The sequence below is a fragment of the Streptomyces sp. NPDC008317 genome, from assembly GCF_042955955.1.
In the GTDB taxonomy this organism is placed as follows: Bacteria; Actinomycetota; Actinomycetes; order Streptomycetales; family Streptomycetaceae; genus Actinacidiphila.
In genome coordinates this window covers 112,733-169,343 of sequence record NZ_JBIBFQ010000008.1, presented here as the reverse complement: position 1 = coordinate 169,343, position 56,611 = coordinate 112,733, and the positions used below count along the sequence as shown (strand labels likewise).

The 56,611-nt window shown below is 73.0% G+C and carries 49 protein-coding genes (2 of these 49 cut by a window edge); 22 read left to right on the top strand and 27 right to left on the bottom strand.

What is annotated here, in order from left to right; genetic code table 11:
• From ACFY9V_RS25540 to ACFY9V_RS25510, 7 genes are all read left to right on the top strand, one after another.
• A protein-coding gene (locus ACFY9V_RS25540; protein ID WP_391163060.1) for a beta-ketoacyl synthase N-terminal-like domain-containing protein crosses the window boundary here: on the top strand, nt 1-3,865 show its 3' end. Its footprint begins 5,237 nt before the window's first position; the window shows 3,865 of its 9,102 coding nt (coding positions 5,238-9,102); the start codon falls outside the window, past its left edge; its stop codon occupies nt 3,863-3,865.
• Nucleotides 3,866-3,968: 103 nt separating this feature from the next.
• Nucleotides 3,969-4,820: a 3-hydroxyacyl-CoA dehydrogenase NAD-binding domain-containing protein gene (locus tag ACFY9V_RS25535; RefSeq protein ID WP_355341416.1), complete on the top strand. Its 852-nt coding sequence runs from the start codon at nt 3,969-3,971 to the stop codon at nt 4,818-4,820.
• A 5-nt stretch (nt 4,821-4,825) separates the two neighbouring features.
• Entirely contained in the window at nt 4,826-5,086 is a 261-nt protein-coding gene (locus ACFY9V_RS25530; RefSeq protein WP_188282225.1) for an acyl carrier protein, read from the top strand.
• An 11-nt stretch (nt 5,087-5,097) separates the two neighbouring features.
• A complete protein-coding gene (locus ACFY9V_RS25525) occupies nt 5,098-6,264 on the top strand; it encodes an acyl-CoA dehydrogenase family protein (RefSeq protein ID WP_355341413.1) in 1,167 nt (388 codons plus the stop codon).
• Complete coding sequence (locus ACFY9V_RS25520; RefSeq protein WP_355341410.1) at nt 6,261-7,370, top strand: HAD-IIIC family phosphatase; 1,110 nt, start codon at nt 6,261-6,263, stop codon at nt 7,368-7,370. The genes ACFY9V_RS25525 and ACFY9V_RS25520 overlap by 4 nt, the downstream gene beginning before the upstream one ends.
• Nucleotides 7,367-8,209 (top strand): thioesterase domain-containing protein, encoded by an 843-nt coding sequence (locus tag ACFY9V_RS25515; RefSeq protein ID WP_355341408.1) that lies wholly within the window; start codon nt 7,367-7,369, stop codon nt 8,207-8,209. Before ACFY9V_RS25520 ends, ACFY9V_RS25515 begins: the two co-directional genes overlap by 4 nt.
• Nucleotides 8,196-9,773: an AMP-binding protein gene (locus ACFY9V_RS25510; RefSeq protein ID WP_355341405.1), complete on the top strand. Its 1,578-nt coding sequence runs from the start codon at nt 8,196-8,198 to the stop codon at nt 9,771-9,773. The genes ACFY9V_RS25515 and ACFY9V_RS25510 overlap by 14 nt, the downstream gene beginning before the upstream one ends.
• A 134-nt stretch (nt 9,774-9,907) precedes the next feature.
• Here ACFY9V_RS25510 and ACFY9V_RS25505 read toward each other — a convergent pair whose 3' ends face one another.
• From ACFY9V_RS25505 to ACFY9V_RS25475, 7 genes are all read right to left on the bottom strand, one after another.
• A complete protein-coding gene (locus ACFY9V_RS25505; RefSeq protein WP_391163058.1) occupies nt 9,908-13,735 on the bottom strand; it encodes an SDR family NAD(P)-dependent oxidoreductase in 3,828 nt (1,275 codons plus the stop codon).
• A gap of 9 nt (nt 13,736-13,744) precedes the next feature.
• Nucleotides 13,745-14,500, bottom strand: a complete 756-nt coding sequence (locus tag ACFY9V_RS25500) for an ABC transporter permease (protein ID WP_355341399.1) — start codon at nt 14,498-14,500, stop codon at nt 13,745-13,747.
• Nucleotides 14,490-15,428: an ABC transporter ATP-binding protein gene (locus ACFY9V_RS25495; protein WP_355341396.1), complete on the bottom strand. Its 939-nt coding sequence runs from the start codon at nt 15,426-15,428 to the stop codon at nt 14,490-14,492. Before ACFY9V_RS25495 ends, ACFY9V_RS25500 begins: the two co-directional genes overlap by 11 nt.
• A 103-nt stretch (nt 15,429-15,531) precedes the next feature.
• A complete protein-coding gene (locus ACFY9V_RS25490; protein ID WP_391163056.1) occupies nt 15,532-18,252 on the bottom strand; it encodes a BTAD domain-containing putative transcriptional regulator in 2,721 nt (906 codons plus the stop codon).
• Nucleotides 18,253-18,314: 62 nt separating this feature from the next.
• Nucleotides 18,315-19,586: a pyridoxal-dependent decarboxylase, exosortase A system-associated gene (locus ACFY9V_RS25485; RefSeq protein WP_355341390.1), complete on the bottom strand. Its 1,272-nt coding sequence runs from the start codon at nt 19,584-19,586 to the stop codon at nt 18,315-18,317.
• On the bottom strand, nt 19,583-21,316 hold the full coding sequence (locus ACFY9V_RS25480; protein ID WP_391163055.1) for an acyl-CoA ligase (AMP-forming), exosortase A system-associated: 1,734 nt from the start codon (nt 21,314-21,316) through the stop codon (nt 19,583-19,585). Before ACFY9V_RS25480 ends, ACFY9V_RS25485 begins: the two co-directional genes overlap by 4 nt.
• Nucleotides 21,309-21,587, bottom strand: coding sequence for a phosphopantetheine-binding protein (locus ACFY9V_RS25475; protein WP_355341384.1), 279 nt, complete (start codon nt 21,585-21,587; stop codon nt 21,309-21,311). Before ACFY9V_RS25475 ends, ACFY9V_RS25480 begins: the two co-directional genes overlap by 8 nt.
• Before the next feature lie 350 nt (nt 21,588-21,937).
• On the opposite strand from ACFY9V_RS25475, the gene ACFY9V_RS25470 reads away from it, so the two are divergent.
• The gene (locus ACFY9V_RS25470) at nt 21,938-23,017 is read left to right on the top strand and encodes a hypothetical protein (protein ID WP_355341381.1); all 1,080 of its coding nucleotides are present in this window, start codon (nt 21,938-21,940) and stop codon (nt 23,015-23,017) included.
• A gap of 258 nt (nt 23,018-23,275) precedes the next feature.
• On the opposite strand, the gene ACFY9V_RS25465 is transcribed toward ACFY9V_RS25470, so the two are convergent.
• The gene (locus ACFY9V_RS25465; protein WP_391163054.1) at nt 23,276-25,132 is read right to left on the bottom strand and encodes a condensation domain-containing protein; all 1,857 of its coding nucleotides are present in this window, start codon (nt 25,130-25,132) and stop codon (nt 23,276-23,278) included.
• A 280-nt stretch (nt 25,133-25,412) separates the two neighbouring features.
• Between ACFY9V_RS25465 and ACFY9V_RS25460 the strand changes: the two genes are divergently transcribed.
• From ACFY9V_RS25460 to ACFY9V_RS25405, 12 genes are all read left to right on the top strand, one after another.
• A complete protein-coding gene (locus ACFY9V_RS25460) occupies nt 25,413-25,598 on the top strand; it encodes a hypothetical protein (RefSeq protein ID WP_355342376.1) in 186 nt (61 codons plus the stop codon).
• A 165-nt stretch (nt 25,599-25,763) separates the two neighbouring features.
• The gene (locus ACFY9V_RS25455) at nt 25,764-26,030 is read left to right on the top strand and encodes a phosphopantetheine-binding protein (protein ID WP_188284224.1); all 267 of its coding nucleotides are present in this window, start codon (nt 25,764-25,766) and stop codon (nt 26,028-26,030) included.
• A 31-nt stretch (nt 26,031-26,061) separates the two neighbouring features.
• Nucleotides 26,062-26,685 (top strand): acyl-CoA dehydrogenase family protein, encoded by a 624-nt coding sequence (locus ACFY9V_RS25450; protein ID WP_355342379.1) that lies wholly within the window; start codon nt 26,062-26,064, stop codon nt 26,683-26,685.
• Nucleotides 26,682-27,818 carry an acyl-CoA dehydrogenase family protein gene (locus tag ACFY9V_RS25445; RefSeq protein WP_355342382.1) on the top strand — a complete coding sequence of 379 codons (1,137 nt, stop codon included), beginning with the start codon at nt 26,682-26,684 and terminating at the stop codon, nt 27,816-27,818. The genes ACFY9V_RS25450 and ACFY9V_RS25445 overlap by 4 nt, the downstream gene beginning before the upstream one ends.
• Nucleotides 27,815-28,372, top strand: a complete 558-nt coding sequence (locus tag ACFY9V_RS25440) for a hypothetical protein (protein ID WP_391163053.1) — start codon at nt 27,815-27,817, stop codon at nt 28,370-28,372. The genes ACFY9V_RS25445 and ACFY9V_RS25440 overlap by 4 nt, the downstream gene beginning before the upstream one ends.
• A complete protein-coding gene (locus ACFY9V_RS25435; protein ID WP_355342388.1) occupies nt 28,369-28,869 on the top strand; it encodes a hypothetical protein in 501 nt (166 codons plus the stop codon). The genes ACFY9V_RS25440 and ACFY9V_RS25435 overlap by 4 nt, the downstream gene beginning before the upstream one ends.
• Nucleotides 28,862-29,299 (top strand): hypothetical protein, encoded by a 438-nt coding sequence (locus ACFY9V_RS25430; RefSeq protein ID WP_391163051.1) that lies wholly within the window; start codon nt 28,862-28,864, stop codon nt 29,297-29,299. The genes ACFY9V_RS25435 and ACFY9V_RS25430 overlap by 8 nt, the downstream gene beginning before the upstream one ends.
• 3 nt (nt 29,300-29,302) lie before the next feature.
• Entirely contained in the window at nt 29,303-29,887 is a 585-nt protein-coding gene (locus tag ACFY9V_RS25425; RefSeq protein WP_355342394.1) for a GNAT family N-acetyltransferase, read from the top strand.
• Nucleotides 29,884-33,156, top strand: a complete 3,273-nt coding sequence (locus ACFY9V_RS25420; RefSeq protein ID WP_391163050.1) for a S41 family peptidase — start codon at nt 29,884-29,886, stop codon at nt 33,154-33,156. Before ACFY9V_RS25425 ends, ACFY9V_RS25420 begins: the two co-directional genes overlap by 4 nt.
• A complete protein-coding gene (locus ACFY9V_RS25415) occupies nt 33,153-33,950 on the top strand; it encodes a 4'-phosphopantetheinyl transferase superfamily protein (RefSeq protein WP_391163048.1) in 798 nt (265 codons plus the stop codon). Before ACFY9V_RS25420 ends, ACFY9V_RS25415 begins: the two co-directional genes overlap by 4 nt.
• Before the next feature lie 420 nt (nt 33,951-34,370).
• The gene (locus ACFY9V_RS25410; RefSeq protein ID WP_391163047.1) at nt 34,371-35,603 is read left to right on the top strand and encodes a cytochrome P450; all 1,233 of its coding nucleotides are present in this window, start codon (nt 34,371-34,373) and stop codon (nt 35,601-35,603) included.
• A 32-nt stretch (nt 35,604-35,635) separates the two neighbouring features.
• Nucleotides 35,636-35,833 carry a ferredoxin gene (locus tag ACFY9V_RS25405; protein ID WP_188284234.1) on the top strand — a complete coding sequence of 66 codons (198 nt, stop codon included), beginning with the start codon at nt 35,636-35,638 and terminating at the stop codon, nt 35,831-35,833.
• Nucleotides 35,834-36,055: 222 nt separating this feature from the next.
• On the opposite strand, the gene ACFY9V_RS25400 is transcribed toward ACFY9V_RS25405, so the two are convergent.
• The 6 genes from ACFY9V_RS25400 to ACFY9V_RS25375 all read right to left on the bottom strand — a co-directional run bounded on the left by ACFY9V_RS25400 (nt 36,056) and on the right by ACFY9V_RS25375 (nt 41,654).
• Nucleotides 36,056-36,508, bottom strand: coding sequence for a MaoC/PaaZ C-terminal domain-containing protein (locus ACFY9V_RS25400; protein ID WP_391163046.1), 453 nt, complete (start codon nt 36,506-36,508; stop codon nt 36,056-36,058).
• Nucleotides 36,487-37,011 carry a nuclear transport factor 2 family protein gene (locus tag ACFY9V_RS25395; protein ID WP_391163045.1) on the bottom strand — a complete coding sequence of 175 codons (525 nt, stop codon included), beginning with the start codon at nt 37,009-37,011 and terminating at the stop codon, nt 36,487-36,489. The genes ACFY9V_RS25400 and ACFY9V_RS25395 overlap by 22 nt, the downstream gene beginning before the upstream one ends.
• Nucleotides 37,008-38,210, bottom strand: a complete 1,203-nt coding sequence (locus tag ACFY9V_RS25390; RefSeq protein ID WP_391163043.1) for an ABC transporter substrate-binding protein — start codon at nt 38,208-38,210, stop codon at nt 37,008-37,010. Before ACFY9V_RS25390 ends, ACFY9V_RS25395 begins: the two co-directional genes overlap by 4 nt.
• 160 nt (nt 38,211-38,370) lie before the next feature.
• Nucleotides 38,371-38,850, bottom strand: coding sequence for a Zn-ribbon domain-containing OB-fold protein (locus ACFY9V_RS25385; protein ID WP_355342415.1), 480 nt, complete (start codon nt 38,848-38,850; stop codon nt 38,371-38,373).
• Nucleotides 38,847-40,016 (bottom strand): acetyl-CoA acetyltransferase, encoded by a 1,170-nt coding sequence (locus ACFY9V_RS25380; protein ID WP_391163042.1) that lies wholly within the window; start codon nt 40,014-40,016, stop codon nt 38,847-38,849. Before ACFY9V_RS25380 ends, ACFY9V_RS25385 begins: the two co-directional genes overlap by 4 nt.
• Nucleotides 40,017-40,019: 3 nt before the next feature.
• Nucleotides 40,020-41,654 carry an AMP-binding protein gene (locus ACFY9V_RS25375; RefSeq protein WP_391163040.1) on the bottom strand — a complete coding sequence of 545 codons (1,635 nt, stop codon included), beginning with the start codon at nt 41,652-41,654 and terminating at the stop codon, nt 40,020-40,022.
• A gap of 229 nt (nt 41,655-41,883) precedes the next feature.
• Here ACFY9V_RS25375 and ACFY9V_RS25370 point away from each other — a divergent pair, with 229 nt between their 5' ends.
• Nucleotides 41,884-42,807 (top strand): SDR family NAD(P)-dependent oxidoreductase, encoded by a 924-nt coding sequence (locus ACFY9V_RS25370; RefSeq protein ID WP_391163039.1) that lies wholly within the window; start codon nt 41,884-41,886, stop codon nt 42,805-42,807.
• 69 nt (nt 42,808-42,876) lie between these two features.
• Here the strand turns inward: ACFY9V_RS25370 and ACFY9V_RS25365 are convergent, their stop codons facing one another.
• The 7 genes from ACFY9V_RS25365 to ACFY9V_RS25335 all read right to left on the bottom strand — a co-directional run bounded on the left by ACFY9V_RS25365 (nt 42,877) and on the right by ACFY9V_RS25335 (nt 49,397).
• Nucleotides 42,877-44,292 (bottom strand): cytochrome P450, encoded by a 1,416-nt coding sequence (locus ACFY9V_RS25365; protein WP_391163038.1) that lies wholly within the window; start codon nt 44,290-44,292, stop codon nt 42,877-42,879.
• 29 nt (nt 44,293-44,321) lie between these two features.
• Nucleotides 44,322-44,672, bottom strand: coding sequence for a ferredoxin (fdxA, locus tag ACFY9V_RS25360; protein WP_355342430.1), 351 nt, complete (start codon nt 44,670-44,672; stop codon nt 44,322-44,324).
• Between the two features lie 197 nt (nt 44,673-44,869).
• Nucleotides 44,870-46,225: an FAD-dependent oxidoreductase gene (locus tag ACFY9V_RS25355; protein ID WP_391163037.1), complete on the bottom strand. Its 1,356-nt coding sequence runs from the start codon at nt 46,223-46,225 to the stop codon at nt 44,870-44,872.
• An 84-nt stretch (nt 46,226-46,309) separates the two neighbouring features.
• Nucleotides 46,310-47,191, bottom strand: a complete 882-nt coding sequence (locus ACFY9V_RS25350; protein WP_391163036.1) for a TIM barrel protein — start codon at nt 47,189-47,191, stop codon at nt 46,310-46,312.
• Complete coding sequence (locus ACFY9V_RS25345) at nt 47,188-48,297, bottom strand: NAD-dependent epimerase/dehydratase family protein (protein ID WP_391163035.1); 1,110 nt, start codon at nt 48,295-48,297, stop codon at nt 47,188-47,190. The genes ACFY9V_RS25350 and ACFY9V_RS25345 overlap by 4 nt, the downstream gene beginning before the upstream one ends.
• Nucleotides 48,298-48,340: 43 nt before the next feature.
• Nucleotides 48,341-48,814, bottom strand: coding sequence for a nuclear transport factor 2 family protein (locus ACFY9V_RS25340; protein WP_391163034.1), 474 nt, complete (start codon nt 48,812-48,814; stop codon nt 48,341-48,343).
• Nucleotides 48,815-48,818: 4 nt separating this feature from the next.
• Nucleotides 48,819-49,397, bottom strand: a complete 579-nt coding sequence (locus ACFY9V_RS25335) for a hypothetical protein (protein WP_355342444.1) — start codon at nt 49,395-49,397, stop codon at nt 48,819-48,821.
• A gap of 257 nt (nt 49,398-49,654) precedes the next feature.
• Here ACFY9V_RS25335 and ACFY9V_RS25330 point away from each other — a divergent pair, with 257 nt between their 5' ends.
• On the top strand, nt 49,655-50,137 hold the full coding sequence (locus ACFY9V_RS25330; protein ID WP_355342447.1) for a MarR family transcriptional regulator: 483 nt from the start codon (nt 49,655-49,657) through the stop codon (nt 50,135-50,137).
• Nucleotides 50,138-50,184: 47 nt separating this feature from the next.
• Here ACFY9V_RS25330 and ACFY9V_RS25325 read toward each other — a convergent pair whose 3' ends face one another.
• The 6 genes from ACFY9V_RS25325 to ACFY9V_RS25300 all read right to left on the bottom strand — a co-directional run.
• Complete coding sequence (locus ACFY9V_RS25325) at nt 50,185-51,045, bottom strand: enoyl-CoA hydratase-related protein (protein WP_391163033.1); 861 nt, start codon at nt 51,043-51,045, stop codon at nt 50,185-50,187.
• On the bottom strand, nt 51,042-51,773 hold the full coding sequence (locus ACFY9V_RS25320) for an enoyl-CoA hydratase-related protein (RefSeq protein ID WP_391163032.1): 732 nt from the start codon (nt 51,771-51,773) through the stop codon (nt 51,042-51,044). Before ACFY9V_RS25320 ends, ACFY9V_RS25325 begins: the two co-directional genes overlap by 4 nt.
• Nucleotides 51,770-52,675: an enoyl-CoA hydratase-related protein gene (locus ACFY9V_RS25315; protein ID WP_391163031.1), complete on the bottom strand. Its 906-nt coding sequence runs from the start codon at nt 52,673-52,675 to the stop codon at nt 51,770-51,772. The genes ACFY9V_RS25320 and ACFY9V_RS25315 overlap by 4 nt, the downstream gene beginning before the upstream one ends.
• Nucleotides 52,672-54,000 (bottom strand): CoA transferase, encoded by a 1,329-nt coding sequence (locus ACFY9V_RS25310; RefSeq protein ID WP_391163029.1) that lies wholly within the window; start codon nt 53,998-54,000, stop codon nt 52,672-52,674. The genes ACFY9V_RS25315 and ACFY9V_RS25310 overlap by 4 nt, the downstream gene beginning before the upstream one ends.
• The gene (locus ACFY9V_RS25305; protein WP_391163028.1) at nt 53,997-56,183 is read right to left on the bottom strand and encodes an acetate--CoA ligase family protein; all 2,187 of its coding nucleotides are present in this window, start codon (nt 56,181-56,183) and stop codon (nt 53,997-53,999) included. Before ACFY9V_RS25305 ends, ACFY9V_RS25310 begins: the two co-directional genes overlap by 4 nt.
• 188 nt (nt 56,184-56,371) lie before the next feature.
• Nucleotides 56,372-56,611, bottom strand: partial view of an ABC transporter ATP-binding protein gene (locus tag ACFY9V_RS25300; RefSeq protein WP_355342465.1) — the final stretch only. The gene runs 483 nt beyond the window's last position; only the last 240 of its 723 coding nucleotides appear in the window; the start codon falls outside the window, past its right edge; the stop codon is at nt 56,372-56,374.

Sequence of the window (56,611 nt, the reverse complement as noted above, 5' to 3'; positions counted from 1 at the left end):
GGAGGACTTCGGCTACATCGAGGCGCACGGCACGGCCACCCCGATCGGCGACCCGATCGAAGTCACCGCGCTGAGCCGGGCGTTCGGCACGGCGGGCGGTCCCGGCAGCATCCCGATCGGCGCGGTGAAGACCAACATCGGTCACCTCAACCACGCTTCGGGCACCGCGGGCCTGATCAAGACGGTCCTCACCGTCCGCGAGCGGATGGTCCCCGCGACCTTGCACTTCACCGCCCCCAACCCGCAGATCGACTTCGCCGACAGCCCCTTCTACGTCAACACCCGGCTGACCGAGTGGCCGGCCGAGGACGGCAGGCCGCGGATCGCCGGACTCAACTCGCTGGGCATGGGAGGCACCAACGTGCACGTCGTCGTCGAAGAGCCGCCGGCCCGCAGGGCCGGCCCCGACACCCCGCAGGGCGGCAGGCGGCACCACTTCCTGCCGGTCTCGGCCCGAACCTCCGACGCCGCCGACCAGGCCGTCAGCAACCTCGCCGAGCACCTGGCCGCGACCTCGGGGGCGAGCGTCGCCGATGTCGCCTACACCCTCCAGGTCGGCCGCAAGACCTTCGAGCACCGCCGCGCCACCGTGGTCTCCAGCGGTGAGCAGGCCGTGGCCTCGCTGGCCGGTACGGACGAGGACGCGCCGCTGTCGGCGCGGGTGGAGACCGCGCACGGCCGTCCCGTCGCCTTCCTCTTCGCCGGGGTCGGCGAGCAGTATCCGGGTCTGGTCGGCGACCTCTACCGGCACGAGCCGGTCTTCCGCGCCGAACTCGACCACTGCCTGGGCCTGTTGGCCGCGCACCTGCCGGACACCGACCTGATGGGGCTGCTGACCGGGGACCGTCCCGGCGGCGGCATGGACCTGGCGGCGCTGCTGGGCCGGGCGACCGGCGCGGCCGACGACCGGGAGGCGGAGCTGGAGCGCACCGAGATCGTCCAGCCGCTGCTGTTCGCGGTGGACTACGCGCTGGCCTCGACGCTGATGGTGTGGGGCGTGCAGCCGTCGCTGATGCTCGGCTACAGCCTCGGCGAGTACGTCGCGGCCTGCCTGGCCGGGGTGCTGTCGCTGGAGGACGCGCTGGCGCTGGTGGTGCACCGGGCCCGGCTGATCTCCGGGGTCGAGACGGGTTCCATGGCCGCGGTGCCGCTCGGGCCCGACGACCTGCGCGACCGCTACGGACTTCAGGCGCGCGGCCTGGACATCGCCGCGGTCAACGGCCCGCAGACCGTGGTGGTCGCCGGTCCCGCCGACGCGCTGGCCGGCCTCGCCGCCGACCTGGAGCGCGACGGCGTCCCCAGCCGGGGGCTGCGCACCACGCACGCCTTCCACTCCCGGATGCTCGCCCCGCTCGCGGACGAGCTGACCTCGTGGGTCGCGGAGAACATCCGGCTCAACCCGCCGCGGCTGCCGTACCTGTCGAACGTCACCGGCGGTACCGCAGACGCCCGGCTGGTGCGGGACCCCGCCTACTGGGCGGAGCACATGTGCCGTCCCGTGCAGTTCGCGGCGGCCGTCGAGACGCTGCTGGCCGACCCCGAGCTGGCGATGGTGGAGATCGGTCCCGGACAGTCGCTGGGCACGATGGTGCGCGGCGCGGGCTGCGCTCCGCAGCGCTGGGCGACGATCACCGCGACGCTGCCCGCGCAGAGCGACCCGCGTCCGGCCGACCGAGTCCTGACCGAGGCCCTGTCGCGGCTGTGGCTGACCGGTGTCGACCTGGACTGGGCGGCCTACCACGGCCGCGCCGAGCGGACCGCCGAGCTGCACCGGGGCTTCGCGCCCGGCAGGGTGCCGCTGCCCACGTACCCCTTCCAGCGGCAGCGCTACTGGATCGAGCAGACCCCGCTGATCGGCGCCAAGCCGGCCGCGCCCGCGGCTGCGACGGCGCCGGGCACACCGGGTGTGCCCGCCAGCTTCGAGGACATCGACCGGGTCCCGAAGCTGCCGGAGGAGCAGTGGGTCTGGCAGCCGGTGTGGCGGCAGACCGCGTCCCCGGCGACGGCGGGCGCGCAGCCCGCGAGCTGGCTGGTCTACGCCGACGGGTCGGAAGCCGACGGTGTGCTCGACGAGTTGGTGCGCGCGGCGGCGGCCGACGGCGCGACCGTGACCGCGGTCCGTCCCGGCGGCGGCTGGAGCGCCGACCCGGCGACCGGCTACACCGTACGGCCGGGCCACTCGGGCGACGCCCAGGCGGTCCTGCGCGATCTGCGCAAGCGCGGGCTCGCGCTGGAACGGGTGGTCCATCTGTGGACGCTCGCGGAGCGGCCCGACGACGAGTCGATCGCGTTCGGTCTGCACACCCTGGTGGCACTGGCCCGTGCGGCCGGTGAACTGGGCTCGGGCGACTGGCAGTTGGACATGGTCACCGCGGGCGCCCACCAGGTGCTCGACGGTTCGGAGGTACGGCCCGACGCCGCCACGCTCATCGGCCCGACGCTCGTGGTGCCGCTGGAGTACCCCAACGTCACCACCCGGCTGCTCGACGTCGAGCCGGACACCCCGGCCGCCGCCGTCGCCGCCGAACTGCGCCGACCGCGGACCGACGCGGCCGTCGCCCTGCGCGGCAGCAGGCGCTGGGTGTGCGGTTACGACATGCTCCCGGCGGCGGACGACGAGAGCGCCGCGGCGGTGCTGCGCGAGCGCGGGGTCTATCTGATCACCGGCGGTCTGGGCGGCATCGGTCTGGGCATGGCGGAACACCTCGCACGGCAGGTCGGCGCCCGGCTGGTGCTCTTCGGCCGCCGCGGGCTGCCGCCGCGTGAGCGGTGGGAGGGCATCGCCGCGGGCACCGAGGCGGCCGACGAGGCGCTGCGGGCCAGGGTGAGCCGTGTCCTGGGCATCGTGGAGCTGGGCGCGGAGGTCGAGATCGTCACGGGTGACGTGGCGAGCGCGCCCGACGTCCGGCGCGCCATCGACCTGGCGCAGGAGCGTTTCGGCGCCCTGCACGGCATCCTGCACACCGCCGGCGTGCCCGGAACGGGTCTGATCCAGTTCAAGCAGTCCGACGACTCCGAGCTCGTTCTCGCGCCCAAAGTTGCCGGCGTACAGGCCCTGGACAAAGCACTGCGAATCGGCCACGCTGATGAGACCGCGCTGGACTTCCTGGTGCTGTTCTCCTCGATCACCGCGGCCACCGGCGGCGGCCCGGGCCAGGTCGACTACTGCGCGGGCAACGCCTACCTCGACGGCTACGCGGCACGGCAGGCGGCCACCGGCCGCCGGGTCCTGTCGGTCGACTGGGGCGAGTGGACCTGGAACGCCTGGGACTCCGGTCTGTCGGGCTACGACGAGGGCTTGCAGGCCTTCTTCCGCTCGCACCGGGAAGCCTTCGGCATCACCTTCGCGGAGGGCTGGCGCTCGCTGCTGCGGGCCCTGGCCTCCGGTGAGTCGCGGGTCGTGGTCTCCACGCAGGACCTGCCGACGATGGTGAGCTACAGCACCGGCTTCACCGTCGAGGCCGTCATGGCCCCGGCGGGCGGCGGCTCCGGCTCCGCCGACCGGCACCCGCGGCCCGAACTCCTCACCCCCTACCGGGAGCCCTCGGGCCCCGTCGAGGAGCGGCTGGCGGAGGTCTGGGGCGACATGCTCAAGCTCGAACGGGTCGGCGCCCGTGACAACTTCTTCGAACTCGGCGGCAACTCACTGCTCGGCATCGCCCTGCTCGCGGCCCTGCGCCGGGCCTTCCAGGACGCCGAGCTCCCCCCGCACATCCTCTACGAGGCCCCGACCGTCGAGGCCCTCGCCAAGGTCGTGGACGGACCCGCCGCGGACGCGGCGCCCGTCCCGGAGCCCGACGGCCAGGAGCAGGCGCGACTGCGCAGGTCCGGCCTGAAGACCGCCGCCCGGCGGCGCAGGAGCTGATCCCGCGTCAGCGGCACTCCGCACCACGCGACACCCCACGCCCCAGGCGTGGTTCAGCACACCCACAACAGCCAGCACCACCCACCAAGGAATCGGAGAGATCATGACCGTCGTAGGAGTTGTCGGTGCCGGGGTCATGGGCATCGGAGTCGCGCACAATCTGGCCCAGTCCGGTTACGAGACCGTCCTCGTCGACATCGACGAGCGGATTCTCACCGACGCCAAGGCGGCCATCAGCCGCAACTGCCGGCTCAGCCGCCTGATGGGCGGACCGGCCCTTGACCCCGACGAGATCCTGGGCCGGATCACCACCGCTGTCGGCGTCGAGGCGCTCGCCAAGGCCGACTTCGTGATCGAGAACGTCACCGAGAACTGGGAGATCAAGCGCGAGGTGCACGCCGAGCTGGACCGCGTGCTCTCCCCCGAGGCGGTCGTGATCGTCAACACCTCCGCGATCCCGATCACCCGCGTCGCCGCGGTCGGCACGCACCCGGAGCGGGTCGTCGGGGTGCACTTCATGAACCCGGTGCCGGCCAAGCCGGTCGTGGAGCTGATCCCCGGCTTCCACACCGCGCAGGAGACCGTCGAGGTCACCCGCCAGCTCCTCAGCGGCATGGGCAAGAAGGCGGTGGACGTCAAGGACGCCTCCGGCTTCGTCTCCAACCGGGTGCTCATGCTGACCGTCAACGAGGCCGCCTTCCTCGTCCACGAGGGCGTCGCCACCGCGGAGTCGGTGGACGAGGTGTTCCGCGGGTGCTTCGGGCACCCGATGGGTCCGCTGGAGACCGCCGACCTGATCGGCGTCGACACGATCCTCTACAGCGTCGAGGTGCTCTACGAGCACTACGCCGACAGCAAGTACCGGCCCTGCCCGCTGCTCAAGCAGATGACCGACGCCGGACTGCACGGCCGGAAGACCGGCCGTGGCTTCTACACCTACGACAACAAGGGATGACGACCATGTCCGAGAACACCACCGCCCAGACCAGCATCCTCTCCTTCATCGAGGCCCGCTTCCCGCAGGCCAGCATCGCCACCGACCAGGACATCTTCTCGCTCGGCTACATCAACTCGCTCTTCGCGATGGAGCTGGTGATGTTCATCGAGAAGACCTTCGGCCTCACCATCCCCAACGACGAACTGCGCATCGACAACTTCCGCACCGTCGAGGCCATGGCGGACCTCGTCGCCCGCCGGAGCGTCCCCGTCTCCGTCGACTGAGGAGCCAGACCATGACGAGCTTGACCACGGCGCCGCCCCTCGCGGCGGCGCCGGCGGGGGCCCGGATCACCCGGGACTCGGCACGCGCGTTCGTCGACACCCACATCATGCCGGTGGCCGACGTGTACGACCGGCGGGGCGCGGTCCCCGAGGAGTTGCAGGAGCGGATCGGCGAGGCGGGCCTGTGGGCCCCCTTCTACCCGGCCGCGCTGGGCGGCCAGGACCTTGACCTGGTGACGCTCGGTCAGGTGCACGAGGAGGTGGGCCGGGGATGTTCCTCGGTCAGGTCCCTGCTCACCGTGCACACCATGCTGTCGTGGGCGCTGCTCCGCTGGGGCAGCCCCGCCCAGATCGAGCAGTGGGCGCCGTCGCTGGCCACCGGCGCGGTGCGCGGCGCCTTCTGCCTGTCGGAGCCCGCAGGTGGCGGCAGCGACACCGCGGGCATCCGTACCACCGCCGTCCAGGAGAACGGCGGGTGGCGGCTCAACGGCCGCAAGAAGTGGATCACCGGTGGCCAACGGGCGGACCTGTTCCTGGTGTTCGCCCGCACCGAGTCCAGCGTGATCGCCCTGCTCGTACCGCGCCGGTCACCCGGCGTGCGGGTGATACCGGTGGAGGACGTGCTCGGCACCCGGGCCTCGCTCATCGCCGAGCTGGAGTTCGACGATGTGCGGCTCGACTCCGACGCGCTGCTGGGGCCCAGTTCGTTCGCCTCCGGCATGGTGCTCAGCGGAACCCTCGACCTGGGCCGGTTCTCGGTCGCCTCCGGTTCCGTCGGGATCGTCCAGGCGTGCCTGGAGGCGTCGGCGTACTACACCGCGCAGCGCACGGTCGGTGGCAGCAAGCTCCGTGAACTCCAGCTCATCCGGGCGAAGTTGTCGGACATGGTCACCGATGTGCGGGCGGCCAGGCTGCTGTGCCACCAGGCCGGTGTGCTCAAGGACGCCGGGGACCCGGCGACCATCATGGCCACCTGGGTGGCGAAGTACTTCGCGTCCACCGCGGCGGCCCGGCACTCCACGGAGGCCGTACAGATCCACGGCGCCAATGGAATGAGCGCCGACTTCCCGGTCGCACGGCTGTACCGGGACGCGAAGGTCATGGAAATCATCGAGGGCAGCAACGAGATCCAGCGGATCACGATCGCTGACGAGGCATACCGGGAGTGGGCACTGTGAGCACGCTGACGCAACCGCCGGCCACCGCGCCGGCCACCGGCCCGGCGTCGCCGCCGGACGGTCCGTACCGCAAGCCCGCGCAGGGCAAGATCAAGTGCGTGGTGTGGGACCTGGACAACACGCTGTGGGACGGGGTGCTGCTGGAGGACGGCGAGGTCACCCTGCGCCCCGGTGTGGTGGAGCACATCCGCCGGCTGGACGCGCTGGGCGTCCTGCACTCCGTGGCGAGCAAGAACGACCACGACACGGCGATGGCGAAGCTGCGCGAACTGGGCCTTGAGGACCTGTTCCTGTACCCGCGGATCGGCTGGAACGCCAAGTCGGAGTCGGTCCGGCAGATCTCCGCCAAGCTCAATCTGGGGCTCGACGCGTTCGCCTTCGTCGACGACCAGGACTTCGAGCTGGCCGAGATGGAGTTCTCCGTCCCCGAGGTCACCCGGGTCAACGCGCTCGACATCGACACCGAGCTGAACCGGATCGAGTTCCGGCCGCGGTTCGTCTCCGACGAGTCGGCGCAGCGCCGGGCGATGTACCACAGCCAGCTCGCGCGGGACGAGATCGAGAGCGATTTCGTCGGCACCAACGAGGAGTTCCTGGCCAGCCTGGGCATGACGTTCACCATCGCCCCGGCGGCCCGCGAGGACCTCCAGCGCGCGGAGGAACTGACCATCCGCACCAACCAGCTCAACTCGACGGGCCGCACGTACTCGTACGACGAGCTGGACGCGCTGCGCGAGTCGCCCGACCACCTGCTGCTGGTGGCCACCCTCACCGACAGGTTCGGCTCGTACGGCAAGATCGGCCTGGCGCTGGTGGAGACCGGCGACCCGAACTGGCAGCTCCACATGATGCTGATGTCGTGCCGGGTGATGTCCCGCGGGGTCGGCTCGGTGCTGCTCAGCCACATCATGGAGCGGGCGCGGGAGGCCGGTGCGGGCCTGCGCGCGGACTTCGTGGAGACCGGCCGCAACCGGATGATGCAGATCACCTACGCCTTCAGCGGCTTCCGCGAGGTGGCCAGGGAGGGCGACCGGCTGGTGCTGGGGGCCGACCTGGACCAGATCCAGCCGCTGCCCGGCTATGTCGAGGTCGAGGTGACGCGATGACGACCGTGCTGGAGGCGGCGCCCGCCGCCTCGTGGCTGCCCTTCGCGGAGCAGCCCGGCTGCGCCGGCGTGCGGCTGTACTGCCTGCCGCACGCCGGGGGTTCGGCCTCGGCGTACCGTTCCTGGTTCGGCAGGCTGGGCCCGGTGTCGGTGCGCCCGGTCCAGCCGCCCGGCCGGGAGACCCGGCTGCGCGACACCCCGTACGACCGGATGGACCGGCTGGTGCCGGACCTCGCGGACGCCGTGCTGGCCGACACCTCCCCGGAGGGGGAGACGCGGCCGTACGCGGTGTACGGGCACAGCCTCGGGGCGCTGGTCGGCTTCGAGCTGGTGCGGGAGATCCGGCGCCGCGGCGGGCCGATGCCGGTGCACCTGTTCGTCTCCGGGTGCGCGGCGCCCGGCTCGCCCGACGACGGCGACCCGCCGGTGGCGGGGATGACGCAGGACGAGGTCGTGGCGCTGCTGCGGCGGATCGGCGGCACCCCGGAGTGGATGCTGACCGACCCGACGGTGCTGCGGATGATCCTGCCGCCGTTCCGCGCGGACTTCGGGGTCAGGGACTCCTACGAGTACCGGCCGCAGGCTCCGCTGAGCGTGCCGATCACGGCGCTCGCGGCCACCGACGACCCGCGCGCGGGCATCGCCGACGTGGCGGGGTGGCGCGACCAGACCACCGGGCGCTTCACCTCGCACACCCTGACCGGCGGGCACTTCGCGGTGCTGGAGCAGGCCGCGGTCACCCACCGGTACATCGACCGGGCGCTGCGCGGCACCTGGGGCCCGCAGCTTCCGGGCCTCGCGCCCATCCACCCGCAGGAGGCATCCGTTGTTCACCACTGAACCCGCGCGCCTGCCGTCGCGGCCGGGCGGGCCGCGACGGGAGGCCGGGGACCGGCCGCCGGGGACCGCGGGCGCCGCGGTCCCGGCGGGCCGGACCCTCACCGACTGGTTCCGGCACGGCCTGGCGCTCGACGGCGGGGCCGAGGCGCTGCGCGTCGGCTCCACCGCCGTCGACTACACGCGGCTGGACGCCGCCGCGCGGGCGCTCGCCGGGACCGTCGTCGCGGCGGTCCCCGGCGGGCGGCCCCGGCGGGTCGGCCTGCTGGCCTCCCGTACCGTGACCGCCTACGCCGGTCTGCTGGCCGCGCAGTTCGCGGGCGCGGCCGTCGTGCCGCTGCACCCCGGCTTCCCCGCCGACCGCACCGCCCGGATGATCACCGCGGCCGGTCTGGACGCGCTGATCGTGGACGAGCGCGGCGCCGCCGTGCTGCCGGAGCTGGCCGGGGTCCTCGACGGCGTCCCCGTCGTCGGGGAGCCGGTCGGGGAGCCGTTGGAGCAGCCGCTGCCGACGACGCCCGACGACATCGCGTACATCCTGTTCACCTCGGGCTCCACGGGCACGCCCAAGGGGGTGCCCGTGCTGCACCGCAATGTCGACGCCTATCTGCGCTTCGTGCACGGCCGGTACGGCTTCCACAGCGGGGACGTGTTCTCGCAGACCTTCGATCTCACCTTCGACCTGGCGATGTTCGACCTGTTCACCGGCTGGGGCAGCGGCGGCACCGTGGTGAGCGTGCCGCCGACCGCGTACGCCTCGCTCGAGCGGTTCGTCGCCGAGCAGGGCATCACGGTGTGGTTCTCCGCGCCGAGCCTGGTGTCGCTGCTGCGGCGGCGGCCCCGGGGGCTGCCCGCGGGCAGCATGCCGAGCCTGCGCTGGAGCCTGTTCTGCGGGGAGCCGCTGCTGGCCCACGACGCGCGGGAGTGGGGCGCTGCGGCGCCCGGCTCGGTGGTCGAGAATCTCTACGGCCCGACCGAGCTGACCATCTCGTGCAGTGTGCACCGCTGGGACCCGGTCACCTCACCGTCGTCGTGCGTCAACGACGTGGTGTCGATCGGCCGTCTGCACCCCGGTATGCGGGCGCTGCTGCACGAGCCCACCGAGGACGGCGACGGTGAACTGTGCGTCACCGGCGACCAGATGTTCCCCGGCTATCTCGACCCGGCCGACGACGAGGGCCGGTTCCTGGAGCACGGCGGCGAACGCTGGTACCGCACGGGCGACTTGGTACGACGGCTGCCCGGCGACGCCTTCGCGTATCTGGGCCGGCGCGACCACCAGGTGAAGATCCACGGGGTGCGCGTCGAACTGGCCGAGGTGGAGTGGGCGTTGCGCCGCGTCGAGGGTGTGAAGGAGGCCGTCGCGGTCGCCGTGGACGGCGAGTTGACGGCCTTCCTGCTCGGTGAGCGGCGGCCTCAGGCGGCCCTGGCCGAGGAGCTGGCGGCCTTCCTGCCGCGCGCCCTGGTCCCCCGCCGCTTCGTCCAGGTCGAGGAGTTCCCGCTCAACGCCAACCGCAAGATCGACCGCAAGGCCCTCACGGCGCGCGCCGCGGCGGCCGACCGGTGACGGCGCCCCGCCACCGGGTGGCGGAGCCGGGCGTGCCGCACGGGACCACCGCGCGGACAGCACGCGCGGGGCGGCCGACGCGGAAGGTCCGCGACGGCCGCACCTGGCGGTACGGGTGCCGGTACCTGCCGGTGTCAGCCCTCCACGAAGGACGCCAGACGGCGGACGGTGAAGTGCTCCAGCAGGTCGGTCGGGGCGAGGTCGCACGAGAGGGCCGCGCGGATGCGCGCCGAGAGCTCGACGGCGACGAGCGAGTGACCGCCCAGTTCGAAGAAGCCGTCATCCGCGCCGATTCCCTCCACCGCCAGGACCTGGCCCCAGATCTCCGCCAGCGCCGCCTCCGTGCCCTCGGCGGGCTCGGCGTACGGGGTGCGCAGCTTCGGCCGCGCGTGGCGCTGCCCGTCGTCGGCGGCCCGCTGCTCCGCCGACGTGCCGTCGCCGGTGACCCACTGGGCGAGCCGCGGGGCGAGCGGCCCGGAGGAGATCACCACGTGGGCGAGCCGGTCGGCCGCCGCCAGCGCGCGCTCCAGCAGGGTCAGGCCCTCCGGCACCGCCATCTCGTAGGCCCCGGCGGCCGGATCGCCGTGCGCCTCACGGCGCTCCGCGTCGGTCGCCCAGGTGTCCCAGTCGACGGTGATCCAGCGGCCCTCGCCGCGCAGCCGGGCCCTGCGGGCGTACGCGTCCAGCGCCGCGTTGGCCGCGGCGTGCGGACCGAACGTGACGCCGCCGAGCACCGCGGACAGCGAGGACACGGTGATCCTGCGGTCCTTGGCGCGGTCCCCGAGGACCGCCTGGAGGGTGTGGAAGCCGGCCACCTTGGGGTGCAGGTGCGCGGCGCGGTTCTCCCGGTCGGACAGGTGGGCGATCTCGAACCGGCTCGGGTCCCGCGTACCGGCCGCGTGCACCACCGCGTCGATGCCGCCGAACCGCTCGTCGGCCGCCCGGACGACGGCCCGCATCGCCTCCTGGTCGCCGACGTCCGCGCCCATGGCGATCACCTCGGCGCCGCGCGCTTCCAGATCCAGCACGTTCCTGATGTGCCGGGCGACCCGGTCGTCACCGGCCGACAGCTCCGGCCAGCGCTCACGCGGCGGGAGTCCGCCGCGCGAGGTCAGCACCAGACGGCAGCCGTGGCTCTCCGCGAGGTGCCGGGCCAGGGCCAGGCCGACGTCGCCGAGACCGCCGGTGATCAGCACCGTCTCGCCGTCGCCGAACACCGGACGCGCGGGGTCGGTCTCCTCCAGCGGGTGCGGCTGATAGGTCCGCGCCCACAGGTCGCCGGCCCGGACGGCCGAAGGCCCTTGGTGCGGGTGGACGATCGCGGCCAGCGTCTGGTCGACCGCCGACGGTGTGCCGGCGCCCTCCGCCGGGTCCAGGTCGAGGTGACGGCACGACAGATGCGCGTTCTCCTGGCCGATGGTGGGGGCCAGCGCGGCGAGCGCCGCGTGCTCCGGATGCCGCAGATCGGTGCCGGTCACGGAGACGGCCCCGGCGGTCAGCAGGGTCAACTCGGCCTGCGCAGGCTCGGATTCGGCGGCCAGCACGCCGACCAGGCCGAGCGCGGAGTGCGTTCCCCGCTCCTGCTCCGCGGTGAAGTGCCCGGCGCCGTCGCCCTCGGGTGAGGCGAGCGAGAAGCCGTGCACGAGCGTGCGGGGCGCGACGAATTGCAGGGCCAGCAACTCCCCCAGATCCTCCGGGTGTTCGACGCGTACGGTGAAGTCCCCCGCCGCGTCCTGCCCGAACTCCCCGCCGGGCCTCGCCGTGACGACCTCGGCGCCGGCCACCGCCAGTCGGCGTACCAGCGCCTCGGCGCGCTCCTCGGCGGACAGCACCAGCCACGGCCCGGCCGCGCGCAGCCGCTCGTCCAGATCGCGGGTGGGCAGCGGGCGTTGCCGCCACGCGGGCAGATACGACCACTGCGCGAGGTCGTCGACACGGCCCTCGGCCGGCGGCTTCTCACCGCGGGCTCCCGGCCGCGCCTCCACCCAGTGGCGGGTGCGGCGGAAGGGGTAGGTGGGCAGTTCGGCCCGCCGTCCCTCGCCCTTGTGCAGCGCGGCCCAGTCGATCGCGGCGCCCGCCAGCCACAGTCGGCCGACGGTGGTCACGAGCCAGCGCGCCGCCGACCCGGAGGGAGCGTCGGCCTCGGGGGCGACGGTGACGGTCTCGACGTGCCCGGTCCCGGTGTCACCGGCGGCCCTGATCCGCACGCCGATCGCCCGCAGCCCCTGTTCCAGGACGGCGGAGACGGCAGGGGAAGCGCCGCCCTCGGGGGTTCCCGGCAGCAACGCGGCCGCCGCGGCGGCCAGTTGGGACCGCCAGTCGGCCGGTGCCCGCTCCTCCTCGGCCAGCACCACGGCCGGGTCGTGCCGGGTGGTCTCGCCGTCCACCCAGCGGCCGGGGTCGCCGAGCGCGGCGACCGCGTCCTGGAGGTCGTCGCAGACCACGAAGCGGCGCAGTGCGAAGTGCCCGCGCGAGACCTGGAGGGTGTAGGCGACGTCGGCCGGGTCCAGTTCGGGGTGCGCGGCCAGGTGGCCGCGCAGCCGCTCGGTGACCTCGTCGAGCGCGTCCTGGTCGCCCGCGGAGAAGGCCAGCAGGTGCGGTCCGGGCACGGCGGCGCGGGCGGTACGCGGCGGGGCCTGCTCGATGACGACGTGCGCGTTGGTGCCGCCCATGCCGAAGGAGCTGACTCCGGCCCGGCGCGGCTCGGGACCGGCCGGCCACGGCTGATTGTGCGGCAGTACGGTGAAGCGGTCGGAAGCGGCGGCCAGCGCGGGGTTGGGCTTCTCGAAGCCGGGGATGGCCAGCCGTACACCGTCGCGGACGCCGAGCGCGGCCCGGATCAGGCCGGTGACGCCGGAGGCCCGGTCCAGGTGGCCGACGGCCGGTTTGGCCGAGCCCAGCACGGTCGGTGTCTGCGGTGTCGTCTGGAACACCCGTGACAGCGCGGTCAGTTCGATGCCGTCGCCGAGCGCGGTGCCGGTGGCGTGGCACTCCACGTAGCCGACGGACTCGGGCTTGACGTCGGCGACGTTCAGCGCGGTACGGATCACCGCAGCCTGTCCCTCGACGCCCGGTGCGGAGTAACCGACGCGCTCCTGACCGTCGTTGTTGACCGCGGAGCCCAGGATGACCGCGTGGATCACGTCGCCGTCGGCGAGCGCGTCGGTCATCCTGCGCAGCGCGACCACGCCGACGGCCGCGCCCATCACCGTTCCGTCGGCCGCCGCGTCGAAGCTGCGGACCGTGCCCTGCGGCGAGGTGATGCCGCCCGGGTGGTACATGTACCCGGTCGGCTGCGGCAGCGGCAGGAAGGCGCCGCCGGCCAGGGCCAGATCGCTCTCGAAGGTCAGCAGGCTCTGGCAGGCCAGGTGCACCGCGACCAGCGACGTCGAGCAGAAGGTCTGCACGCTCAGGCTCGGACCGCGCAGGCCGAGCTTGTACGCCACCAGGCTGGTGAGCGAGTCCCGTTCGTTGCCGACCGCGACCAACTGGCCGCCGCCGGGCTCGTCCATGACGTGCGCGACGTTGTCGAGCAGGTAGTCGGGGAAGGCGGAACCGCCGAAGACGCCGACCTGTCCCGGCGGGGCCACCGGCGGGTAACCGGCGTTCTCCAGCGCTTCCCAGGAGCACTCCAGGAAGAGCCGGTGCTGCGGGCCCATCGTCTCCGCCTCGCGCGGCGAGAAGCCGAACGCGGCGGCGTCGAAGTCGGCGATGCCGTCGACCGGCCCGCCCACCCGTACGTAGTGGGGGTTGGCGGCGGTCCGCGCGGAGACGCCCGCCGCGGCCAGTTCCTCGTCGGTGATCTCGCGCAGGCCGCTGACACCGGCCAGCGCGTTGCGCCACAGCGTGGCCACGTCCGGGGCGCCGGGGAAGCGGCCGGCCATGCCGACCAGGGCCACCGCGGAATCGTAGGCGTCGTACGCCTCGTCGGTCTCGTCCGTCTCGTCGGGTATGTCAGACACGATGTCTCCTCACAGCAGGTGGCTGCGGCCCCAGCCGCGAGAGAGCCGGTAGGTGGCGAAGGCGCCGCAGGCCACGCCGATCGCCAGGCAGACCAGCGCCGGGCGCAGCATCCGCGAGGCGTCGCCGTCGATGGCGGCGTGCAGCAGGGACATCGCCCAGTAGCCGGGCGAGGCCGGGGCGATGTGCTGGGCCCAGGCGGGCATCAGGCTGACCGGCACCAGGGCGCCGCCGAGCGCGCTGACCAGCATCGCGCCCAGGTCGGAGACCATGCCGAGGTCGCCGCGGCTGCGGACGACCGTGGCGAGCGCCGTGCCGAGGGCGAGCAGGGTGAAGCCCCACACCGCGACGGCCAGCATGATCCAGCCCAGGGTCGGCGGGACCGGCAGCCCGATCACCAGGCAGCCGAAGATCAGCAGCACGCTCTGCTGGAGCAGCAGGATCACGAAGGCCGGTACGGCCTTGCCCAGCAGGAGCTGGGCCCGTGAGGCGCGGGTGACGCGCAGCCGGTCCCAGGTGCGCCACTCGCGCTCGACCATGATCGAGTTGCCCACGATGGAGAGCGCGAAGACCGAGAACATCACCAGCGGCCCGGTGACCGCCTGGAGCGTGCCGGTCTTGAGCGCGGTCACGTACAGCGGTTTGAAGACCAGCATCAGCAGCATCGGCATCGCGATGTAGCTGATGAGCTGTCCGGGGTCGCGCAGCCGCAGCAGGGCGTTGTACTTGGCCATCAGGCCGGACCGGTAGAGGGATTCAGTCGACATCGAGCACCGCCAGGGATCGGTAGAGGTCGTCGAGGTCGGGCTTGCGGACGTCGACGGAGGTGACCGGCTGCCGCGCCTCGTGGAGCAGCCGCACCAGGGCGGCGGTCGGGTCGGTGGTGGACTCGTGGAGTTCGCTGCCGTCGGCCAGGACCACGCGGACCTCGCCGGGCAGGCCCTCCAGGAGCTGCGCGCTGGTGCCGCGGGCGACCACCCGGCCGCGCTTGGCGACGGCGATGGTCGCGGCCAGTTCGGTGAGTTCGGTCAGGTAGTGGGTGGTGTAGACGACGGCGGCGCCGTCGGCGGCGCGGAGCTTGACGGTGTCGAGCAGCGCCTGCCGGGTCTCCGGGTCGGCGCCCGCGGTGGGCTCGTCGAGCAGCAGCAGGTCGGGGCGGTGGATCATGGCGACGGCCGCCTGCGTACGGCGCTGCTGGCCGCCGGAGAGCACACCGGCCGGGCGGTCGAGGAATTCGGTCAGCCGCAGCGCGGCGGACAGTTCGTCGATGGCGGACGTGAGGGCGCGGCGGCGCAGCCCGGACAGGCCGCCGAAGAACTTCATGTGCTCGCGGACGGACAGCGGCGGGTAGAGGGCGATGTTCTGCGGGGAGACCCCGATCCGCCCGCGCGCCTTGGTGGGCTCCTCGCCGCCGATGCGGACGCCGCCGGAGTCGGCCCTGATGAGCCCGGAGACGATCTCGACGAAGGTCGACTTGCCCGCGCCGTTGTGGCCGACCAGTCCGACGATCTCGCCGCGGTGGGCGGTCAGTTCGAAGCCGTCGAGCGCCTGGACCTCGCCGTAGCGCTTGCTGAGTCCGGTCACTTCGAGCATGGCCCGGTCGCTGTCCTCACCGCTCCTGGCGGCCTGCCGGTCCGGCTTCCGCGACGGTTCGTCCCGCACTCCCGCCGGCGGCGAGGGGGTCCTCAAGCTCATTGCTCCTCCTGGGAATCGGTGTGCTGCCAGCGCAGAACGCGGTGGTCAGGACCGGTGGGCGCCGGGGCGGGGCACCCGTACCGCACGGGGTGGGGCGCCCGCGTCACTGCTCCTCCACCGATTCGGTACGCCGACGGGTGGGGAAGGAGGCCGCCGGGCGGTGGCGGGGGGCCGTGGAGCGGGGGGCCAGGGTGGTACGGGCCGCGGGGGTGCCGGAGCCGCCGGTGCTGGCGGCCAGGCCGTAGCGGCGCTGGGTGGCCGGGACGCCCCAGGCGGAGGTCTCGACCGGCGTCGCGGGCGTCGAGCCCGCGCCGCCGCGGCCGGGACGCGGGGTCCTGCCGTCGGCCGCTGCCCCGGTCTCGCGGGCCAGCCGCTCCAGCGCCTTGCCCGCCGCCTCGCGCCAGGAGTCGGCGCCGAGCCGTTCGAAGGCGCCGAGCGCGCCCCGCAGCCGGGCGGTGGCCTGCTCGTACCGGCGCTCGCGCAGGTCGAGCGTGCCGAGCGAGAACAAGATGGCGGCCTCGCCGAGGGAGTCCCCGGCGCGCTGCGTGGCGCGCAGCGCGTCGGTGCCCGCGGCCCGCCAGTCGTCGTGGGCCCGCTGGACCGCGGCCAGCGCTCCGACCGCGACCGCCAGGTGCCAGCACGCCTCGGTCTCGTGGACGTCGGCCGCCTGCCGTACGGCGGCCAGCAGCGACTCGCGCTCGGTGCCGTACCACTCGCCGGGGTCGCTCAACACGGCCCGGAGCATGGGCAGTTCCATCGGCCAGCGGGTGGGGTGGTGGAGTTCGGCGGCCGGGGTGCCGCCCTGGCGCAGCAGCGCCTCGTCGGCCAGCGTCAGCCACGCGCCGAGCAGCCGCCGCCGTGGGGCCGACTCGTCCTGGTCCGCGGCCAGTTCCGCCAGGCACTCGGCGGCGTGCAGCCGGGTCAGGCCGCGCAGCCGGTAGCGGGCGGTGACGCCGCTGCCGCCGACCGGGTCGACCAGCCGGGCGTCGACCAGCGTCTCCAGCACGTCCACGGCCGACGCGGTCGCCACGTCGAGCAGCGGGGCCGCGGCCCACGCGGGGAACTCCGCCGTGGGAAGTCCGCCGAGCCGGGCGAAGAGCTGCCGTGCGGGCGCGGCCAGTTGCTCGTAGGTGCCGCGCAGCGCGGCCCGTACGTCCAGGCCCTGGTGGAACAGCTCGTCCAGCCGGCGGCGTTCGTCGCGCAGCCGCGCGGTGAGCTGGGCCAGGCTCCAGTGCGGGCGGGCGGACAGCCGGGCGGCGGCGGCGCGCAGCGCCAGCGGCAGCCCGTCGCACAGCTCGGCCAGTTCGATCGCCTCGCTGGGCTCGGCCGCCACCCGCTCGCGGCCGGTCATCGCCGCGAGCAGTTCCACGGCCTCGGGGATCTGCGGCACTTCCAGCTCGACGGTGTACGTGTCGGCGGGCGCGGACAGCCGGGCCCGGCTGGTGACGAGCAGACCGCAGGTGGGGGTGCCGGGCACCAGGGGGCGCAGCAGCGTGACGTCGGCGGCGTCCTCGACGACCACCAGCATCCGGCGCTCGGCCAGCGCGCTGCGGTAGAGCGCGGAGCGGCCGTCCAGGGACTCGGGTACGGCGGCGGCGGTGAAGCCGAGCGCCCGCAGGAAGCGTTCCAGGACGTCGGAGACCTCGCGGGGACCGGCGCCGACCGGCAGCCTCGCGTACAACTGGCCGTCGGCGAAGGCCGGGGCGAGGGCGTGCGCGGCCTCGACGGCGAGCGCGGACTTGCCGACGCCCGCGCAGCCGGTGATCACGGCCATCGGCGCCGAGGGCGCGGACAGCCGGTCGGTCAGTTCCGCCAGGACGTCGGCGTGGCCGGTGAAGTCGGTGATCCGGGCCGGGAGCATCCGCGGCAGCGGCAGCGGCGCGGTCGCGTTGACGGTGGCGGGGGCGGCGGTCTGCGGGAGGTCCAGGTCGCCGGAGCCGTTGAGGATGGCCAGCTCCAGCTTGAGCAGCACCGGCCCCGGCTCGATGCCCAGCTCCTCGATGAAGGTGCGCCGCACCTGGTGGTACGCGGCCAGCGCCTCGGCCTGCCGCCCGCAGCGGTACAGCGCGGTCATGAGCTGCACGGCGGGGCGCTCGCGCAGCGGGAATTCGGCGGCCAGCGCGCTGATCTCGCCCAGCACCTCGTGGTGCAGGCCCAGACGCAGCTCGGCGTCCAGGCACTCCTCCAGCACCTCGAAGCGGCGCTCGGAGATCCGTACCAGCTTCGTCTGCACCACGGGGCTGTCGACCTCGGGCAGCGGGTCGCCGTTCCACAGGTCGAGCGCCTCGCGGAAGGCGGCGCGGGCGGCTGCGGGCCGCCCGTCGGCCGCGGCGGCCCGGCCGCGGGCCGCCAGCTCGTCGAAGACGTGCAGGTCCAGCTCGCCGGGGGCGAGGTCGAGGGTGTAGCCGAGGCCGTGCATGCGGATGCGCTTGCCGAGCCCGGCGCGCTCCATCCGCTGGCGCAGCGCCGACACGGCGGTCTGCACCTGGGAGCGGGCGGTCGCGGGCGGGGCGCCGCCCCAGACCGCGTTCACCATCGTTTCGAGTCCCACACCGCGGCCGGTCTCCAGCAGCAGCAGCGCCAGCACGATCTGCTGCCGCCGCGCCGTGACCGCCACCTGCTGCGAGCCGCGCACCTCGAGGGAGCCGAGTACCCGGAACCGGACCGCGGTGCCCACCGGGGCGGCGGGCGCCTGCCCGTCCACGGTGGGCTCACCCGTCAGGTCCGTTGTCGAGTCCGATGTCGAGTCCGCGGGCGGGTTCGCAGCCGGGTCCGGCGTGGGGTCCGCCGTGGCTCTGGCGGGGAGGGGTGATGCGATCGCCATGTCCGTCAGCCTTCCTTGCAACGTGAGGCTCGCGGGGCCCGGTGCCGCCGCGGCGGGTGGGTTCAGATCAGGACTTCGTGCGGTGCCGGATGGCCGAGGAAGCCGACCGGACTGGCCGTCAGGCCGTAGGCGCCCGCCTGGAACACCGCGATGAGGTCGCCGATCTCCGCGTGGGGCAGTGACACGTCCTTGCCGAGCAGGTCGAGCGGGGTGCAGAGGCAGCCGACCACGTCGACCGTCTCGGTGGCCGGGGCGACGGCGGAACCCACCACCGCGATGGGGTAGTTGCGCCGGATCGCGCGGCCCAGGTTGCCGGTGGCCGCGAGCTGGTGGTGCAGACCGCCGTCCACCACGAGGAAGGTGGTGCCGCGGGAGATCTTGCGGTCCACGACCCTGGTCAGATAGACACCGGCCTCGCCGACCAGATAGCGGCCGAGTTCGATGACGGTGCGCGCCTGCGGGAGCGCGGGGCGGATGACGGTGTCGAGGAGCTTGGCGAGGTTCTCGCCGATCGGCCCCAGGTCCAGGGCGCGGTCGCGGGCGGCGTAGGGGATGCCGAAGCCGCCGCCGAGGTTGAGGTAGCGCACCGGACCCGGCGCGTGCTCGGCCAGTTCCGTGACCAGTTCCACGGTGCCGCGCTGGGCGGCGCAGATGCTCTCGGCGTCGAGGTTCTGCGATCCGGCGAAGACGTGGAAGCCCTGGAAGTCCAGCCCGGCCGCGCCGATCCCGGCGAGCAGTTCCGGTGCCTGTTCGGCGTCCACCCCGAACTGCTGCGGTCCGCCGCCCAGCCGCATGCCCGAACCGCGCACCGCGAAGGGCGGGTTGACGCGCAGGGCGACGCGGGCGGTGATGCCGAGCTGTTCGCCCGCGAGCCGGACCCGGGCCAGTTCCGTGGCCGACTCCAGTTCCACGATGACGCCCGCGGCGACGGCCTGCCGGATCTCGATCGAGGTCTTGCCGGGTCCGGCGAAGCCGATTCGCTCGGCCGGGACGGTGGTGTCGAGCGCGGTGAGCATCTCACCGGCCGACGCCACGTCGAGGCCGTCGACCAGCGTGCTCATGTGGTGCAGCAGCGCGGGCATCGGATTGGCCTTGACGGCGTAGTTCAGCTCCACGCCGTCGGGCAGCGCCGCCCGCAGTTCCGCGACGCGGCGGCTGAGCAGGGAACGGTCGTAGGCGAAGAAGGGGGTGGAGCCGACGCGTTCGGCCAGCCGCCCCGCGGGCACCCCGCCGACGGCCAACTCGCCGTCCACGACGGTGAACCGGCCGTGCCGGCCGAAGCCGCCGAAAGCGTCGGCGCCCTCCGCGCCCTGACCCGGTGCCGCGCCGCTCATCGGTTGCCCTCCACGGTCCTGCGCAGCTCGACCCGGTCGAATTTCCCGTTCACCGAACGCGGCAGTTCGTCCAGGACGACCGTGCGGCGCGGCAGCATGTACGGCGGCAGCTCGCGGGCGAGCGCCTGGTGCAGCCGGGCGGTGTCGCAGGCGCCCGCGACGACCAGGACCACGTGCTGGCCGAGCCGTTCGTCGCCGACGCCGAGCGCGACCGCCTCGGTGACCAGGCCGCTGGCGTACACGGCCTCCTCGATCTCGGTGGGGCTGATCCGGTAGCCCGACGACTTGATCATGTCGTCGGTGCGGCCGACGAAGTACAGGTAACCGGCCTCGTCGCTGTAGACGGTGTCGCCCGACCAGACCGCCAACTCGGTGCCGCCGTACGGGACGGCGCCCGGCACCGGGCGGAAGCGTTCGGCGGTGCGCTCGGGGTCGTTCCAGTAGCCGAGGGCCACCAGCGCGCCGCGGTGCACCAGTTCGCCGTGCTCGCCGGGCACGCACGGGGTGCCGTCGGGGCGGAGCACCAGGATCTCGGCGTTGGGGATGGCCTTGCCGATCGAGTCGGGACGGCGGTCGGTCTCGTCCGGGTCGAGGTAGGTGGAGCGGAACGCCTCCGTGAGCCCGTACATCAGATACGGCCGGGCCTGCGGGAAGATCTCGCGGAGCCGGCCCAGGGTGGCGCGGGGCATCCGGCCGCCGGTGTTGGCGAAGTACCGCAGCCGCGCGGTCGCCTCCCGCGGCCACTGCTGGGCGGCCAGTTGCAGCCACAGCGGCGGTACGCAGGTGAGCGCGGTGACGCCGTGGCGGGCGCAGAGCCGTACCACCTCGCGCGGCAGCAGGTAGTTGGTGAGCACCAGGTGGGCCCCGGCGATCAGGGTGGTGGTGAGCTGGCTGAAACCGGCGTCGAAGCTGAACGGCAGCGCGGCCAGCACCACGTCGTCCTCGGTGTGCCCGAGGTAGGAGGCGACGCTCTCGGCCCCGGCGAGCAGATTGCGGTGCGAGAGCACCACGCCCTTGGGGCCGCCGGTGCTGCCCGAGGTGTAGAAGACGGCCGCGACGTCGCCGTCCACGACGGCGTCGGCGCCGGGCACCGGCAGCGGCCCGTGCTCGCGCAGCCGCTCCCACGGCACCGCGGTCCAGCGGTCGTCGGCCGGGAGTACGGTGCCGGTGTCGCCGATCAGCACCAGGTGGCGGACGGTGGTGTCCGGCGGCAGCGCCGCGCGTACGGTCTCCAGCCGCTCGGCGGTGGTGACCAGCGCGGTGACCGCGCAGTCGGTGGTGATACCGGCCAGGTGGCGGCCCTTGAAGAGCGGGTTGACCGGGACGAAGACGGCCCCGGCCGCGGAGACCGCGAGCATCGACACGACGGTCTCGACGCGCTTTTCCGCGTAGACCGCGACGCGGTCGCCGCGCCGCACGCCCAACCGGTGCAGGCCGTAGGCGACTTCGGCGACCTGCTCGGCGAGTTCGCCGTAGCTGACGGTGCGGTCCTTGAAGGTCAGCGCCGGTCGGTGGGTCGCGCCGCGCGCGATCAGCCGGTCCAGGCGGGTCAGCGGCGCGGCGACCCGGCGGGCGGCCACCGCCGCCCCGTGGGGCGCCGTGCCGTTCGTGGACGGCGCACTTGTCGCCGTGCCGTTCGCCGCCGTGCCGTTCGCCGCCGTGGCGTGTGCTGTCGTCCGGCCCGTCGTCGGTTCGCTCACCGCCGACGCGCTCACCGTCGGCTCACTCATGGCCGGCCGCGAGTTCCGGCGTGACGAAGTCGGCGACGGTCGCCCACAGCGAGCCGACCGTGGCGAAGGTCTCCTCCGTCAGCAGCTCGTCGTCCAGCTCCACCCCGAAGTGGTCCTCCAGGTCCGCGAGAAGCTGCACGACGCCCATCGAGTCCAGCCCCAGCGCGGCCAGATCGGCGTCCGCCGTCAGCTCGTCGCCCTCCGCGTACGGCAGGCGGGGCAGCAGGACGTCCTGAAAGGTGCGCGGTATCTCCCGCGTCGTCTCGGCCATGGTGATCGGTCCCCTTGTCTTCGTCCGGTCTTCGTCTTCGTCCGGGGCGCGGGACCCACCCGCGCACAGATGTCACTTGACCGCCGGCCGCTCTCGAACCGCCATCGCAGCGCTCTCGCCCGGCCCCTCGGACGAGGTGACGCGGGTTCCCGGGGCGATGGCGCGGCCCCCGGCGGCGGTCCCCGGACAGTGGGCCGATAGCGGATCGATAGCGCGCCGGGAGCCGGTATCCGGGGGCGGTGAGCGGAACGAGGGCGGCGTGATGGCGGCCCGACGCACCATGGGCGGAGCACGAACGGAACCTGACCCGCCGCGGCACCGCATTGATCCACGAAGGGGAGGCACCCTCCATGCTCACGGGGATATCCGACCTCGCGCCGACACCGGACCGCCCGCCGGAACACCCGCGTCCCGCGGGATACGACCGGCACCCGGCCGGCGGCCACGACAGCGGCGATCTCGTCGCGGTCTACCAGTACGCGACCCGCAGCGGCGCCGTCACCCCCGGCTCGATCGACCTGGTGGCGCTCGAACTCGGCCTGTCCGCGGGGGAGGTGTTCGCCGCCGCCGCACGGCTGGTGGAACTGCGGCTGCTGCGCACCGACGAGACGACCGGCACCGGTCTCGTACCGGTGGACCCGCACTCCGCGGCGACCCAGCTCACCTCGCCGATCGAGCGGGCCATCCTCCAACAGCGCGAGCTGGCCGACCGGTTGCGCGCCAGGATCGACTCCATCGCGGGCGGTCCGGGCGGCGCGGAAGGGCCGCTCGGCGTCATCGACACCGTCGAGGGCGAGGCCGAGATCCGCGGTCTGCTGCGGCTGGCGGCCGGTGACTGCGCCACGGAGGCGATCGTCCTGCGCCCCGGTCACGACGCGCGGATCGCGCCCGACGACCTCTTCGACGCCTGCTACGACACGCTCGGCACGGAGATCGACGTACGGGTGCTCTCGCCGCACCGCGACCGCGCCGACTTCGCCTCCCGCGCCCGCGCCAAAAAGCTGACGGAACGCGGCGCGTCGATCCGCACCATCCGCTCCGTGCCGCAGACGGCGGTGGTCTTCGACCGCGCGCTGGCCGTGGTGGTCACCGCGGGCGAGGCGGGCGGACCGCCCACCGCGCGGCAGGTCCGCGACGAGACGATGATCCGGTGCATGGTCGACATGTTCGACCTGCTGTGGGACGGCGCCGCGCCCTTCGCGATGGAGGAGGCGGGCTACGCGGAGGACATCAACGACGACCTCCAGCGCTCCATCGCCCGACTGATGGCCCAGGGCCTCACCGACGAAGTCGTGGCCCGCCGCCTGGACATGTCGGTCCGCACCTGCCGCCGCCACATCGCGGCCCTGCTGCGCAGCCTGGGCTCGGTCAGCCGCTTCCAGGCCGGCGTCCAGATCGCCCAGCGCCTGTCCCTGGAGGAGGCCGCCTGAACCCGCCCCCCGCACACCCGTCCCCGACCCGCACGGCGGCGGCCGACCCCCACCCGGGTCGGCCGCCGCCGTGGGTTGCGGGGGCGGCGTGCGCGGGCCGGTCCCGGATGTGACGGGCGCGGTACGGCGGTACGGTCCCGGCATGGCCGCGAGCGGTACGGCGGTACGGCGGTACGGTCCCGGCATGGCCGCGCCGCCCTCGCCGCGGGTGGTCCGTGGCGAGGGCGGCGCGGTCGACAGCGGCCGGGCGGAAGGGTGTCAGGCCGGGGTCAACTCCGGGGTCGGCTCCTGGACCGGGGTCAGTCCGTGGGCCAGGCCCGACAGCGGCCGGGTGCCGCCGAGTTGGTTCAGATCGGCGCCCTGCCAGCCGCGGGCGCGCAGCTCGGTCAGGACCCGCGGCGCGCGCAGCATCCGGCCGCCCGCCACCGTGTAGGAGGCGTCGAGGTCCACGGCGGCCAGTCCGTTGACCTCGGCGACGACGGCGGCCAGCGCGTCCGCGGCCACCGCTTCCGTACGCGCCGCGCGGGCGCCCTCCCCGGCCGTCACCCGGAAGAGGTCGGGGCGGCGCGCACCGGGCAGCGCGGAGCCGGTGTCCAGGCAGTGCAGCCGCAACTCCCGCTCGTCCAGCGGCCGTTCCGTGGTGACCTCGGCGAGCAGCCGGCCGTCTTCCACGGACACCCGCGCGGACCGTACCGCCGGATGCGCCAGCAGCACGCGCTCGGTCGCGTCCAGGTCCACCGCGTCGGGTCCGAGCCGGGCCAGGCGGCGCGGGGCGGGGGCGGCGAAGTCGAAGAGCGCGGCGGCCTCGTCGAGCCGCAGGTCGACGGCCGCGTCGCGGTGCGCCTCCAGCAGCCGCCCGTACCCGCGCAGGAAGTGCTCGACGGCCGCCGCGTCCATCACGTCGGCCCGCGCGTTGAGGCCGACGGTGACCCCGTCGTCCCACTCCCCGACCCGCAGATAGGTGTCGGTCTCGGACAGCGCCCACGCGGTCGGCTCCGGTGTCCGCAGGAGGCGTTCCTTTCGGGTGCCGCAGCTCTTGGTCCCGTGGTTGAGGAAGTTGACCTCGGAGGAGGTCCTGATCGGCGCGCCGCGCCGGAAGGCGTCCTGGGCGACCAGCTCCACGATCTCGTCGTACGGCGCGTACGCGTGCTCCTGCGCCGTCTCCAGCGCGGCGGCGACCCGCGCGACCACCTCGGCGAATCCGGGGTCGCCGCCGAGGTCGACCGAGACGAGCGCCGGCGAGAACATGCACGTCAGCACGGACATCCGGGGTCCGTCCTGGCGGTGGCTGGTCAGCCAGCGGTGGGTGACCGTCCGCTCGCCGGTGTACGTGGCCATGGCCACCGCGTACGCCGCCAGGTGCACCGCGGAGGGCCACACCCGCAGCCGGGCGGCGATCTCGCGGACGGCGGGGAGCAGCGCGGGCGAGGTGAGCGTCGCCCCGAAGGCGGCGACGCCGTCGGGCACGGCCGGCTCACGGCGCCGTACGAACATGTCGGCGGGCAGCTCGGGCACCGCCCGCTGCCAATAGCGCAGCATCTGCGCCCGCTCCGGCGACGGCCGCGCCTCGATGGCGGCGAGGTCGGCGGGCTGGTACGCGACCGGCCCCAACTGCGCCCGGCGGCCGGTGGCGAGCGTGCCGAGCAGTGCCTCGAAGTCGCGCTGGAAGAGCTGCATGCTCCAGTCGTCGAAGGCCGTGTGGTTGAGGACGAGCGCCAGCGTGCGCGGCACGCCGCCCGTGGTGACCGCGCAGGCCCTGATCGGCCACTCGCGTTCCGGGTCGAACTCGGTGGTGGACATCTCGGCGATGACCGCCGCGGGTCCCGGCGTACCGTCCTGCTCGGTGGCGGCCACCAGCAGCGGCATCGGCCCCGGCGGCTCGACCCGCTGTCTCGGGCCCGGCCTGGCGTGTGCGTCGAAGACCGTGCGCAGCCCCTCGTGCCTGCGCACCAGATAGGCCAGCGCGGACCGCAGGCCCGTCAGGGAGAGTCCCTGCGGCAGCGGGTAGTTGGTGACGATGTGCGCGTCGTGACGAGCGCCCGCGGGCACCTGCTGGTACCTCAGCCAGTGGTACCGCTGCCCCCAGCAGAGGTCCGCGCTTCTCACCTCGGGCATCCCGCCCTCCTTCCAAACCGTGAGTGGGACCGGCCCGGCCGCATTCGCGCGGGCCCGTGAATCACCTCCCAGCATCAGGCCCGAACGGGAATAACGGCAGCGTTTCACGGTGGCCGCTTGTTGACGGCAAAAAGCTGCCATCGGGATTCGACCCGGTGCAACCCGGCAAGGGTTGACGGGAGTTGCGCCGTCCGGGAATCTCATGGTGTCGGAGAAACCAGATCCGGCATCCGGGGCCCACTCGGGTCCCGAATTTCCTTACATGGAAGGTGTGGTTCCTTTGTCCAAGACCGCCGTGAAGGCCGCCGTCAAGGCCGCGTCCAAGGCCGCCAGCAAGGCTGCCGTCAAGGCCGCTGACAAGTCGGCGACCAAGGCCGCGTCCAAGGCGGCCAGCAAGGCCGCGAGCAAGGCCGCGTCGAAGGCGGCCGTCAAGGCCGCGGTGAAGGCCGCGTCCAAGGCCGCCTGATCTCGGACCTGCAACATGTCTGAGCTCACGGCCGTGTGACGTCCGTCGCCGGCAAGGCGCCGCGTCCGCCATCAGGCGGCCGGCGCCCTGCCGGCGGGCAGCCCTCCCCCAGGGCCGGACGGCCGACCGCTCGGGCCCACTTCTCCCAGGGAAGGGGAAAGTCCGGTGGAACACGCCGAGATTATCGAGCACCTTCAGCATTCCCTCTCCGTGATCCTGGACCGGCCGCTCCCCGAATTCAGCGCGGATACCAGGATTCTCGAAGACCTGGAGATCGACTCCATGCGTTTTGTCGAACTCCTCATGAGCCTTGAGGACACCATCGGCCTCGAAGTCGACCCCGACACTCTCGAACCCGAGGTATTCCAGTCCGCAGGCTCCTTTGCCGACTACATCAAAATCCGGCTGGACCTCACGCGGGTCGCCGGTTAGCCGAACACGGCACGGCCCAACGGAGGATTCGATGAGGGACACGCTCGTGGCGTGTGAAGCGGCGGCCCATGACGGCGGGTTCACGCCCGGCCTGGAGCTGGCGCTGCGCACGGTGGAGGTCGGCGCTCCCGCGGGACGCGTCGCCGCTTTCCCGGCGGGCCGGGTGCCCACGGGCGCCGAGGTCGTGCCGCACCGCCTCGCGGAAATGGAGGGCGTCGCCTTCGTGGCGTGGCCCCACCGGCCCGCAGAATCCGCCGCACCGGCCTCGTACGACGGGCCCGACGACCGCCGCACCGTATTCGCCGCGCTGCTCGGCGCGGTACGGGTGGGCGTGTCCCGCAGGCTCCTCGACGACGCGGTCGCCCACCTGTCCGGACGGGTGGGCGGCGGCGAGCCCCTGATCCGCAAACAACTCGTGCTCGGCACCGTCGCCGACGTCATGACCGCACTCGACGCCGTACGCCAACTCCTGCTCGTCGCCCACCGCGTCCCCGCGGCCGTGGCCGACGCGCACGACCGGATCACCGCGCTCGACTGGGACACCGCCAAGCTCTTCGGGGCCTCCGGTTACCTCGCCGACGGACCGGTGCGCGCCGCGTACGTCGGCCGGCTCGCGGCGGACTGCTGGACCGACCGGGAGGACGTACAGCCATGATCCCCCTCGACACCCCGCTGCGGGAGCTGCGCGAACAGTGCCGGGAAGCGGGCCGGGAACTGCGCGCCCACGCCCTGGCCGTCGACGCCGACCCGGCCGGCACGGCCCACCTCGACCTGCCCGTCATGGCGCTGGTCAGGTCCGCCTCCACCCCCAAGGACTACCGCACCGGCTCCGCCGTGGACGACGGCGGCTACTCCGACACCTGCCTGTCCCGCGTGGTCGCCAGCGTCGAACTGGCGCGCGGCGACGCGGGGGTGCTCAGCGCCAACACCGGTCCCTCCCTGGCCGGCGTCGCTGTCGACACCCTGGGCAACGAGGCACAGCGCGAACTGTTCTACGACACCATCGCCGACGGTCGCGCCTGGACCTTCTTCGGCATGACGGAACCGGAGCACGGCACCGACGCCACGGCGATGGAGAGCAGGTTCGACGCGGCGGGCGACCCCGCCGACGGTTACCTGCTCTCCGGCTCCAAGCGCTACGTCGGCAACGCCTCCCGGGGCGCGATCGGCGTGGTCTTCGCCAGGACCGGCCGCAGCCCGCTCTCCATTCGCGGCGCGCTGATCCGGCAGCCCGCGCCCGGCTTCCACGGCGAACCGCTGGACATGATCGGTCTGCGCGGCGCGCGGATCTGCCGGCTGGACCTCGACGAGGTGCCCGTGCCGCGCGAGATGCTGCTCGGCGCCCACCTGCCCGCCTCCCGGCGCGGTCTGTGGGGGATCAGCAGGACCTTCAACGCGATGCGGCTCCAGATCGCCGCGCTGGCCCTGGGCACCGCTCTCGGCACCCGCGACTACGTGACCGAGCAGCGTCCCGGCTGGTCGGGGCACGAGGTGGTCTCCGCCCGGCTCGACGCGGCCACGGCGCTGCTGTACGAGTCCGCCGCGGCCGTCGACCTCCAGCCCGACGTCGTACGGCCGCCGTCCATGGCGAAGCTGCACACCACCGATCTGGCGGTGCGCACCACGCACTGGGCGGCCCGGGCGCTCGGCCCCGGCGCGCTGATCGAGCACCCGCTGCTGGAGAAGTGGAGCCGGGACGTGCTCGCCTTCGAGTTCATGGAGGGCACCAGCAACATCCAGCGGCTGCACATCACCCACGACCTGGCTGCGCGGAAGGGACGGACATGACCGCCACGGACCTGACGGCGCGACCGGCCACGGCGTCCGTCCCCGCCCCCGCGACAGCTCCCGCGCCCGCGTCCTTCGCGTGGTCCGCCCGGCCGGTCACGGAGGCCGACCACGACGCCGTACTCGACCTCTTCACCGAGTCCGACTTCTACTTCCGCACCGCCCGCCCCGCCACCCGCCCGCAGTGGGAGATCCTCGCGCTGCTGGACGAGGACACCCGGCTGCTGAGCGCCGACGGACGGCCCGTGGGCCTGTACGCCCTGGAGGCGATGGGCGCCGAGCACGCCTGCCACTACGTGCTGCACCTGCGGCTGACCTCACGGCTGCGCACGGACGCCTGGGCGTCGGCGTACCGCGAGCTGGTCCGGGCGCTGCGCTGGCAGCGCGAGGTGGTCCGACTGGCCGTCGTCGTCCACGAGTTCGACGACCGGGGCCTGACCGCCGCCCGCCTGGCGGGCTTCACCGAGGAAGGCGTCCTGACCGGACACGTCGTCCACGACGGACACCGCCGCGGTTCCGTCTTCCTCTCCCGGATCTGGGAGCCCACGTCATGATGCTGCGCGGATACCGGGGCGCCGACCTGCCCCTGCTCACCGGCCACTGGCTGCCGGGCGAGCTGCTCGGCCTGTCCGTGCCCGGCAGGCCCGTCCTGGCGGAACCGGCCCGGGTGCCGGCGCCGGAAGGTCCCGGCGAGGACGGAGCGCCGGGCCAGGACGACGAGTTGTGCGTCGTGCCCGGCACCGGCTTCGTCCGGCTCGCCGCCCTGGACTGGGTGCACCGCAGGGCGCGGCTGGAGATCGGTCTGCGCTCCGGCGCGGAGACCAGCGCGGAGCCGCTGCTGAAGGCCGCCCTCGACCACGCTTTCCGGGTGCTCGGCCTGAGCCGGGTCTTCGGCTGGGTCACCCCGGCCGTGCCGCTGCCCGACGGGCTCCCGCGCGACGCCCTGCTGCGTGACGCGGGGCTGAGCCCGGAGGCCGACATCCCGCGGGCGCTGTGGCTGGACGGCCGCCCGGTGGCCCGACAGATCTGGGGAGCGACCCGCCATGGCTGACCTGACCCTGCTCGGCACCGCCGAGGCCGCCGCGCGGCTGAGCGCCGCGCCGCAGGCCGCGCGCGGCTTCCTCGGCCTCGACCCGGTCACCCAGAACGGCCCGCTGCTCGCCCGCGAGCTGGCCCGTACCGGAGCGCAGGTGCTCCAGGCCGGGGACGCGCTGCTGGGATACGTGCCCAACCCCGCGCAGCCGCGCCAGGGTTGGGTCGCGACCACGTCCGCCGACCCGGAGCCGCTGGCCGCCCTGCTCGCCTTCCTGCGCACCTACCGCCGGTGCACGTCGTATGTCGCCGAGGTCCCCGACGGCTCACCGGCCGTGCCCGCGCTCGAAGCCTGCGGCTTCACCGGCGCCGGCCGGCTGCCCGGCCATGTCTTCCACACCGGCGGCTACCACGACGTGCTGGTCTACTGCGCCACCGAGGAGGGCTGACCCATGCCGTTCGTGACCGTCCGGCATTTCACCGAGGACGACATCCCCACGCGTACCGCCCTGTTGCGCGAGTCGCGCTTCCAGGCGAATCTCACCGACTTCGCGGTCGTCAGCGACGACGACGCGCTCACCGCCAACCAGCGCCGCACCCTCACGCGTGAGCACGACGTCAAGCGGATGTTCACCATGTGCGACTCCCGCGGCGCGACCGTCGGCTTCGCCTGGATCACCTCGATCGACTGGCCCGGCCAGACCTGTGAGCTGTCCTTCGGCGTGCTGCCGGAGTGCCGGGGCCCGTACGGCGCGACCGCCGTGACCGCCGCGCACGCGTACATCCGCGCAGAGTTGAACATGCGGGTGGTCGTCAACCAGGTCCTGGAGCACAACACGATGCTGGTGTCGTCCGGTGAACTCACCGAGCAGCGCCGGGTGCGCTGCGCGTACGACTCCTACACCGTCGGCGAGTGGCGCACCGCCTGCTACTGGACCGAGAGCGAGCAGGACGTGCACCGCCGGCGCGAGCAGGTCGCCGACCGGCGCCGTGCGATCGCCGCCCGTATCCGCTCCACGTCGTCCCAGCCGTCATGAGCGCCCGCGCCGCGGAAGGCGGCTATCTGCACCACGCGACGATCGTGGGCGACACCGTGGTCTTCGTGTGCGAGGACGACCTGTGGACGGTGTCCGCCGAGGGCGGCACCGCGCGGCGGCTCACCGCGGGCACGACCGCGTGCGCGGGCCCCCGGCTCTCGCCCGACGGCCGCCAGGTCGCCTTCACCGGCTCCCCCGACGGCCTCACCGAGGTCTGCCTGACCTCGGTCTCCGGCGGTCCCGTCCGCCGGCTGACCCACCAGGCGGGCCGGTGCACGGTCACCGGCTGGCACCCGCTGACCGGCGAGATCCTGTACGCGAGCACCGCGGGCCAGCCCGAGGGCTTCGGCTTCCGGCTGTTCGCCGTGCACCCCGACGGCGGCCCGCCGCGGCTGGTCGAGGCGGGCCCCGCCGCGTCCGTGTCGTACGGGCCCGGCGGCGGTTCGGTGATCGGCCGGAGCATCGCCGACCCGGCGCGCCGCAAGCGCTACCGCGGCGGCGCGGCCGGTGAACTCTGGGTGGACGACGACGGATCCGGCGCGTACCGGCGGCTCGCGCTGCCCGCGGGCAATCCGGCGGACCCCTGCTGGGTCGGCAACCGGATCTACTTCATCAGCGACCACGAGGGCACCGGCAACGTCTACTCCTGCCACTCCGACGGCACGGGTCTGACCCGGCACACCGACCACGACGAGTACTACGCGCGCGGTCTGTCCAGCGACGGCCGCCGGCTGGTCTACCACAGCGGCGCGGTCCTGCACGTGCTGGACCCGGCGCGCGGCGGCACGCGGCGGCTGCGGGTGGAGCTGGGCCCCTCGGGCGTCCAGCACCAGCGCCGTATCGTGTCGGCCACCGGTTTCCTGGACGGCGCGCGGATCGGCCCCGACGGGCAGACCCTCGCGGTCACCGCCCGCGGCAAGGCGTTCACGCTCGCGCCCTGGTCGGGTCCGGTACGGCGGCACGGGCGCCCGGACGGTGTCCGCTACCGGCTGCTGAACTGGCTCGCCGACGGCGAGCGGCTGGTCGCGGTCGCGGGCGACTCGGGGCCCGGTGAGCGGCTGGTGCTGCTGCCCGCGGAGGGCGGCGCGGAGCTGCTCGGCGTGCCGCTGGCCGACCTGGGCTATGTCACCGCGCTGGCCGCCTCGCCCGCCACCGGGCAGGTCGCCTTCGCCACCAACCGGCAGGAGCTGTGGAGCGTCGACACCGACCGGCCGAAGCTGGAGCCGCGGCTGCTCGACACCAGTGCCCATGAGCGGATCGAGGATCTGGCCTGGTCGCCCGACGGCCGCTGGCTCGCCTACACCTATCCGGACACGCCCAGGAGCACGGCCATCAAGGTCGCCGAGGTGGACACCGGACGCACCTCGCGGATCACCCGACCGGTGCTGCGGGACGCGCTGCCGTCCTTCGACCCGGCGGGCCGCTATCTGTACTTCGTCGGACAGCGCGACCTGACGCCCGAGCACGACCAGGTCCAGTTCGAGATCGGCTTCCCCTTCGGCGCCCGGCCGTACGCGGTGCCGCTGACCGCCGACCGGCAGCCGCCGTTCGCTCCGCCGCAGCAGTCGGCGGGCGGCGCGTACTCCCCCGACGGGTACGACGAGGGCGATCCGGAAGGGCCGGTCGCCATCGACTTCACCGGTATCGAACGGCGCCTGGTCCCGCTGCCGGTCCCCGAGGGCCGGTACGCGGCGGTGCTGGGTCTGCCCGACTGCGTGCTGCTGCTGTCGGTACCGCTCAGCGCGCCCGAGCCGGACGACCCGCAGCAGCAACAGGAGGGCAGCGTCACCCTGGTGGACCTGGCGACCGGCGACGTGACCGAGGACTATCTCGGGCCGGTCGACGAGATCAGCACCGACCGCACCGGCACGGCGCTGCTCTACCGGCACAACCACCGGCTGCGCGTGGTGCCCGCGGGCGCGCCCAAGGAGGCGGTGGAGGACTTCGACTCGCCCATCGCCCCGCCGGGGCGGCCCACCGGCTGGGTCGACCTGGACCGGGTCAAGATCCCGTTCGTCCCTGCCGCGGAGTGGCGGCAGATGTTCCGGGAGGCGTGGCGGCTCCAGCGCGAGAGCTTCTGGAACGCCGACATGTCGGGGATCGACTGGGACGCGGTGCACCAGTGCTATCTGCCGCTGCTCGACCGGGTCGCGACCCGCGCCGAACTCTCGGACCTGGTCTGGGAGTTGCACGGCGAGCTGGCGACCTCGCACGCGTACGAGCGCGGCGGCGACTACGGCGCGCCGAGCGGTGAGGCGCAGGGTTTCCTCGGTGTGGACTGGGAGCCCGCGCCGCAGGCCGAGGGCCGGTGGCGGATCGCGCACGTGCTGCGCGGCGACCCGTGGAACCCCGACGCCACCTCGCCCTGCGACCGGCCGGGCGTCGACATCCGGCCGGGCGACGAGATCGCCGCGGTCGACGGGCACCTCGTGGGGCCCGGCGGCCCGGCGGAACTGCTCACCGGTCTCGCGGGCCGTGAGGTCGAACTGACCGTGCTGCGCGGCGGCGCCGTCCCGCGCCGGGTGGTGGTCCGCGCGGCCCGCAGCGAGGCGCGCGCCCGCTACCTGGACTGGGTGGCCCGCAACAGCGCGTACGTGGACACCGTCTCCGACGGCAGGCTCGCGTATCTGCACGTGCCGGACATGTTCAGGACCGGATACGCGGACTTCGTACGGCAGTTCCTCGGCGGTCTGGACCGGGAGGGGCTGGTGGTCGACGTGCGGTTCAACGGCGGCGGCCATGTCTCTCCGCTGCTCCTCGACCGGCTCGCGCGCAGCCGCACGGGCACCGAGCACGGCCGGTGGAGCGGCGCGGTGCCGTATCCGCTGGAGTCGCCGCGCGGTCCGATGGCGGCGCTGATCAACGAACAGACCGGCTCCGACGGCGAGATCTTCGGCCATATGTTCCGCGAGCGCGGCCTGGGCACGCTGGTGGGCACACGGACGTGGGGCGGCACGATCGCCACCTGGCCGCGGCACGGGCTGGTCGACGGCACGGTGACCACCCAGCCCGAGTTCTGCTACTACTTCCGCGGGGTGGGGGCGGGGCTGGAGAACCGCGGGGTCGAGCCGGACATCACGGTCGCCGTGGTCCCGGCGGGGCCGCAGCCCGGCCTGGACGCGCAGTTGGCGACGGCGGTGACGCATCTGCTGACGGTGCTGCCGGCACCGGCGTCGACGGACGGGTCCGGCATGGACCTCGCACCGGCCGACGCCGGAGCGGTCGACGCCGGGGCCGTCGGCGCCGCGACGGGACGGAGCGGCGGATGAGCGGGCCGGAGGCGGCGAGGCGGGCCGCGGCCGGACCGCTCGTCCCCACGCCTCTGGCGGCGAGCCCCTTGGAGACCGGGCCGGTCGCGGCCGGAGGGGCCCTCGCCCCGCCCGTCGCCGGGACCTGCGAGGTGTGGCTGGTGCCGGTGCGGCGGCGCGCGGCGTGGGCCGGTCTGCTCGGCGCCGAGGAGCGGGAGCGGTGGCAGGTGCTCGGTGGGGGCGCGGCGGCCGATACGTTGCTGACCTCGCGGGCGGCCCAACGGCTCGTCGTAGGACGCTACTTGGGCGTGCCACCGGCCGAGGTGGCCGTCGAGCGGGGTTGCGCACTGTGCGGCGCGCCCCGGCACGGCCGCCCCCGAGTGGCGGACGCCGCCTTCGACTTCTCCGTCTCGCACACCCGCGAGTGGCTGCTGATCGCGGTCGTCGGCAGCGGCCTGATCGGCGCGGATCTCGACCAACTCGACGCGGACCGTGACGCGGACGGCCTCGCGGCGCTCACCCTGACCCCCGCCGAGCGCGCCGCGTACGACCGACTCCCGCCCGGCGCGCGCCCGGAGGCGTTCCTCGACGCCTGGGTGCGCAAGGAGGCGGCGATGAAGCTGACCGGCCACGGCCTGTCGGCTCCTCCCGCGGCGATCGACGTCAGCACTGCGCTGGCCACGGCGCCGACCGTGCGGGACTGGCCCCGCGCCCCGCTCCACCTCACCCCCCTCGCGGCCCCGCCCGCCCATCGCGCGGCCCTGGCCACGACGGTTCCGGTGACCCACGTCCGGCGGCGCACGCTCCCGGAGTGACGGCGGCCACGCACGGCGCCTACGCACGGCGCCCACGGACGGCAGCCACGGACGGCAGCCACACCGAATGGCCGCACCCGACCCCGTACCGATGCGTTTCGGACGGCGCCGGGCGGCGGTCGGCGCGACGCGCGCGGGTGCGGGTGCGCGACGGCACGGCGCGGCGTCGCCGGTCGGGGCCGCCGCGCCGACCTCAAACGGACGCCTCGTTCGGGGCGTGACGTCCCGTCACCGAAGGCGTGACCACCGGGTCGCATCGGCGTGAAACGGCCCGAATCCGCCCTACCGGCGAGTGCGGAGAGCGAACTAGCCTCGACACCAAGTTAGTTGCCTACGGCACTTAGTGCTACAGGCACTGACCTCTGCTGCCCCTGGCACCGCTCTGGCACCTTCCGCACCGGCAAGACAGGAGTGTCCGTCATGGCCACCGCCGCGCACCCGCCCGTTGCCGTCACCGCCCCCGCCGCCCGAGGGACGTGCCCCTTCGCCCCACCGCCCGCCTACGAACAGGCCCGAGGCGAGGAGGGGTTGAGCCGCGTCCGGCTGTGGGACGGCACGTCGTGCTGGATGGTGACCCGGCACGCGGACATCCGCTCCGTGCTGCGGGACCGGAGCTTCAGCTCGGACGCGAGGCGGCCCGGCTTCCCGTTCCTCTCGGCCGGCCTGCGGACGCTCGCCAGCGACCGGCCGACCTTCATCCGGATGGACGACCCGGACCACGCCCGGCTGCGCCGCATGCTCACCGCCGACTTCATGATCCGCAAGGTCGCCGAGATGCGACCGGCCGTACGCCAGGTCACCGACGACCTGCTGGACCGGATGGCCGCCCGCGCCGACCGCACCGCGGACCTGGTCGCCGACTTCGCGCTGCCGCTGCCCTCCATGGTCATCTGCCTGCTGCTGGGCGTCCCCTACGCCGACCACGCCTTCTTCCAGCAGTGCAGCAGCACGATGCTGCGCACCGACGCGCCGCCGCGGGAGGTCGCCGCGGCGCAGGACGAACTGGGCGCCTATCTCGCCGGGTTGGCGCGCGCCAAGCGGGCCGCGCCGGACGACAGCATCATCAGCCGCCTCGCCGAGCAGGACGTCCTGGACGACGACGAGATCGCGTCGATGGGCCGGCTGCTGCTGGTGGCCGGGCACGAGACCACCGCCAACATGACCTCCCTGTCGGTCCTCGCCCTGCTGCGCGAGCCCGCCCAGGCCGCGCGGCTGCACGAGGCGGCCCGGCTCGACGAGGACGGCGACGGCTCCGCCCTCGACACCGCCGTCGAGGAGCTGCTGCGCTACATGACGGTGGTCCACAACGGGATCGGCCGGGTCGCCGTCGAGGACGTGGAGGTCAGCGGCACGCGGATACGGGCGGGCGAGGGCGTCCTGTGCATGATCGGCGCCGCCAACCGGGACGAGGACGCCTTCCCCGAGGGCGGCCTGCTCGACCTCGGCCGCCCCGGCGCCCGCCGCCACCTTGCGTTCGGCTTCGGCGTCCACCAGTGCCTCGGCCAGCCGCTCGCCCGCCTCGAACTGCGCGTCGCGCTGCCCGCCGTACTCCAGAGGTTCCCCGGCCTGCGCCTGGCCGTCCCCTTCGAAGAGCTGCGCTTCCGCCACGAGATGGCCGTCTACGGGCTGCACGCGCTCCCGCTCGCCTGGTGAACCCCGCCGCTCCGCAACGAAAGGAACGCCTCATGCGTGTCCACGTCGACACCGACAAGTGCTGCGGCTCCGGCATGTGCGTCCTGACCGCGCCCGGCGTCTTCGACCAGCGCGACGAGGACGGCATCGTGCGGCTGCTGGCCGACGAGCCGCCCGAGGCGACGTGGGACGACGTCCGCGAGGCCGAAGTGGGCTGCCCGGCGCAGGCGATCGAGACGGTCGAGCCGTAGGCCGTAGCCGAAGCCGTAGAGCCGTAGAGCCGTAGAGCCGTACAGCCGTACAGCCGTACAGCCGCGGTGATCCGGGGGCGCTCCGCAGAGAGCGCCCCCGGATCACCGGCCGCCCGGCAGTTCCCGCCGCCGGTCGCAGAAGGGGCACAGCCGGTGCGGCGCGGCGCGCAGGTCCATCGCGATGTCCTGTCCCGGTCCGCCGCGCCTCGCACGCTGCCCGGCTCAGGCGATGTAGCGGGCGAGTGAGGTGACGACCGCGGCCGGGCGCCGTGACCCTTCGATCTCGATGGTGCTCTCCAGCCTCACCTGGACGGCCGTGTCCAGGCGTGCGGCCTCCGCGAGCCGCGCCGTGGCGCGGATGCGGGAGCCTTCGAGCACGGGCGTGACGAACCGGACGCGGTCCAGGCCGTAGTTGACCGCGAAGGACACGTTGTCGACGCGGTAGAGCCGGGTGGTGAGTTCGGCGAGCAGCGACAGGGTCAGGTAGCCGTGGGCGACCGTCCGCCCGAAGGGGCCGGAGGCCGCGCGGTCCGGGTCGACGTGGATCCACTGGTGGTCCCCGGTCACGTCGGCGAAGGCGTCGATGCGCTTCTGGTCGACCGCGATCCAGTCGCCGGCCCCCAGATCCTCGCCTTCGGAGTCGGCCAGATCCGTCAGGCCGTCGAAGATCCGCACGTGCCTCGTCCCTTCTGGTTGTCGTCCCGGCCGCTCCCCCGGCGCCGGTGCCGGGAGTCGTCGCCGGGCTGCCGCCGCGTGATCGTCCGGGAGTCGAACCGCCACCGGCCGTCCACGCGGCGGAACCGGTCGGCGTAGGTGTTGCGGGTGACGAGCAGGGCCCGCTCACCGGGGAACCGCTGGGTGACCTCGATGCCGCAGGTCCCGTACGCCTCGTCCCGCGAACGGCCGGGTGCCAGGCTGATGTCGTGCACGCGGTGCCGGGTGTGCGTGGCGCCGTCGTAGGTGAGGACGTTCTCCCGCATCCAGTCCTCGACGTCGGCGCCGGGCATTCCCAGCCAGGTGCCGTCGCGGAAGAGGCGGGCGAAGCGCGCGAAGTCACCGGTGTCCACGCTGTCGCAGTACGCGGTGAGCAGGGCGGTGATCCGCCGGACGTCCTGGGCGTCGAGCGCCGGGCCCCGGGGTGTGGGGCCCGGCGCGTCGACCGGGTCGCGCCGGGTCACGAGGGCTGCTTCGCCAGTTCCTTGGGCTTGCCGCCGACGAACTGGAAGGCCACGAGCGACTTGCTGAATCCGTCGCGCCCGTCACCGAAGTTGATCAGCGAGCCGTCCTTGCCCGCGGCGCCCGCGAATGGCGTGATCGCGTCGATCGCCTTCGCGAGCTTGTCCCCGTCGGTGTCGCCGTTGGTGGCGTCGAGCCCCTTCTTCAGGACGGTGAAGGCGTCCCAGGTGGCGCCCGCCTGCTCCGCCAGGCCCAGCGCGAGCGCGTCCGCGCTGCCGCCGTACTCGGTGGCGTACGCCTTGACGAAGTCCTGGTACTCCGGCTTGGACGGCTGCTGGTTGGCCAGCGTGTAGATCGCCGGGAGCTTGGTGTACGCGTCGCCGCCGATCTTCAGGGCGTCCGGCGCGATGAGCGAGCCGAAGCCGACGACGGGCACGTTGACCCCGGCCTCCGCCATCGTCTTGAGCATGAGTCCCGCGTCGGCCGCGGCGGAGCCGATGTGGACGACGGCGTCCGGGTGCTCGCCCTTCAGCTTGGTCACGGCCGAGGTCAGGTCGGTCGCGCCCAGCGTGTAGTGCACGGTGTCGCCCGGGTCCATGCCCGCCTGCTTCGCCTGGTCGACGATCGGCTTCCACAGCGTCGATCCGGTCGGACCGTCGTCCGCGGTCACCACCGGGTGCTTGTAGCCGAGCGACTTGAGCAGGTCGATCATCTGGACCGGGTAGTCGCTCTGGTCGACGGTGGTGCGGAAGGTGTACTTCGCGCCGTCCATCAGGGCGGGTGAGATCGTCGAGGAGTTGATGAAGACGATCTTGCGCGGCTCGACGATCTTGCGGATCGCCAGTCCCTCGATGCTGGTGTAGCCGCCCATCATGACCCCGGCCTTGTCGACCGTGATGGCCCGCTGGGCGACCTTGGCCGACTCGTCGGCGGTGAGCTTGTCGTCGTAGACCTTGAGGGAGAGCTTCCGGCCGCCCGCGCCGCCGTCCGCGTTGATCGTCTTCACGGCCAGTTTGGCCGTGTTGACCATCTGCTCGGCCACTGCCGCGTTGCCGCTGGTGAGCGGGGCGGCGAAGCCGATGACCAGGGTCTTGCCGCCGCCACCGCCGGAGGTGCTGCCCCCGCCGTTGGAGCCGCAGGCGGCGAGCGACATCGTGGCGGCGAGCGCCAGGACGCCGACGCCGAAGAGGGATCTGTACACAACAGGCTCCTTAACGAAGTGAAATGATGGATCGCCGGCGACGGCGCGTACGCGCGTCACGGGGAGGGTGGGCGGGCTCAGCCGCGAGCGGGCTCAGCCGGAGGTGCTCTCGGTCGGGGGCGGCCTCGGCCGGACCCGGCCTCGGTCGCGTGGCGCGGTCTCAGCCGGAGGTGGCCTCGGGCCGCCACTGGGGCAGGCCGATCCCGTCGGCGATCCGCAACTGATACGCCTGGACGCGCTGTCCGACGCGGACCTCGTCCACGGGGCAGTCGGTGATGTTCCCCATCATGCGCGGCCCCTCGTCGAGGTCGACCAGCGCGATCACGTACGGCGCGTCCTCGTCGAATCCGGGCATGCCCGCCTGCCGGACGACGGTGTAGGTGTAGACGGTGCCCCGCCCGCTCGCCGCCTCCCACTCGGGCGTCGCCGCACAGACGCGGCAGATCAGCCGCGGGTAGTGCTGCGTGGCGTGGCAGGACGGGCAGCGCTGGATCAGCAGCGTGCCTTCCTGTGCGGCGCGGAAGTAGGTGGCGCTGACCGGGTCGAGTTCGGGGACCGGCTTCGCCCAGGTGTCGGCCACGTCGATGACGTCGAGGGTCCCCTGTGGGCCGCGGATGTTCTCGGTTGCCATCTGCCTCATCTGCCTTTCCCGAGGATGGTGACGCCGATCGTGGAGAACCAGCCGCCGGAGCCGGCCGCGAGCGCCACCTCGCAGTCCGGCACCTGCACCTCACCGGCCTGGCCGCGCAGTTGTCTGACCGCCTCGATCAGCAGGAAGATCCCGCGCAGTCCCGGATGGCAGGCGGACAGGCCGCCGCCGTCGGTGTTGACGGGCAGCTTCCCGCCGAGCCGGAGGTTGCCCTCCTCGGCGAAGGGGCCGCCCTCGCCCGGCTCGCAGAAGCCCAGGCTCTCCAGCAGCAGGATGACCGTGATGGTGAAGCTGTCGTAGAGCATGGCCATGTCCACGTCGGCCGGGGTCAGTCCGGCGCGCGCGAAGGCGTCGGGGCCGGAGCGGGCACCCGCCGTGGTGGTCACGTCCGGCGCCTGCGAGATGTTCCAGTGGTTCTGGCGGGCGGCCGTGCCCAGGATCGAGACGTACGGCTGCCTGAGGTCGCGGGCGCGCTCCTCGGTGGTGACGATGACGGCGCCGCCGCCGTCGGTGATCGCGCAGCAGTCGAACAGGTGCAGCGGGTCGGCGATCATCCGGGAGCCGAGGACGTCGTCCACGGTCAGCGGCTTGCGGTATATGGCCTGCGGATTGTGGGCCGCGTGTTCGCGGACCGCGACGGCGACGCTGGCGAGCTGTTCCGGCGTGGTGCCGTACTCGTGCATGTGGCGCCGCGCGGCCATCGCGTACGCGGCGACCGTCGTCTTGCCGTACGGCTCCTCGTACGCCGCGCCGCCGACGGGCCTGCGGCCGTACGCCGTGCCGAGGCTCCGTCCCATCCGGGTCAGCAGGTCGCTGCCGTAGGTGAGGAGGATCGTGTCCGCCATGCCGGACCGGATCGCGGCCTCGGCGTGCTGGATCTGGAACTCGTAGGCCGATCCGCCGGTGTACGTGCCCTCGATCCACCGCGGGTCGAGGCCCAGGTACTCCGCGGTCTCGGGGAGGTCGACGCCGGGGACGCCGGGGATCCACGCCTCGGCGCAGCCGAAGCCGTCGATGTCGTCCTTGCGCAGGCCGGAGTCGGCCAGCGCGCGTTGCATCGCCTGGGCCTGGTGGCCGAGCGCGTCGAGATGGGGCGCCTTGGGCCCGTCGGACAGTCCGACGGCGGCGATGACCGGGGTGCGGTCGAGGCGGGTCACGGCTCAACTCCTCCTGTTCGTCGTGGAGTTCGTGTGGCGCAGTTCGTGTTTCTGGATCTTGCCCGAGGCGGTTCTGGGCAGCTCGGGGAGCACCTGCCACGAGGTGGGGATCTTCTGCTTGGCGAGCTTGGCCCGGTCCAGGTACGCCGTCATCTCGGCGTCGCCCGGCCACTCCTGGCCCGCGGCGAGGGTGACGAAGGCGCCGACGACCTCGCCGAGCCGCGGGTCGGGCAGTCCGACCACGGCCGCCATGTCGACGGCCGGGTGCCGCTGGATGAGTTCCTCGATGTCGCGGGCGGAGAACTTCTCGCCCGCGCGGTTGATGATGTCCTTGGTACGGCCGGTGATGCGGACCAGACCGCGCGTGTCGACCCGGCCGAGGTCGCCGGTGTAGAACCAGCCCTCCTCGTCGAGCTGTTCGCGGGTGAGGGCCGGGTCGGTGTAGCCGATGAGGGCCTGCGGACCCCTGATCCGCAGTTCGCCCTCCGCGCCGGGCGGGAGCGGCCGGCGCTCGGCGTCGACGGCCTGGATCTCGCTGCCGGGGACGACGGCGCCGTCGTACTCGGCCCTGATGTCGAGCGGTTCGGTGGGGGCGACCCAGGAGACTCCCCCGCCGGTCTCCGTCATGCCGTAGCCGCGCAGCGCGGTGATCCCGACCTCGCCCGCCTCCCGGATCAGGTCGGGTACGGTCGCCGCGCCGCCGGACATGAACACCGAGATCGGGTGGCCGGCGCCGATGCCCTCGCGGTGGGCCGCGACCAGGTCGTGGAGGAACACCGAGGCGGCGGTGGTGAAGGTGCACCGTTCGCGTTCGATGATCCGGGCCGCCTCCGCGCCGTTCCAGACCGGCATCACGACGATCTTGGCGCCCATGGACGCGGGCCAGACGACCCCGGCGTTGAAACCGGCCAGGTGGGACAGGGGCGAGGCGCAGAAGAAGACGTCCTTGGCGCTCAGCGACATGGTGTGCCGGATGCTGCGCGCGTTGGACACGAATCCCTGGCCCGTCAGCTCGACGCCCTTGGGCGCGGAGGTCGTCCCCGAGGTGTAGAGCATCAGGCAGCACCGGTCGGGTTCGAGCGGGTCGGGGAGCGAGACGGCGGGCCGCCGGTCGTCCCGGCCGGGGAAGGCGCGCCAGCCGGGCCGCGGCTCCTCCAGGTCCACGCAGAAGCGGGCGACCGGCCCCCAGGTGGCGCCCTCCAGGATGCCGTCCAGCTCCTCGGCGGGGCGCCTGCCGCGGTTCTCCGCGATCGAGATCACCGCGCGCGGCTTGCAGTCGTTGACGATGTGCGCCATCTCGTGCTCGCGGTAGATCGGCACGACCGGGACGTTGACCGCGCCGATCCGGAAGGCGGCGACCTGGCCCAGCAGCGCCTCCGCCAGATTCGGCAGCTGGATCATGACGCGGTCACCGCGTACGACTCCCGCCTCGACCAAGTGCGCGGCGAGCACATCGGCCCACGCGGTGAATTCGCCGTACGTCAGCCGAAGGTCGCCGATCACCAGGAATTCGCGGTCCGGGGTGCGCTCGGCAACGTCGAAAACCCACCATCCGAGGCGTTCGGAGGTCCAGTATCCGTGCTCGCGGTAGTACGCCTCGCGGTCGGTCCTCGTCGTCGGCGCGGGAGCAGCGGCCATGCTCTTTCCTCTCGTCGCGAACTGTGCGGACGGCGAAGCGGAGGCCGTTCACGGGAAGTGGTTAGCCATGTGTAACATCGTCTTAAACCGAGCGCAATGGATCGCGTCAATCTCTTTACCTGGCTAAGCAAATGTGTTTCAGTGCCTCCTGATCACGCTGTTCACGCTGATCACCCGGGGGCACATCTCGCGGACCGAGCCGCACGAGCACGGAGGAGAAGGGCGAGAAATGGACGAGCTGAAGGGGAAGGTCGCCGTCGTCACGGGGGCCGGCCAGGGCATCGGGCGCGCCGAGGCGCGGGCGCTCGCACGGGCGGGCGCGCATGTGGTGGTCAACGACGTGGGCCGTACGCCGGAGGGCCGGCCGGCCGCCGACGAGGCCGTCGAGGAGATCCGCGCGGCCGGGGGCAGCGCCGAGGCCAACGGGGACGACATCTCCACCTGGGACGGCGCGGAGCGGCTGATCGCCCAGGCGGCCGGCGTCCGGGGAAAGCTCGACTTCCTCGTCTGCAACGCGGGCATCATCCGGGACCGCACCATCGTCAACATCTCCGAGGCCGAGTGGGACGCGGTGATGGCCGTCCACCTCAAGGGCCACGCCGGTCCCCTGCACTTCGCCGCCGCCCACTGGAAGGCGCTGCACCAGGCGTCCGGCGAGCCGGTCGACGCCGCCGTGGTGACCACGTCCTCGGAGGCCGGGCTCTACGGCAATTTCGGGCAGGTCAACTACTCGGCCGCCAAGGCGGGCATCGTCGCCCTCACCCAGGTCGCGGCGCGCGAGCTGGCACGCTACGGCGTACGCGCCAACTCCATCTGCCCGCGCGCCCGGACCGGCATGACCGAAGGCGTCGTCGAGGGCATGGCGCCCGCCGAGGGCGCGGCCGACGAGTGGGACCCCGAGAGCGTCGCCGCGCTCACGGCCTTCCTCGGCTGCGCGCACTCCCGGGGGATCACCGGCCAGGTCTTCGTCGTCCACGGCCCGACGGTGTCCCGCATGCGGGAGTGGACGCCCGCCGACGAGATCACCGGGAGCACGGCGCTGCGGCTGGACGACATCATCGCCCGGCGGGACCGTCTCGGCTCGGTCCGGGACACGACCGTCGTGGACTTCGCCGAGGCGTCCGCGCGATCGGGCCGCGTGGCCGCGATCTGACCGTACGTCAGCCGCGTACGACGGTGGCCGGGCCCTCGGGGCCCGGCCACCTTTTCGCTGTCCGCGTCGTCAGTCCTCCACGATGATCGCGGCGGCCGGACACCCGGCCGCCGCCGCGTCCGCCGCGGCGCGGTCGGCGGCGCCGATCCGCTCCCGCAGCACGGCCACGGCCCCGTCGTCGTCCAGGCCGAAGACCGAGGGCGCCACCAGGACGCAGTTCCCCGCGCCCACGCAGGCGTCCGCGTCCGCGCTGACGGTGGCGGTGGCCGGAGCCGGGGCCGGGGCGGCCTCTTCGGCCGGGGCCACCACGGCGTTGAGCGGGCTGAACGAGCGCGGCATGTAGCCGCGGTAGCGCGCCGGTTCCGCGTCGCGGTCCCAGCGCAGCGTCCCGTAGCGGTCGAGCAACTGCGAGATCACCTCGACCTCCTCGCCGCGCGAGAGCGCCGCGCCGACGCAGTAGCGCGGGCCGACGTTGAACGCGACGTGCGTCTTGAGATTGCCGCGGTCCAGGTCGACGGTCTCGGGGTGGTGGAACTGCCGGGGGTCCCGGTTCGCGGCCCCGTTGACCGGGTGCACCCGGTCGCCCTTGCCGATCAGCCGTCCCGCCACCTCCACGTCACGGGTCGCCACGCGCACCCGGAACTGCACGGGCGCCAGGTAGCGCAGCACCTCCTCGCCGAAGGCCACGATCTGGCGCTCGTCCCCGCGGATGCGGTCCTGCAACTCGGGGTGGTTCAGCAGCGTGTGGATGGCGTTCTTCAGGAAGTGCGCGGTGGTGTCGGTACCGGCGAAGAACAGCACCCGCGCCTGCGCCAGGATTTCCTCCTCGCCCCACTGCTCCAGCACGCCCTGCCCCTGCTCCCACAGCACCGAGATCAGGTCGTCGCGCGGCTCCTCCCGGCGCGCCCTGATGACCGGGAGCAGCACCTCGTTGAGGGCGGAGGCCGCGGCGGCCGCCTCCGCGTACGCCTCCTCGTCCTCGCCGAAGGTCTCGGTCCAGCGGAACATCGTGGAGTTCCAGCGACGGCACTTGGCCATCAACTCCTCGTCGCGCCAGTCGAGTCCGAGCAGCGCGGCGATGACGTCGCTGGGCACCACCGAGGCGAACTCGGCGGCGAGGTCGACATGGGTGCGCCCTTCGATCGCGTCGAGCCGGGCGCTCACCAGCTCCGCGATGAAGGCGGTGCGGTACTTGCGGACCGTCGTCGGCGTGAAGTGCTGGAGGAGGAAGTTGTGGACGCGGTGGTGCTGCTCGCCCTGGAGGAGCAGCACGCCCTTGGGTCCCCCGTAGACGTCCGCCGCGCCCTTGAGTTCGAAGTACGGGTGGGCGAAGAGATCCTCGTTGAGCTGGATGTACCGGCACTCCTCGTAGCCGACGACGATCCAGGCGTTCATGCCCTCGTCCCAGTGGACGGGACCGCGGGCGAGTCGGTCGGCGAAGAAGGGATACGGGTCTTGGTCGCGTGCTTCCTTCAGGCTCTCCATGGCGGGTTGGGCCTCCGAGGTGGATGGGGTCAGGCGCCGCCCGACGACGCCGGGCGGTGGGACACCAGAGCGGTGTCGACACCGGTGGGTCCGAGGTCGGCCGAGCCGCCGGGGTGGCCCAGCGGCTCGTCGCGCCCCGGAAGGGGTTCGAGGAAGAAGCGGGCGTTGTCCTCCACGAAGTCGGCCTGGCCCTCGGGTACTTCGTCGCGGTACTTGATGGCCGTGACGGGACAGACCGGCTCGCAGGCACCGCAGTCCACGCACTCGTCGGGGTGGATGTACGCCTTGCGCGAGCCCTCGTAGATGCAGTCGACCGGGCAGACCTCGACGCAGCTCCGGTCGAGCACGTCGATGCAGGCGCCGTGGATGACGTAGGCCATGGGAATGCCGACTTCCTGGTTGAGAGGGACAGTGGTGAACGCCCGCCGGTTCGGGCGGTGATGAACGGCTCCCGGTGGGGGCGGTGTTGGACGCCCGCCGGTTCAGGCGGTGATGAACCTCCGGTGGGGCGGGGTTCGGGCGGTGGCGAACGGCTCCCGGTGCGCCCGGGGTTCGGGCGGTCGTGGGCGCCCGCGCGTCAGGCCGCGCCCCGGTCCGGCCGGTCGGCGTCCGCGGCGGCGACGTGCCGCAGGGTCTCCCAGTCGGGGATCTTGGTACGCGCCCGGCCGAGGTTCCGGCCGCGGCTCTCCTCCTCCGCGTCGATCGACAGCCAGCCGTCGTACGTGACGGGCCTGACGCCGCGCTCGGCGAGCACCCGGTCGACCTCGTCGGGCCCGGCGCCGCGGGGCGGCCGGGCCGCCAGGTCCGCGACGACACCGGCCACCGTGTCGGCGGCGCAGGCCCGGTTCGTGCCGACGACCCCGGACGGCCCGCGTTTGGCCCACCCGGCGACGTAGTGACCGTCGAGCGCCCGGCCGTCGGGGCCCAGCACCCGGCCCGCGTCGTGCGGGACGCGGCCCAGGTCCTCGTCGAACGGCAGGGCGCCGACCGGTGTGCTGTGGTAGCCGACCGACCGGACGACCATGCCGGCCGTGAGATCGGTGACCTCGCCGGTCGCCACGACCGCGCCGCCGGCCTCCCGCGTCCTTTCCAGGCGCACGGCGGTGACGGCGCCGCCCTCGCCCAACAGCTCCACGGGGCGGGACCAGAAGTGGAAGCGCAGGGTGCGCCGGACGGCGGGCACCTCACGGGAGGCGAGGTCGGCGAAGACCTTGAGGTTGGCCGCGGTCAGCGGGTCCTGCGACCCGGCGGGCAGCAGCCCGGCGTCCAACTCGGTCGCGACATCGTGGAGTTCGAGCAGTTCACGCAGTTCTTTCGCGGTGAACTTCGCGTGCTCCGGCCCGCGGCGGCAGACGAGGTGGACGTCGCAGACACGGCTGTGCGCGAGCCGGTCCAGGACGTGCGGCGGCATGTCGGTCCGCGCCAGGTCCGCCGCCGACTTCACCAGCAGGCGCGCCACGTCGAGCGCCACATTGCCCGCGCCGACGACGGCCACCGACTCCGCCTCCAGCGGGAAGGACTCCCCCGCGCGGGCGTGGTCGGGATGGCCGCTGTACCAGGCGACGAAGTCGGTGGCCGAGCAGACCCCGGCCAGCTCCTCCCCCGGTACGGCGAGCCTGCGGCCGACGGAGGCGCCGGTCGCGAACACCACCGCGTCGTACAGCTCCGCGAGTTCCCGCGTCGTCACGTCGCGGCCGACGTGGACGTCACCGAGAAAGCGGACCCCGTCGCGTTCGAGCACCTTCCGCAGGGCGACCACGATCGACTTGATCCTCGGGTGGTCGGGCGCGACGCCGTACCGCACCAGGCCGTACGGCGTGGGCAGCCGGTCGTAGACGTCGACCGACACATCGAGCGCGCCGCGCACGAGAGCGTCGGTCGCGTAGACGCCCGCCGGTCCCGAACCGACGACGGCGACACGGTAAGGGTTCATCTGCTCCTCATCCCCACCATTACTTAGCCATGCATACTTAACCAGGCGAAGCAATACGTGTCAACGGTCACACCACGGGTCGTTTCAGAGGGTTCGCGGCGCGGACGCGACGACCGCGCGCGTGGCGTCCGCCGCCCGCCGCGCCATCTCGGACGTCGGCCGCGACCGCAGCGCGTCGCAGTAGACCTCGACCGAGAACGGCGCCTCGACGCCCGGCCGGTCGAGGGCCGCCACGAACGCGCGCAGGTCGAAATCGCCCTCGCCGGGCAGGACCCGGTGGTGGACGGCGTCCACCATGCGGTCGGGGTCGACCGGCGGCACCGGGCCGTCGTTGAACTGCACCATGAACACGCGCTCCGGCGGCGCCGTACGCAGCAGCCCCAGGTCCGGGTCACCGCGGAAGAAGTGCCAACTGTCCACGCACAGACCGCCGTTGCCACGGTCCGCCCCGGCCACGACGGCCAGCCCGGACGCCAGATCGGGGATGCTGCTGTAGGGCACGAATTCCAGCGCCACCCTCAGCCCGTGCGCCGCCGCCCGGTCGCACAACTCCCCGAAGGCGTCCACCACTTCAGGTCCGACCGGCCGGGCGTCGAAGGTGCCGACGGTCTGCGCGAAGGGCACCCCGAAGGTGTCGGCCAGATGGAAGGCGGTCCTCTCCAGCTCCGGGTCGGCGTAGACCAGACCAGGACGGCCGGCGACACCCGCCGGTCGGCCCGGCGCGCCGTGGAAGCCGAACAGCACCTCGACCTCGTTGATCCGCACGTCCCACTCGGCGAGCACCGCGGCGAGGTCGCGGTCCTTCCACCCCCGCGCGAGCAGGTCCCGGTAGTACGGGATCGCGAGCCCGATCCCCTCGTACCCGGCCCGGCGGGCCGCGGCGACACGGTCGGGGAACGACGCGTCGCGCACGGTGCCCCAGGCCAGGACCAGCCGGAGCTCGCGCGCCGCGGGCGGCGCGTTCACCCGGCGGCTCCCGTCAGGTCGGGCAGCACGCGGCGCTCGACCAGCGTCCGCAGCGCGTCGCGGAAGGTCGCCTCGGTGTCGTGGACCCGGGTGTAGCCGGCCTGTTTCACCTTGACCGTGCTGACGAGCGCGGGCGGCGGCATCGTCGTCAGGCCGTAACCGAAGGTGTAGTCGGCGTACTGATGCGACCGGCCGAGGACGTCGAGCAGGGAGAGCGGGCGCAGCCGGTGCTTGGTCACGATGTCCTGCCAGACCCCGGCCAGCCGGGGCAGCTCCTCGGTCAGACTCATCGGACGGGGCGGCGCGCACGGCACGCCCATCGCGTCGGCCAGGGACGGCCAGAGCTCCTGCCAGGAGAACACCTCGCCGTTCGTCAGGTTGAAGTGCTCGCCCCGAGCCGCGGGCGAGGTCGCCGCCCACACCAGGGCGCCCGCGACCAGCCGCGCGTCCACCACCTGGCGCACCGGGTGGACCGTGCCGCCGGGGAAGCCGAACGGGATGCCCGTCGCGGCGCTGAGCGCGGCGAAGGCGCCGATCACCGGCGGTGTGCAGTAGGAGACGCCGTACGCCGGTCCCACGACCTGGACCGGCCGCAGAATGGTCCAGTCGAACGTGTGGCGGTCGGCCAGCTCCCTGAGCAGGTCCTCCTGGCGCCAGTAGAAGTTCTCGTGGTCGTCGCGCGGCGCCCGCTCCCGCGCCGGGACCGGGATCGGGTGCAGGTGGGCGCCGTACGCCTTCGTCCCCTGCATGACGGTGGCGTGCCGCAGCGCGCCCCCCTCGGCCAGCGGCCCGAGGACGTTGCCGAGCATCGCCTCGTTGGTCGCCATCTGCCGCGGGTCGGACCACCCGGCGACCAGGTCCGGTTTTTCGTACGCCGCCGCGTAGACCAGGTGGGTCGGCCGGGGTGCCAGCGCGGCGACGGCCTCGCGGGTCGCGGACCCGTCCGTGAGGTCCACCGGCACGTGCCGGTACCGTACGGATCCGTCCGCCTCGGGCGGGCGTCGTGAGAAGGCGACCACGTCCCACCCCTCGGCGGCGAAGGCGGTGATCGCCGCGGCCCCTATGAGCCCGCTGGCCCCGGCCACCAGCACTCGTCCAGCACTCATCTCGTCTCCCTTGACGATGGGGCCCGTGTCGGCGGTCCTGCGGTCAGAAGGGCGGAAGCAGTTCGACGTCCTGCGGCGCGCTCACGAAGTAGCGCTCGACCAGGCGCCGGGCGAGCTTCCAGGCGCCCGCGCGGCGCTCGTAGACGTCGTGGTAGGTGCAGCTCACCCAACTGATCCTGCCGTCCGGGTGGACGCAGACGGCGATGGCGTCGCTGCGGCCGGTCGCGCGGTCGGGGGTCTCGAAGCGGGCCGTGTTGTTGGTGGTCCAGTGGTAGGTCTCCTTCCACACCTTCCCGATGACCTCCTGCGAGCGGCGGATCTCGTCCGTGCCGTGGAAGTCGCCGCGCCCGCCGGGGATCAGGTACTCGGCGTCGTCGTGCCAGATGCTCATGAAGCGGTCGATGTCGCGGCGGTCGGTGCCCTCGCAGTAGCCCGCGACGATGTCGGCGAACTCCGCCCGGCCCTCCAGCTCGTCGATCCGCTGCTCCAGCGACCGGCCCTCGGTGTGTGTCGTCATGTGCTCAGACCTCGGCCTTCGGCGCGGTGCGGAACTTGTCGGGGTAGTCGTCCGGCAGGTCCTCCTCGGCCAGCGGGACGATGTGGTGGTCCAGGACGTAGCGGTCCTCGCCCTTGGCCTTGTCGTTCTCGTCGAACTCCCAGAAGACGACGGTCCTGGCCGACAGCACGTAGAAGGGGCTCGCGGGCGAGGTGTCGTCCACGAAGCCCATCTTGCGGGCGACCGCGGCGGTCAGGATCTGCCGGAAGGTGCCCTCGGTGACGATGTCGTAGTCGCCGACCACCACACGGGTCTTCTTCGACTCGATGACGTACGAGCCGTTGTTCACCATCTCGGTGTAGTTGGCTCGAACCTGCTCGATGCCCTTCGGGCCGGTGTCCCCCTTGACGTTCCCCAGGACGCCGTACTCGTGGTACTGCGGGTCGTCCGAGAGCGTCGGCAGGACCATGTCGAGGTCGGCCAGCACCTCGCCCTTCGAGTGGTGGACAACCGTCTCGAGATGCTTGAGCTGCAGAGGTGTTTTGGCCTTGTGCATGTGCGCCTCGAAGCTGGTGTACGTCAGCTCCGGCCTGAAGTCCTTCATTTTCCCTCCTCAGGGATACGGGATCTCCGTGTGACGGTCGCCACAATTTATCTAACCATGTAAACTAATGGCTGAATCCGACACCCGCAAGGGTGTTCGGCAAATCAGCGCAGATGTACGCAAACCCCCGATGAAACGGGGTTTCTGGACATGGCCCTGACAGATCTACGGCGTGGGCACGTGGCGTCGGGAAGCCCGCCGGGCGCATACTTAGCAGCGCGAAGTTGATGAGGCGAACGCCCAGATTCGGGGTAAGGATGACCACGACCACTAACGGCTCTGTCGACCGCGTCAAGCACGAGCACGCCATCCGGCGCGAGGATCTGACGCGCCTGCGGATGACGCTCGGTCGCCTCGGACGGGTATTGCGGCAGCAGAATGACGACGGTCTGAGCTATGCCCTCATTTCGCTGCTCTTCAACATCGGCCGCAACCAGCCCGTCTCCGCGGGCGAGCTGGCGGCGTCGGAAAGGGTCTCCCCGCCGTCGGTGACCAGGTCGCTCAACCGCCTCATCGAACTCGGCTACGTCTCCCGTACCGCCGACCCCGCCGACCGCAGGGCGGCGCTGATCGAGCTGACGCCCAGCGGCGCCGACGAGCGGGAGCAGGTGCTCAAGAGCCGCGAGGTCTGGCTGGAGGAGCACCTGGGACGGCTGGACGACACGGAGCTGGAGAGCCTGCTCACCGCGCTGCCCGCCCTGGAGCGGCTCTGCGACCCCGAGCTGCCGCGCCGCCCCTGACGTCCCCCGGCCCGCGGCGGCCGGCGGGCACCGGCCGTAGGCGGCGGTCAGCGGATCTCGACCTCCTCGCGTGAGCGCGCCAGGGCCGCCTCGGCGCCCTCGCGACGCACCTCCCGCAGGAAGTTGAACTCGCCCGGCTGGAAGTGGATGTTGCTCAGCGAGGCGCCGACGACGGTGGTCGCGGCGAACGAGAGCCCGACGCCCAGCTTCTCCAGCGAGGCGAAGACGGCGTACTTCTCGGTGACGATGCCGTCCCGCATGATCGACGCGCACATGGCGGCGAGTTCGGCCGCCCCCCGTGGCGCGTCCTCGGCGACGCGGTCGACCAGACCGTAGTCGAGCGCGGTCCGCGCCGACCAGGCCACGTTGCAGTACATCAACTCCTTGGCCCGCTTGAGGCCGACCGTCGCGAACAGCAGCGACATGTCGCCGTCCACCCCGACGTTGTGCCACCGGGGGGAACCGAAGGTCGCGTCCTCGCCCGCGACCACCAGGTCCGCGCAGAGCGCCAGGTAGAGGCCGGTGTCCCAGCAGCGGCCACGCGCCTCGACGACCGTCACCTTCCGGCAGTGCAGCAGTCGGCTGTACAGGCCCGTACTCCCCCACCACGCCTCGTCCAGCGCGATCAGCCGCGCCCGCTGGCTCGGGTGCTTGCGCACCGATCCGCCGGGCGCCTGCACGTACTGGTCCCAGGCGTCGGCCGGGTCCCAGCCCGCGCACAGGTCGTCGCCCTCGCCGCGGATCAGGACGGCCTTCACGTCGTCGTCCCGGTCGACGTCCGCGAGGTGGGCCGCGAACTGCTCGGCCATGGCGCGGGTCATGAGGTTGCCCGTCGCGGGACGCCGTACGGTGACGGTCGCGATGTGGTTCTCGTGGTCCTTGCCCAGTTCGACCCGGCCCTCGCTCATGCGCTCTCCTCAGTGAGACCGGACCCGACCGCCGCGCGGTGGATCGCGTAGTGGTCGGCCAGATCGAACTCCCGGCCCACGCCGTGCGCGTCGTAGACGGCCTGCTGGAGCATCTTCGACATCGTCATGCCGTCCAGCGGCATGCCGATGACGGCGGCGGTCATCGACACGACCTCCGCGCGGAGCCGGCCGTCCGGGACGACCCGGTTGACCAGCCCGATCCGCCCGGCGGTGGCCGCGTCGTGGACGGTCCCCCTGAGCAGCCACGACTTGGCGCGGTTGAGCCGGACCGTCAGCGCGGCCAGGACGAAATTCGCCTCGGGCACATCGAGGAAGGGCGAGCCGAACACGGCGTCCTCACTCGCGACGGCCAGGTCGGTACAGAGCAGGAGCGCGGTGCCCGCCCCGTGGCACGCCCCGCGCACCTCGGCGATCACGACCTTCTTCGCGAAGCAGGTCGCCTGGTAGACCGCGGTCGACGCGGCGAAGGCGCGGTGCCAGGTGGTCGGCGCCTCGGCCGCGGACGGGAATCCGGTGGCCGCCTCCGGCGCGAAGTCGGGCCCCGTGGTGCGCAGCACGATCGCCTTGACGTGGTCGTCGTCCGACGCCTCGACGACGGCCGCGGCCAACTCGGCGGCGAAGGCGGGGTCATGGGCCGTCAGCGGGGCGAAGCTCTCCACCTCGATGTACGCGCGGCCGTCGGCCACGCGGAGGTCGACGGCGCTCATCCCTTCACCCCCAGGCGGGGGTCGGCCGCGCCTTTGCGTTTCTTGTCGGCGTCGAGCGCGCCGCCGACGCCGACGTCCCTCGCGGTCTTCCAGAAGTCCATCTCGTCCGGGCCCGATTGGAGGAAGTGCGAGACCAACAGCCCGGTGATCGAAGGGACGCTGGTGTCCATCACGCCCTCGGCGGCGCGCAGCCGCGACTTCAGGTACAGCAGGTGGCCGGGGGGCCGGGCAGCGAGGTCGGCCGCGATCGTCCGTGTGGCCGCGGCGAGTTCGGCGGCCGGGGTGACGGTGTCGACGAGGCCGAGGTGGTGCGCCTCGGCCCCGCTCATCGGCATCGCGGTGAAGCCGGTGCGGCGGGCGGCCTTCATGCCCAGGATGCGGTTGATGTGCACGCTGGCGACCGCGCCCGCCGGGCCCAGGAAGCGCGCTTCGAGCGCGCCGATCCTGCTGTCCTCGGCGGCCGTCACCACGTCGGCCTTGCACGCGATCATGAAGTAGGCCGCCGCGGCGCAGTAGCCGTGCAGTTGGGCGACGGTGACCTTCGGCGAGCGGGAGATCGCCTGGCTGAAGCCCAGTCGGCCCCACGCCATGTCCGCGCCGTACCGGTAGCCGACCGTCAGGGTGCGGCGGCGCTCGTGCGGGCGCTTCTGGCCCCACTGCTCGTTGATCTCGTTGCCGCTGCAGAACGACTTCCCGTTGCCCCGGATCACGATGACCCGCACCGTCGGGTCGTCCCCGGCAAGCGCCATCAGCTCGATGATTCGGTCGCGCATGGGCACGCTCATGGCGTTGTGCTTCTCCGGCCGGTTCAGCGTCAGATACGCGATGCCGGACGCCGGGTCGGCCTCGTACAGCACCTGTCGCGCCGCGGCGGCGATGCTCTCCGGGGTTCCGTACTTCACGCCTTGCCCACCTCTTCCGTTGCTCGGGGTGATTCCGACGGTGCGTGCGCGGGCCGCGCCTGCTCGACCACGCCGTCCGCGACGAGCGCGTCGATACGGTCCTGCGGGACGCCGAGGCGCGCGAGTACGTCGCGGGTGTCGGCGCCCAACTCCGGTGTCCAGTCGCCGACCCGCGCGGGGGTGGCGCTGAGCAGGAACGGGCTGCCCACGGTGCGGACGGTCCCCCAGGTCGCGTCCGGCTGCTCGACGACGAAGCCGTTCGCGAGGACGTCGGGGTCGCGGGCGGCCTCGACGAAGGTGTTGACGGGAGCCACGGGTACGCCGTTGTCCCGCATCCGCTCGACCCAGGTGTCCCGGTCGGCGGTCAGGAAGATCTCCTCCAGGACCGGCTCCAGGACGTCGCGGTGCCGCTCGCGGATCCTGCTCTTCTCGAACCGCGGATCGTCGCGCAGGTCGGGCCGGCCAAGGGCCGCGGTCAGCCCGTGCCACACCTTCTGGTCGGTGGCGCCGATGACGATCCAGCGGTCGTCCCCGCAGCGGAACGCGCCCGAGGTCGACGTCACACGGCCCTGGGTGCGCTTCACCTCGTCGCCGTGCAGCGCGATGGTGACCTCGGCGGTGTGCATGGCCAGGCAGGAGCCGACGAGCGAGCCGTCCACGCGCTGGCCGCGCCCGGTGCGCTCCTTGGCCAGGAGCGCGGTCAGGATGCCCATCGCGAGGAAGACGGCGCCGGCGGAGTCAGCCATGCCGCGGCTGGCGAGCCGGGGCGCCCCGTCCGGGGTGCGGACGAAGTCCGAGAGGCCGGAGACGGCCTGCGCGACCATGTCGAACATCGGCTCCTTGGCGCGCGGGCCCAGCGGGCCGTAGCCGGAGGCGGCGGCGTAGACGATGCCCGGATTCTCCTGGCGCAGGGTGTCGTAGCCCAGGCCCAGCTTCTCCATGACGCCGAGCCGGAAGTTCTCCACGACGACGTCGCACTCGCGGGCGAGGGCCTTGACGATGTCGCGGCCCTCGGGGGTGGTGATGTCGACGGCGATCGACTTCTTGCCGCGGTTGAGGCCGGTGAAGAACCCGGCGTATCCGTCCGGGGCCTGGCGCAGCCGCCGGTCCCACTCGCCGCCCGGCCGTTCCACCTTGACGACCTCCGCGCCGAGGTCGGCGAGGATGCGGGTCGCGTAGGGGCCCTGGAGGAAGCGGGTGAGGTCGAGGACCTTGATCCCGTCGAGCGCTCCGGCGAGGAATTCGGGCGCGCCGGGCGCGGGCCGGGGCGCGGTGTCCGGGGTGACCACAGGCGCGGTCGCGCGCTCGATGTCGGGCGCGGTCATGCGTCCTCCCCCACCGTGGCCGTGACGAGTACGTCGAGCGCTTCGACCCGACTGCCGTTGACGCGCAGGGGGTTGACCTCCAAAGTGTCCAGGCTGGGTCCGACCGACAGGGCTGCCCGGCTGATCGCCACGATCGCCTCGCTCAGCGCGTCGAGGTCGGCGGCCGTGCTGCCGCGTGCGCCGCGCAGCAGGGCGGCGCCCTTCAACTCCCCCAGCATCCGGCGCACTTCGCGGGCGTCGACGGGCAGCACTCGCAGGCTGGTGTCCTTCATGACCTCCACCCAGATGCCGCCGAGGCCCACCGCGAGCACCGGCCCGAAGGTCGAGTCGACCGTGACGCCGACGAGGAGTTCCTGTCCCGGCTCCCGCATCGGCGAGACGAGCACACCGCGCAGGTCGGCGCCGGGGACGTTCCGCGCCACCGTCGCCGTGATCGAGTCGTACGCCGTCGCCGCGGCCCCGGCGCCCTCGACGCCGAGGACGACTCCGCCGACGTCGGACTTGTGCGCGACGGCCCGCGAGCAGATCTTCATCGCCACCGGGCCGCCGGCCTTGGCCGCCGCGCCCGCCGCCTCGGCCGCGGAGTGGACGAGCACGGCCGGGACGATCGGCACACCGGCCGCCTCCAGCAGGGCCCGCCCCTCGTCCTCCGCCCAAGTGCCGGCCGTCGGCCCGTCGCCGACCGCGGCGGGCGGCACTTCCCCGGTCCCGCTCGCCGTCACCCGAAGCGCGTCGCGCTGCTCGACCCACCGGGCCACATGCCCGAGGGAGGTGATCGCGAGGTCGACGCCGGGCAGCAGGAACAGCTTGTTCTCGGAGAGCAGCGACAGGGCGTACGGCGAGATGTCCAGGCAGGTGTTGGACGAGAGGAAGACCGGTACGGGCGAGGCGGCCACGATCTCGCCGATGATCTTCATCCGGCTCTCGATGAACGTCGGGTCCTCGGGGCGCTCGTCCGGCAGTGGCGTCATCATCGAGAACATGAAGTCGATCCCGGAGTCCTCGACCGCGATCTCCATGAGGTCGTCCTCGGCCTTCGTCGGCCGGGGTCTGGCGCGGGCGTGGCCGAAGCCGGTGGTGTCGAGGGGGTTGAGGATCGAGGCGAACTCCGGCAGGTGCGCGGCCAGTTTGGCGCCGGTGTCCTCCTGCCAGCCGGGCAGGGCCAGGCCGTTGACCGAGGCGAGGTCGGCGATGATGTTGCAGCCGCCGCCGGACGAGGTCACGACGCCCATGCGGCGGCCGTCCGGGAGCCGCGGGCTGTAGCCGAACACCCCGGCGGTCGCGACCAGTTCCTCGACGCTCTCGACGCGGACCATGCCCGCCTGCCGGAACGCCGCGTCCACGACGGCGTCGTCGGTGGCCATGGCGCCGGTGTGCGCCATGGCGGAGCGCATGCCCTCCTCGCTCCGCCCGGCCTTGTAGACCACGATCGGCTTGCCCGCCCGCAGCGCCTTCGTGCCGAGTTCGAAGAGCCGGTCCGGCTCGCGCACGGTCTCCAGGAACAGGGCGATGGCGCGGGTGCTCTCGTCCTCGATCAGGTAGTCGAGGACGTCCAGGCTGGTCAGTACGGCCGAGTTGCCCACCGACGCCCACAGCGTGGAGCCCACGCCGTGCGCCTGGGCGAACTGATACGTCGCCCGCGCCATCGAACCGCTCTCGAAGACGGCGCCGACCGGACCGGCCACGGGTGCGGACTCGGTGGCAACGGCCCAGGGCACCACCCCGTCCACCGCGTTGATGAACCCGATGGTGTTCGGGCCCATGAGCGTCAGGTCGAGATCGACCGCGCTCTGCGCCAGCCGCCGCTGCCGGTCGCGTCCGTCGGCTCCGGACTCCCCGTATCCGGAGGCGAGGATGACCGCGTTCTTGATACCCGCCGCGGCGGCGTCCTCGAGGATGGCGTCGACCCGGCTCGGGCCGACCATGATATAGGCCATGTCGACGGGCTTTTCGAGGTCCCGCAGCGTCGGGACGGTCGGTTTGCCGAACACCTCGTCGTACTTGGGGTGGACGAAGCGCACGTCCCGCACCCCGCCGCCGAGTTCGAGGGCGTTGAGGAGATTGCGCGCCCAACTGGAGCTCGGCGATGCTCCCACGACCGCGATACTGCGGGCGCCGAAGAAGCGGCGCAGCCTGTCCGGCTCGACGATCGAGCGTCGTGCCGCGTAGTCAACGGTGAGCATGGGGCGTAACTCCTCGGGAGTCGGGCGATGGAGATCGGACCGTGGGATTCGGGCGGGGATTCGGGCGGGGAAGGTCGGGCGGAGGGACGTCGCGCGAAGGACGTGGGCGAAGGACGTGGGGCGATTTATTTAGCTAAGTAAAGTATTGCCCATGGCCCTGCGGCCGGACACCTGGGCGACCCGGCCGCTCAGCCGAAATAGGCGGCGTTGAGCTCGGCCCCCTGGAGGGAGGACGGCGTGCCGGTGGCGGCGATCCGGCCGTCGCGCAGGACGATCAGCCGTTCGCTGGCCCTGGCCAGGCGGTCGCTGTTCTGCTCGACGACCAGCATCGAGATGCCCTCGGCCTGGAGGGCCCGCAGGGACGCGTAGATCTTCTCGATCACGACCGGGGCGAGCCCCAGCGACGGCTCGTCCAGGAGCAGCAGTCT

Excerpts from the sequence above, each read along its gene's own strand:
- ACFY9V_RS25375 (WP_391163040.1), bottom strand. The coding sequence starts at position 41,654 with ATGGCCGCTGCTCCCGCGCCGACGACGAGGACCGACCGCGAGGCGTAC.
- ACFY9V_RS25355 (WP_391163037.1), bottom strand. The coding sequence starts at position 46,225 with ATGAACCCTTACCGTGTCGCCGTCGTCGGTTCGGGACCGGCGGGCGTC.
- ACFY9V_RS25340 (WP_391163034.1), bottom strand. The coding sequence starts at position 48,814 with ATGACGACACACACCGAGGGCCGGTCGCTGGAGCAGCGGATCGACGAG.
- ACFY9V_RS25485 (WP_355341390.1), bottom strand. The coding sequence starts at position 19,586 with ATGAGCGGCGCGGCACCGGGTCAGGGCGCGGAGGGCGCCGACGCTTTC.
- ACFY9V_RS25370 (WP_391163039.1), top strand. The coding sequence starts at position 41,884 with ATGGACGAGCTGAAGGGGAAGGTCGCCGTCGTCACGGGGGCCGGCCAG.
- ACFY9V_RS25305 (WP_391163028.1), bottom strand. The coding sequence starts at position 56,183 with ATGCTCACCGTTGACTACGCGGCACGACGCTCGATCGTCGAGCCGGAC.
- ACFY9V_RS25405 (WP_188284234.1), top strand. The coding sequence starts at position 35,636 with ATGCGTGTCCACGTCGACACCGACAAGTGCTGCGGCTCCGGCATGTGC.
- ACFY9V_RS25480 (WP_391163055.1), bottom strand. The coding sequence starts at position 21,316 with ATGAGTGAGCCGACGGTGAGCGCGTCGGCGGTGAGCGAACCGACGACG.
- ACFY9V_RS25385 (WP_355342415.1), bottom strand. The coding sequence starts at position 38,850 with ATGAGGCAGATGGCAACCGAGAACATCCGCGGCCCACAGGGGACCCTC.
- ACFY9V_RS25345 (WP_391163035.1), bottom strand. The coding sequence starts at position 48,297 with ATGAGTGCTGGACGAGTGCTGGTGGCCGGGGCCAGCGGGCTCATAGGG.
- ACFY9V_RS25490 (WP_391163056.1), bottom strand. The coding sequence starts at position 18,252 with ATGGCGATCGCATCACCCCTCCCCGCCAGAGCCACGGCGGACCCCACG.
- ACFY9V_RS25365 (WP_391163038.1), bottom strand. The coding sequence starts at position 44,292 with ATGGAGAGCCTGAAGGAAGCACGCGACCAAGACCCGTATCCCTTCTTC.
- fdxA (WP_355342430.1), bottom strand. The coding sequence starts at position 44,672 with ATGGCCTACGTCATCCACGGCGCCTGCATCGACGTGCTCGACCGGAGC.
- ACFY9V_RS25525 (WP_355341413.1), top strand. The coding sequence starts at position 5,098 with ATGACGAGCTTGACCACGGCGCCGCCCCTCGCGGCGGCGCCGGCGGGG.
- ACFY9V_RS25450 (WP_355342379.1), top strand. The coding sequence starts at position 26,062 with ATGAGGGACACGCTCGTGGCGTGTGAAGCGGCGGCCCATGACGGCGGG.
- ACFY9V_RS25445 (WP_355342382.1), top strand. The coding sequence starts at position 26,682 with ATGATCCCCCTCGACACCCCGCTGCGGGAGCTGCGCGAACAGTGCCGG.
- ACFY9V_RS25320 (WP_391163032.1), bottom strand. The coding sequence starts at position 51,773 with ATGAGCGCCGTCGACCTCCGCGTGGCCGACGGCCGCGCGTACATCGAG.
- ACFY9V_RS25435 (WP_355342388.1), top strand. The coding sequence starts at position 28,369 with ATGATGCTGCGCGGATACCGGGGCGCCGACCTGCCCCTGCTCACCGGC.
- ACFY9V_RS25535 (WP_355341416.1), top strand. The coding sequence starts at position 3,969 with ATGACCGTCGTAGGAGTTGTCGGTGCCGGGGTCATGGGCATCGGAGTC.
- ACFY9V_RS25500 (WP_355341399.1), bottom strand. The coding sequence starts at position 14,500 with ATGTCGACTGAATCCCTCTACCGGTCCGGCCTGATGGCCAAGTACAAC.
- ACFY9V_RS25330 (WP_355342447.1), top strand. The coding sequence starts at position 49,655 with ATGACCACGACCACTAACGGCTCTGTCGACCGCGTCAAGCACGAGCAC.
- ACFY9V_RS25515 (WP_355341408.1), top strand. The coding sequence starts at position 7,367 with ATGACGACCGTGCTGGAGGCGGCGCCCGCCGCCTCGTGGCTGCCCTTC.
- ACFY9V_RS25470 (WP_355341381.1), top strand. The coding sequence starts at position 21,938 with ATGCTCACGGGGATATCCGACCTCGCGCCGACACCGGACCGCCCGCCG.
- ACFY9V_RS25430 (WP_391163051.1), top strand. The coding sequence starts at position 28,862 with ATGGCTGACCTGACCCTGCTCGGCACCGCCGAGGCCGCCGCGCGGCTG.
- ACFY9V_RS25425 (WP_355342394.1), top strand. The coding sequence starts at position 29,303 with ATGCCGTTCGTGACCGTCCGGCATTTCACCGAGGACGACATCCCCACG.
- ACFY9V_RS25335 (WP_355342444.1), bottom strand. The coding sequence starts at position 49,397 with ATGAAGGACTTCAGGCCGGAGCTGACGTACACCAGCTTCGAGGCGCAC.
- ACFY9V_RS25475 (WP_355341384.1), bottom strand. The coding sequence starts at position 21,587 with ATGGCCGAGACGACGCGGGAGATACCGCGCACCTTTCAGGACGTCCTG.
- ACFY9V_RS25420 (WP_391163050.1), top strand. The coding sequence starts at position 29,884 with ATGAGCGCCCGCGCCGCGGAAGGCGGCTATCTGCACCACGCGACGATC.
- ACFY9V_RS25440 (WP_391163053.1), top strand. The coding sequence starts at position 27,815 with ATGACCGCCACGGACCTGACGGCGCGACCGGCCACGGCGTCCGTCCCC.
- ACFY9V_RS25530 (WP_188282225.1), top strand. The coding sequence starts at position 4,826 with ATGTCCGAGAACACCACCGCCCAGACCAGCATCCTCTCCTTCATCGAG.
- ACFY9V_RS25410 (WP_391163047.1), top strand. The coding sequence starts at position 34,371 with ATGGCCACCGCCGCGCACCCGCCCGTTGCCGTCACCGCCCCCGCCGCC.
- ACFY9V_RS25465 (WP_391163054.1), bottom strand. The coding sequence starts at position 25,132 with ATGCCCGAGGTGAGAAGCGCGGACCTCTGCTGGGGGCAGCGGTACCAC.
- ACFY9V_RS25495 (WP_355341396.1), bottom strand. The coding sequence starts at position 15,428 with ATGAGCTTGAGGACCCCCTCGCCGCCGGCGGGAGTGCGGGACGAACCG.
- ACFY9V_RS25310 (WP_391163029.1), bottom strand. The coding sequence starts at position 54,000 with ATGACCGCGCCCGACATCGAGCGCGCGACCGCGCCTGTGGTCACCCCG.
- ACFY9V_RS25415 (WP_391163048.1), top strand. The coding sequence starts at position 33,153 with ATGAGCGGGCCGGAGGCGGCGAGGCGGGCCGCGGCCGGACCGCTCGTC.
- ACFY9V_RS25325 (WP_391163033.1), bottom strand. The coding sequence starts at position 51,045 with ATGAGCGAGGGCCGGGTCGAACTGGGCAAGGACCACGAGAACCACATC.